The 56293-nt window shown below is 69.8% G+C and carries 51 protein-coding genes and 1 pseudogene (1 of these 52 cut by a window edge); 30 read left to right on the top strand and 22 right to left on the bottom strand.

The annotated features are described in order from the left end of the window. Positions 1-585: the end of a DNA double-strand break repair ATPase Rad50 gene (gene rad50 / locus ACQE3L_RS13860; RefSeq protein ID WP_426964458.1), read on the top strand. The gene continues 2100 nt to the left of window position 1, outside the view; only the last 585 of its 2685 coding nucleotides appear in the window; its start codon lies off the left edge, out of view; the stop codon is at positions 583-585. A gap of 33 nt (positions 586-618) precedes the next feature. Here the strand turns inward: rad50 and ACQE3L_RS13855 are convergent, their stop codons facing one another. Beyond that, the gene (locus tag ACQE3L_RS13855; protein ID WP_426964536.1) at positions 619-2034 is read right to left on the bottom strand and encodes an MATE family efflux transporter; all 1416 of its coding nucleotides are present in this window, start codon (positions 2032-2034) and stop codon (positions 619-621) included. A 169-nt stretch (positions 2035-2203) separates the two neighbouring features. Here ACQE3L_RS13855 and ACQE3L_RS13850 point away from each other — a divergent pair, with 169 nt between their 5' ends. Beyond that, positions 2204-3655: a M20/M25/M40 family metallo-hydrolase gene (locus ACQE3L_RS13850; RefSeq protein WP_426964457.1), complete on the top strand. Its 1452-nt coding sequence runs from the start codon at positions 2204-2206 to the stop codon at positions 3653-3655. A 696-nt stretch (positions 3656-4351) separates the two neighbouring features. Here ACQE3L_RS13850 and gatB read toward each other — a convergent pair. The 3 genes from gatB to ACQE3L_RS13835 form a co-directional block, all read right to left on the bottom strand. After that, the gene (gene gatB, locus ACQE3L_RS13845) at positions 4352-5839 is read right to left on the bottom strand and encodes an Asp-tRNA(Asn)/Glu-tRNA(Gln) amidotransferase subunit GatB (protein ID WP_426964456.1); all 1488 of its coding nucleotides are present in this window, start codon (positions 5837-5839) and stop codon (positions 4352-4354) included. Between the two features lie 369 nt (positions 5840-6208). Continuing rightward, positions 6209-7726, bottom strand: coding sequence for an MATE family efflux transporter (locus tag ACQE3L_RS13840; RefSeq protein ID WP_426964455.1), 1518 nt, complete (start codon positions 7724-7726; stop codon positions 6209-6211). Positions 7727-7969: 243 nt separating this feature from the next. Then, the gene (locus ACQE3L_RS13835) at positions 7970-8557 is read right to left on the bottom strand and encodes a cupin domain-containing protein (protein WP_426964454.1); all 588 of its coding nucleotides are present in this window, start codon (positions 8555-8557) and stop codon (positions 7970-7972) included. A gap of 112 nt (positions 8558-8669) precedes the next feature. Here ACQE3L_RS13835 and ACQE3L_RS13830 point away from each other — a divergent pair, with 112 nt between their 5' ends. Beyond that, positions 8670-9434, top strand: coding sequence for a VOC family protein (locus ACQE3L_RS13830; RefSeq protein WP_426964453.1), 765 nt, complete (start codon positions 8670-8672; stop codon positions 9432-9434). Between the two features lie 303 nt (positions 9435-9737). Here ACQE3L_RS13830 and ACQE3L_RS13825 read toward each other — a convergent pair whose 3' ends face one another. Together ACQE3L_RS13825 and ACQE3L_RS13820 are read right to left on the bottom strand one after the other, a co-directional pair. Beyond that, complete coding sequence (locus tag ACQE3L_RS13825; protein WP_426964452.1) at positions 9738-11519, bottom strand: histidine kinase N-terminal 7TM domain-containing protein; 1782 nt, start codon at positions 11517-11519, stop codon at positions 9738-9740. A gap of 167 nt (positions 11520-11686) precedes the next feature. Continuing rightward, positions 11687-12682, bottom strand: coding sequence for a UbiA family prenyltransferase (locus ACQE3L_RS13820; protein WP_426964451.1), 996 nt, complete (start codon positions 12680-12682; stop codon positions 11687-11689). Between the two features lie 211 nt (positions 12683-12893). Here ACQE3L_RS13820 and ACQE3L_RS13815 point away from each other — a divergent pair, with 211 nt between their 5' ends. The 4 genes from ACQE3L_RS13815 (at position 12894) to ACQE3L_RS13800 (ending at position 14355) form a co-directional block, all read left to right on the top strand. Continuing rightward, positions 12894-13169 carry a hypothetical protein gene (locus ACQE3L_RS13815; protein WP_426964450.1) on the top strand — a complete coding sequence of 92 codons (276 nt, stop codon included), beginning with the start codon at positions 12894-12896 and terminating at the stop codon, positions 13167-13169. Further along, complete coding sequence (locus tag ACQE3L_RS13810) at positions 13166-13600, top strand: type II toxin-antitoxin system VapC family toxin (protein WP_426964449.1); 435 nt, start codon at positions 13166-13168, stop codon at positions 13598-13600. Before ACQE3L_RS13815 ends, ACQE3L_RS13810 begins: the two co-directional genes overlap by 4 nt. Positions 13601-13813: 213 nt before the next feature. Further along, positions 13814-14095, top strand: coding sequence for a ribbon-helix-helix domain-containing protein (locus ACQE3L_RS13805; RefSeq protein ID WP_058366418.1), 282 nt, complete (start codon positions 13814-13816; stop codon positions 14093-14095). Next, positions 14092-14355: a type II toxin-antitoxin system RelE family toxin gene (locus ACQE3L_RS13800; RefSeq protein WP_426964535.1), complete on the top strand. Its 264-nt coding sequence runs from the start codon at positions 14092-14094 to the stop codon at positions 14353-14355. Before ACQE3L_RS13805 ends, ACQE3L_RS13800 begins: the two co-directional genes overlap by 4 nt. 33 nt (positions 14356-14388) lie before the next feature. Here the strand turns inward: ACQE3L_RS13800 and ACQE3L_RS13795 are convergent, their stop codons facing one another. After that, on the bottom strand, positions 14389-14619 hold the full coding sequence (locus ACQE3L_RS13795) for a DUF8150 family protein (protein WP_058366417.1): 231 nt from the start codon (positions 14617-14619) through the stop codon (positions 14389-14391). Positions 14620-15298: 679 nt separating this feature from the next. On the opposite strand from ACQE3L_RS13795, the gene ACQE3L_RS13790 reads away from it, so the two are divergent. The 8 genes and pseudogenes from ACQE3L_RS13790 (at position 15299) to artA (ending at position 21879) form a co-directional block, all read left to right on the top strand. After that, the gene (locus ACQE3L_RS13790; RefSeq protein ID WP_426964448.1) at positions 15299-18043 is read left to right on the top strand and encodes a DUF7827 domain-containing protein; all 2745 of its coding nucleotides are present in this window, start codon (positions 15299-15301) and stop codon (positions 18041-18043) included. A 166-nt stretch (positions 18044-18209) separates the two neighbouring features. After that, on the top strand, positions 18210-18815 hold the full coding sequence (locus tag ACQE3L_RS13785; RefSeq protein ID WP_426964447.1) for a DUF7342 family protein: 606 nt from the start codon (positions 18210-18212) through the stop codon (positions 18813-18815). Continuing rightward, positions 18815-19276 (top strand): toxin-antitoxin system TumE family protein, encoded by a 462-nt coding sequence (locus ACQE3L_RS13780; protein ID WP_426964446.1) that lies wholly within the window; start codon positions 18815-18817, stop codon positions 19274-19276. The genes ACQE3L_RS13785 and ACQE3L_RS13780 overlap by 1 nt, the downstream gene beginning before the upstream one ends. Before the next feature lie 145 nt (positions 19277-19421). Then, positions 19422-19718 carry a ribbon-helix-helix domain-containing protein gene (locus tag ACQE3L_RS13775; protein WP_426964445.1) on the top strand — a complete coding sequence of 99 codons (297 nt, stop codon included), beginning with the start codon at positions 19422-19424 and terminating at the stop codon, positions 19716-19718. Positions 19719-19729: 11 nt separating this feature from the next. Continuing rightward, a pseudogene (locus tag ACQE3L_RS13770) lies at positions 19730-20008 on the top strand (type II toxin-antitoxin system RelE family toxin); the annotation flags it as partial. A 183-nt stretch (positions 20009-20191) separates the two neighbouring features. Further along, complete coding sequence (locus ACQE3L_RS13765; RefSeq protein ID WP_426964444.1) at positions 20192-20491, top strand: type II toxin-antitoxin system HicB family antitoxin; 300 nt, start codon at positions 20192-20194, stop codon at positions 20489-20491. After that, positions 20488-20700: a type II toxin-antitoxin system HicA family toxin gene (locus tag ACQE3L_RS13760; RefSeq protein ID WP_426964443.1), complete on the top strand. Its 213-nt coding sequence runs from the start codon at positions 20488-20490 to the stop codon at positions 20698-20700. Before ACQE3L_RS13765 ends, ACQE3L_RS13760 begins: the two co-directional genes overlap by 4 nt. Positions 20701-20910: 210 nt before the next feature. Continuing rightward, entirely contained in the window at positions 20911-21879 is a 969-nt protein-coding gene (artA, locus tag ACQE3L_RS13755) for an archaeosortase A (protein ID WP_426964442.1), read from the top strand. A gap of 769 nt (positions 21880-22648) precedes the next feature. Here the strand turns inward: artA and ACQE3L_RS13750 are convergent. Beyond that, complete coding sequence (locus tag ACQE3L_RS13750) at positions 22649-24481, bottom strand: glycosyltransferase family 39 protein (RefSeq protein ID WP_426964441.1); 1833 nt, start codon at positions 24479-24481, stop codon at positions 22649-22651. Positions 24482-24523: 42 nt separating this feature from the next. Continuing rightward, the gene (locus ACQE3L_RS13745; protein WP_426964440.1) at positions 24524-25870 is read right to left on the bottom strand and encodes an alkaline phosphatase family protein; all 1347 of its coding nucleotides are present in this window, start codon (positions 25868-25870) and stop codon (positions 24524-24526) included. A 120-nt stretch (positions 25871-25990) separates the two neighbouring features. Between ACQE3L_RS13745 and ACQE3L_RS13740 the strand changes: the two genes are divergently transcribed. Next, positions 25991-26962 (top strand): phosphoadenosine phosphosulfate reductase family protein, encoded by a 972-nt coding sequence (locus ACQE3L_RS13740; protein ID WP_426964439.1) that lies wholly within the window; start codon positions 25991-25993, stop codon positions 26960-26962. A 33-nt stretch (positions 26963-26995) separates the two neighbouring features. Here the strand turns inward: ACQE3L_RS13740 and ACQE3L_RS13735 are convergent, their stop codons facing one another. After that, the gene (locus ACQE3L_RS13735) at positions 26996-28030 is read right to left on the bottom strand and encodes a sodium:calcium antiporter (RefSeq protein ID WP_426964438.1); all 1035 of its coding nucleotides are present in this window, start codon (positions 28028-28030) and stop codon (positions 26996-26998) included. 165 nt (positions 28031-28195) lie between these two features. Here ACQE3L_RS13735 and ACQE3L_RS13730 point away from each other — a divergent pair, with 165 nt between their 5' ends. Further along, positions 28196-29128: a sulfide-dependent adenosine diphosphate thiazole synthase gene (locus tag ACQE3L_RS13730; RefSeq protein WP_058365606.1), complete on the top strand. Its 933-nt coding sequence runs from the start codon at positions 28196-28198 to the stop codon at positions 29126-29128. A 669-nt stretch (positions 29129-29797) separates the two neighbouring features. Here the strand turns inward: ACQE3L_RS13730 and ACQE3L_RS13725 are convergent. Beyond that, a complete protein-coding gene (locus ACQE3L_RS13725) occupies positions 29798-30715 on the bottom strand; it encodes a thiamine-phosphate synthase family protein (protein WP_426964437.1) in 918 nt (305 codons plus the stop codon). Next, complete coding sequence (gene dcd, locus ACQE3L_RS13720) at positions 30712-31368, bottom strand: dCTP deaminase (protein ID WP_426964436.1); 657 nt, start codon at positions 31366-31368, stop codon at positions 30712-30714. The genes ACQE3L_RS13725 and dcd overlap by 4 nt, the downstream gene beginning before the upstream one ends. 229 nt (positions 31369-31597) lie before the next feature. Between dcd and acs (ACQE3L_RS13715) the strand changes: the two genes are divergently transcribed. The 7 genes from acs (ACQE3L_RS13715) (at position 31598) to ACQE3L_RS13685 (ending at position 40736) form a co-directional block, all read left to right on the top strand. After that, a complete protein-coding gene (acs, locus tag ACQE3L_RS13715) occupies positions 31598-33541 on the top strand; it encodes an acetate--CoA ligase (protein ID WP_426964435.1) in 1944 nt (647 codons plus the stop codon). Between the two features lie 258 nt (positions 33542-33799). Then, positions 33800-35683, top strand: coding sequence for a bacterio-opsin activator domain-containing protein (locus tag ACQE3L_RS13710; protein ID WP_426964434.1), 1884 nt, complete (start codon positions 33800-33802; stop codon positions 35681-35683). 121 nt (positions 35684-35804) lie between these two features. Further along, positions 35805-37796 carry an acetate--CoA ligase gene (acs, locus tag ACQE3L_RS13705; RefSeq protein WP_426964433.1) on the top strand — a complete coding sequence of 664 codons (1992 nt, stop codon included), beginning with the start codon at positions 35805-35807 and terminating at the stop codon, positions 37794-37796. A 59-nt stretch (positions 37797-37855) separates the two neighbouring features. Continuing rightward, positions 37856-38257, top strand: a complete 402-nt coding sequence (locus ACQE3L_RS13700; RefSeq protein WP_426964432.1) for a DUF4212 domain-containing protein — start codon at positions 37856-37858, stop codon at positions 38255-38257. Next, the gene (locus ACQE3L_RS13695) at positions 38254-39939 is read left to right on the top strand and encodes a sodium:solute symporter family transporter (RefSeq protein WP_426964431.1); all 1686 of its coding nucleotides are present in this window, start codon (positions 38254-38256) and stop codon (positions 39937-39939) included. The genes ACQE3L_RS13700 and ACQE3L_RS13695 overlap by 4 nt, the downstream gene beginning before the upstream one ends. Then, positions 39939-40397, top strand: coding sequence for a universal stress protein (locus ACQE3L_RS13690; RefSeq protein WP_426964430.1), 459 nt, complete (start codon positions 39939-39941; stop codon positions 40395-40397). Before ACQE3L_RS13695 ends, ACQE3L_RS13690 begins: the two co-directional genes overlap by 1 nt. 105 nt (positions 40398-40502) lie before the next feature. Then, positions 40503-40736 carry a DUF8119 family protein gene (locus ACQE3L_RS13685; protein WP_426964429.1) on the top strand — a complete coding sequence of 78 codons (234 nt, stop codon included), beginning with the start codon at positions 40503-40505 and terminating at the stop codon, positions 40734-40736. 20 nt (positions 40737-40756) lie between these two features. On the opposite strand, the gene ACQE3L_RS13680 is transcribed toward ACQE3L_RS13685, so the two are convergent. The 6 genes from ACQE3L_RS13680 to ACQE3L_RS13655 all read right to left on the bottom strand — a co-directional run bounded on the left by ACQE3L_RS13680 (position 40757) and on the right by ACQE3L_RS13655 (position 46970). Beyond that, positions 40757-41449: a type I 3-dehydroquinate dehydratase gene (locus ACQE3L_RS13680; protein WP_426964428.1), complete on the bottom strand. Its 693-nt coding sequence runs from the start codon at positions 41447-41449 to the stop codon at positions 40757-40759. Positions 41450-42115: 666 nt separating this feature from the next. Continuing rightward, a complete protein-coding gene (locus ACQE3L_RS13675) occupies positions 42116-43498 on the bottom strand; it encodes a DUF5305 family protein (RefSeq protein ID WP_426964427.1) in 1383 nt (460 codons plus the stop codon). A gap of 19 nt (positions 43499-43517) precedes the next feature. After that, positions 43518-44036 (bottom strand): hypothetical protein, encoded by a 519-nt coding sequence (locus tag ACQE3L_RS13670; protein ID WP_426964426.1) that lies wholly within the window; start codon positions 44034-44036, stop codon positions 43518-43520. Continuing rightward, positions 44033-45010 (bottom strand): signal peptidase I, encoded by a 978-nt coding sequence (locus ACQE3L_RS13665; RefSeq protein WP_426964425.1) that lies wholly within the window; start codon positions 45008-45010, stop codon positions 44033-44035. Before ACQE3L_RS13665 ends, ACQE3L_RS13670 begins: the two co-directional genes overlap by 4 nt. Before the next feature lie 24 nt (positions 45011-45034). Beyond that, the gene (locus tag ACQE3L_RS13660) at positions 45035-45562 is read right to left on the bottom strand and encodes a hypothetical protein (RefSeq protein ID WP_426964424.1); all 528 of its coding nucleotides are present in this window, start codon (positions 45560-45562) and stop codon (positions 45035-45037) included. 424 nt (positions 45563-45986) lie between these two features. Beyond that, on the bottom strand, positions 45987-46970 hold the full coding sequence (locus ACQE3L_RS13655; RefSeq protein ID WP_058365617.1) for a transcription initiation factor IIB: 984 nt from the start codon (positions 46968-46970) through the stop codon (positions 45987-45989). A gap of 224 nt (positions 46971-47194) precedes the next feature. On the opposite strand from ACQE3L_RS13655, the gene ACQE3L_RS13650 reads away from it, so the two are divergent. Beyond that, positions 47195-47989, top strand: coding sequence for a helical backbone metal receptor (locus tag ACQE3L_RS13650; RefSeq protein ID WP_426964423.1), 795 nt, complete (start codon positions 47195-47197; stop codon positions 47987-47989). A 75-nt stretch (positions 47990-48064) separates the two neighbouring features. Then, a complete protein-coding gene (locus tag ACQE3L_RS13645) occupies positions 48065-48595 on the top strand; it encodes a DUF84 family protein (protein WP_426964422.1) in 531 nt (176 codons plus the stop codon). Between the two features lie 124 nt (positions 48596-48719). Here ACQE3L_RS13645 and ACQE3L_RS13640 read toward each other — a convergent pair whose 3' ends face one another. Further along, entirely contained in the window at positions 48720-50531 is a 1812-nt protein-coding gene (locus ACQE3L_RS13640; RefSeq protein ID WP_426964421.1) for a flippase-like domain-containing protein, read from the bottom strand. Between the two features lie 180 nt (positions 50532-50711). Between ACQE3L_RS13640 and ACQE3L_RS13635 the strand changes: the two genes are divergently transcribed. Together ACQE3L_RS13635 and ACQE3L_RS13630 are read left to right on the top strand one after the other, a co-directional pair. Continuing rightward, positions 50712-50960, top strand: coding sequence for a DUF7123 family protein (locus tag ACQE3L_RS13635; RefSeq protein ID WP_426964420.1), 249 nt, complete (start codon positions 50712-50714; stop codon positions 50958-50960). A 55-nt stretch (positions 50961-51015) separates the two neighbouring features. Further along, complete coding sequence (locus ACQE3L_RS13630; protein WP_426964419.1) at positions 51016-51687, top strand: HAD family hydrolase; 672 nt, start codon at positions 51016-51018, stop codon at positions 51685-51687. A gap of 50 nt (positions 51688-51737) precedes the next feature. Here ACQE3L_RS13630 and ACQE3L_RS13625 read toward each other — a convergent pair whose 3' ends face one another. After that, positions 51738-52349, bottom strand: coding sequence for a winged helix-turn-helix transcriptional regulator (locus tag ACQE3L_RS13625; protein ID WP_426964418.1), 612 nt, complete (start codon positions 52347-52349; stop codon positions 51738-51740). Between the two features lie 117 nt (positions 52350-52466). After that, on the bottom strand, positions 52467-53606 hold the full coding sequence (locus ACQE3L_RS13620; RefSeq protein WP_426964417.1) for an SPFH domain-containing protein: 1140 nt from the start codon (positions 53604-53606) through the stop codon (positions 52467-52469). A gap of 122 nt (positions 53607-53728) precedes the next feature. Between ACQE3L_RS13620 and ACQE3L_RS13615 the strand changes: the two genes are divergently transcribed. Next, entirely contained in the window at positions 53729-54160 is a 432-nt protein-coding gene (locus ACQE3L_RS13615) for a hypothetical protein (protein WP_426964416.1), read from the top strand. Positions 54161-54184: 24 nt separating this feature from the next. Here the strand turns inward: ACQE3L_RS13615 and ACQE3L_RS13610 are convergent, their stop codons facing one another. After that, a complete protein-coding gene (locus ACQE3L_RS13610) occupies positions 54185-54811 on the bottom strand; it encodes an NfeD family protein (RefSeq protein ID WP_426964415.1) in 627 nt (208 codons plus the stop codon). Positions 54812-55009: 198 nt separating this feature from the next. Here ACQE3L_RS13610 and ACQE3L_RS13605 point away from each other — a divergent pair, with 198 nt between their 5' ends. Further along, on the top strand, positions 55010-56056 hold the full coding sequence (locus ACQE3L_RS13605) for an NAD(P)-dependent glycerol-1-phosphate dehydrogenase (protein WP_426964414.1): 1047 nt from the start codon (positions 55010-55012) through the stop codon (positions 56054-56056). Positions 56057-56293 lie beyond the last annotated feature (237 nt).

The raw sequence follows: 56293 nt of genomic DNA, 5'->3' as shown, positions 1-56293 counted from the left end.
GCGGAGCTCGCGGAGACGGTCGACTCCCTCGAGTCGCTCCACGGCGAGACCGAGGCCCTCGAGTCGATGTACGGCGACCTCCGGGCGGAGCTTCGCCAGCGGAACGTCCGCGAACTGGAGCGCATGCTCAACGAGACGTTCGAGTTGGTGTACGACAACGACGCCTACTCGCACATCGAGCTGGACGGCGAGTACGAGCTGACCGTCTATCAGAAGGACGGGCAGCCGCTCGACCCCGAGCAGCTCTCGGGCGGCGAGCGCGCGCTGTTCAACCTCTCGCTGCGGTGTGCGATCTACCGCCTGCTCGCGGAGGGGATCGAGGGCGCGGCGCCGACCCCGCCGCTCATCCTCGACGAGCCGACCGTCTTCCTCGACTCGGGCCACGTCTCGCGGCTGGTGGATCTGGTCGAGGAGATGCGCGGCTTCGGCGTCCGCCAGATCGTCATCGTGAGCCACGACGAGGACCTCGTGGGCGCGGCCGACGACCTCGTGACGGTCGAGAAGGACCCCCGGACGAACCGGTCGACCGTGGCGCACGCCGACCCCGACGTCGCGAGCGCCGTGCTCCCGGCGGACGACGACTGACGCGCGAACGACCGGGCCCAGCGGGTGACCGTCTCAGTCGTCCGTCGCGGCCGGCGACCCCTCTGCCGCCCCTTCCCCGTCGATAACTCCTTCCTTCCACGTGCCGCGGAGGAACCACGCGACGCCGACCGCGAAGGAGGCGACGGCGGCCGCGGTGTACCCCCACCAGAGCCCCTCGACGCCCCAGTCGAGCCCGGTGTAGGTGACGCCGACGACGGGGACGGTCACGGTGCCGAACGCGAGCGCGACCGCCAGCGGGACGCGGAACGCCCACCGGGAGAGCAGCGAGAGCGCCATCGCGACCCTGGTGTCGCCGGCGCCGCGGAACGCGCCCTGGATCACCATCAGGCCGCCGAAGAACGCCCACGAGAGCGCCACGATCCGGAGGAAGACGACGCCCTCGGCGACGGTCGCGGGGTCGTCGATGAACACGCGCATCGCGCCGGCGGGGAAGAGCCAGACGGCGAGGCTCGCGGCGAGCAGGATGCCCATCGTCGCGAGCGTGGCGACGCGTGCGACCTCGCTCGCGCGGTCGGGCGTGTCCGCGCCGAGGTTCTGTCCGACGCCGGTCGCGGTCGCCTGTCCGACCGCGCCGGAGACGGTCCACGAGACGGACATCAGGCGGACGCCGATGCCGTACGCCGCGGTGGCTGCGGGGCCGAACCGGGCGACCAGCGCCGCCATCGCCACCGCCGCGAACGAGCGCGCCCAGCCGTCCAGCGTCGCCGGGTACCCCACGTCGACGAGCTTCCGGAGGATATCGGGATTCGGACGGAGGTCGCCGGGGTGGAGCTGGATCCCCCAGTCGCCCCGCAGGAGGATCCAGACGCCGACGGCGGCCGCGAACAGCCGCGAGACCAGCGTCGCGAGGGCGGCGCCGCGGGTGCCCATCGGCGGGACCGGTCCCCATCCGAGGATGAAGACGGGGTCGATGACGATGTTGAGCCCGGCGGAGACGGCGACGAGCCACATCGCGGTCTTCGTGTCGCCCGCGCCCTGCAGCGCGGCCCGGAACGCGAAGAACAGGAACGTCAGCGGCAGGGTGAGGAAGATGACCTCGATGTACGCCAGCGACTCGACGAACACCCGCCCCTGTGCGCCGATCAGTCGCAAAAGCGGCTCGCGCGCCGCGAACCCCGCGACGGCCAGCGCGGCGGAGACGACGACCGCGAGCAGGCAGGTCTGTGCGACCACCTCGTCGGCCCGGCGGTCGTTGCCGGCGCCGACGTGCTGGGAGACGAGCGCGATAGTGGCGGCGGTCAGCCCCATCGCGGTGGAGACGAACATCCACGACAGCGGGAACATCAGGGAGACGGCCGCGACGGCCTCCGTGCTCACGCGGCCGACCCAGAACATGTCCGCGAGGTTGTACAGCGTCTGCAGCAGGTTGCCGAGGACGAGCGGCCACGCTAGGTGGAAGAGCTTCGGGGAGATGCGGCCGGTCGTCATGTCGACGCGCGCGTCCTGGTTCGCCACGGGGACTCTCACGCCGCAGGTCGTCACGGGAACCGGTAGTTCTTGCGGAGGCGGCCGGGCTGGCCGGCGCCCGCCCGTCTCCGGTCGCCGGCCCGGGTTCCGCGACCGCAACGGGCAAGCCCCGGCGCGCGAACCAACGACCATGCCGACCGACGACGGACTTCAGAAGGCGGTCTCGGACGCCGTCGACGCCCGCCTCGACGACTACCGCGAGTCGCTGTTCGAGCTGCTGCGCCAGCCGAGCGTCTCGACGACCGGCGAGGGAATGGCGGAGGCCGCCGACCTCGTCGCCGCCACCCTGGCCGACTGCGGCTTCGAGACGGAGCTGATCGACACCGAGCGCTACCCGCTGGCGTACGCCGAGCGCGTCCCCGAGTCGGTTCGACAGGGGGAGACCGACCTCGCGGACGTTCCCACGGTCGTCTTCTACGGCCACTACGACGTGCAGCCGCCGGGCGACGAGGACGAGTGGGACTCCCCCGCCTTCGAGCCGACCGTCCGCGACGGCCGGATATACGCTCGCGGCGTCGGCGACAACAAGGGCCAGTTCCTCGCCCACGCGTTCGCGGTCGACGCGCTCGCGGCCGCGGACGCGCTCCCCGAGGTCGCCGTCAAACTGCTCGTGGAGGGTGGCGAGGAGAGCGGGAGCGCCGGACTGGTCGAGTACCTGGAGAGCGGTGCGCCCGCGATCGCCGACGCCGACCTGCTCTACGTCGCCGACGGCCCCCAGCACGCTGTCGGGCCGACCGGGGAGGCGGACGGGGCGGGAACCGCCGGCTCGCGGGAGGGCAAGCCGACGCTCATCTACGGCAACCGCGGCGTGCTCGCGTTCCAGCTCGACTGTCGGATCGCCAACACCGACCTTCACTCCGGGAACTTCGGCGGGCCGGTCCCGGCCGCGACGAACCGGCTCGTGCAGGCCCTCTCCTCGATGCGCGGCCCGGACGGCGACGCGATCACGGTCGAGGGGTTCCACGACGGCGCGGACGTGACGGCGGCGGACCGCGAACTCGTCGCGGCCATCCCGGACGACTCCGCCGCCATCGCGGCCGACCTGGACGTGCAGCGGTTCGACGGCGACGGCTCCTACTACGAGCGTCTGCTGACCGAGCCGACGATGACGGTCAACGGGCTCTCCGGCGGCTATCAGGGCGAGGGGATGAAGACGGTGCTCCCCGCCACGGCCTCGGCCAAGCTGGACTGCCGGCTCGTCCCCGGGCAGGATCCCCACGCCGTCTTCGACGCCATCGAGGCGCACCTCGCGGAGCGGTTCCCCGAGGTCGAAGCGACCAAGCAGTCCACCTTCCCGCCGATGAAGACCCCGGTGGACACCCCGGCCGCCGAGCCTGTCGCGGCCGCCCTCGGGGGGGTCTACGGCGAGGCGCCGGTCGAGCTTCCGGTCCTCGGCGGCAGCCTGCCCGCCGCGCTGTTCCGCACGGTCGAGGAGCTCGCGGACGTGCCCGTCCTCGTCGTCCCCTACGGCGACCACGACCAGGGGAACCACTCGCCGAACGAGCACATGAGCCTCGACCGCTTCGAGAAGGGGATCCGGACGAGCGCCGCGGTCGTGCGGGAACTGGACGGCGGCTTCTGAGGACCTGCCTTCTGAGCACGCTCTCCCGGCTGTCCCACGCTCGGCGCGCGCCGCGGCGACCGCGAAGCGCGTCGCCGCGACCGCGCGAGGGAGGGCACGGGCCGGCCGCCTGCGGTGCGTTGCTGTTCGCGGCCGGCCCGCGGCCGAGGCTGGGGAGGTGTGAGGCCACGCTCGACTCGACAGCCGCTAGCGAGACTCACCGAGCAACCGGCTGCGGCGACCAACTGACCAGAAAACGCCCTGGCGGACTGAAAGGGCGAGGCCGGTCGCGCCGAAGGGGAGTCGCTGAGCAACCTCTATCGGCGCGGGCGTTGCGGAGAGCGCCGATATGTTGCTCAGCGACCGCGAGCGGCCGAGGGCTTTCTGGGCGTTAGCGGCAAACGCAGCAGAACGCCTCATCAGTCAAAAACCAGCGTATAGCGAGCGGTCGAGGGCTTTCTGGGCGTTAGCGGCAAACGCAGCAGAACGCCTCATCAGTCAAGAACCAGCGTATAGCGAGCGGTCGAGGGCTTTCTGGGCGGTGGTGGCAAGCGTAGCAGAACGCCTCATCAGTCAAGAACCAGCGTATAGCGAGCGGCCGAGGGCTTTCTGGGCGTTAGCAGCAAGCGCAGCAGAACGCTCTCCGAGACAGAAACGGGCACAGACGACCGATTTCGCAACCGCCTCTTCAGCGACGACCGGGTCCTCGAAACTCGCTTACTCCGCCAGCGCCTCGCGCAACAGCCCGTTGACCTCGCCGGGGTCCGCGGAGCCGCCGGTCTTCTGCATCACCTGCCCGACGAGGAAGTTGATCGCGCCCTCGTCGCCCTCGTGGTAGTCCGTGACTGCCTCGGGGTGCTCCTCGATGGCCGCTTCGACCGCGGCCGCGACTTCGCCGGACTCGGCCTTGCCGAGGCCCTCGCGTTCGACGACGGTGTCGGGGTCGTCGCCCTCGTCGAGCATCGCGCGGAGGACGACCTCCTCGGCGTTCTTCGTGGTGAGCTCGCCCTCGTCGACGAGTTCGATCAGGCGCTCGAACTCGTCGAGGCGGTCGTCGACGTCCGTGATCGCCATGTCGCGGTAGTTGAGCTCGCCGAGCAGGTTGTCGGCGACCCACGTCGCCGCGAGGTCGGGGTCGAACGCCTCGGCGACCGCCTCGAAGAAGTCCGCGACCTCCTTCGTGGACGTGAGCTTCGAGGCGGACTCGGCGTCGAGACCGTACTCCTCCACGAAGCGCTCGCGGCGGGCGTCCGGGAGCTCGGGGATGGGGATCGACTCCTTCCAGTCCGAGACCTCGAGCGCGGGCAGGTCCGCCTCGCGGAAGTAGCGGTAGTCCTTCTCGGCCTCCTTCGAGCGCATCGAGACGGTGATGCCGCGCGACTCGTCCCAGTGGCGCGTCTCCTGTGCGACCTCGCGGCCGCGCCGGACCGCGTTCTTCTGGCGCGTGACCTCGTAGGCGAGCGCCTTCTCCGCGCCCTTGTGGCTGGAGATGTTCTTCACCTCGGTGCGGTTCGCCTCCGCGAGGGCCGCCTCGTCGATGGCGCCGTCCGCGGCCACCTCCTCGCCGGGGACCAGCGAGATGTTGGCGTCGACGCGGAGGCTCCCGTCGCGGGTGGCGTCGAAGACGCCGAGGTACTCCAGTACCTCCTCCAGTTTGGCGAGGAACGCGCGCGTCTCCGCGGGCGAGCGGAAGTCCGGCTCCGTGACGATCTCCACGAGCGGCGTCCCCGCGCGGTTGTAGTCGACGAGCGTGTAGTCGGCGGTGTCGATGGAGCCGCCGGCGTGCTGGAGGCTGCCGGGGTCCTCCTCGAGGTGGGCTCGCGTGATGCCGATCTCGCGGCGGTCGCCCTCGACGGAGACCTCGAGGCTCCCGTCCTGGCAGATCGGGGCGTCGTACTGCGTGATCTGGAAGTTCTTCGGCAGGTCGGGGTAGTAGTAGTTCTTCCGGTGGAACGTGGTCGTCTCGGGCACGTCGGCCTCCAGCGCCTTGCCGATCTTCACCGCGGCCTCGACGGCGCCCTCGTTGAGCACCGGGAGCGCGCCCGGCAGGCCCAGACAGACCGGGCAGGTGCGCGTGTTCGGCGCCTCGTCCTCGCTCGGCTCCGTCGAACAGCCACAGAAGATCTTCGTGTCGGTTTCGAGCTGGACGTGGACCTCCAGCCCGATGACGACCGCGAGCTCCTCCTCGGCGGTCTGCGTACTCATTGCGCGACCGTAGCGCGTGCGGTGTGTAAAACGTGTCGGGACGCCGAGCCGACGCGGAACGGTGCACTCCCGTGCCGTACTGGGCGGTGCGGTACCCTGCGGCACTGGGAGATGCCGTGCGGTGCCGTGCGGTCGGCGCGCGCCGCGGCGACCGCTTCGCGTGTCGCTGCGACCGAGGCTGGGGAGGCGTGAGGCTGCGGGGCTGTGCGGTCACGGGGCGGTGGCTGGGGCTTTCTGGGTGGTGCTGTTCCGCGCAGCAGGGTCTGTGACAGACCGAGATCGGTCAGCTACGTAGAGGGAGTCGGTCGGGGCTTTCTGTACGCTGTCGAAGCGGCCGCCGACATGGACGACCCATCCCACACAGTTCTCTCAGTCGTCCGCGGCCGCGGCGTCGGGACGGTAGTTCTGACTGATCGCCTTCCACTTGCCGGTCCGGAAGCGGGCGTAGTTGATCGCGGCGGGGATGGAGGTCTCGGCGAGGAACGCGAGGTAGAGCCCCCAGTAGCCGAGCGGCGCGAGCGCGACCGCGGGCGTGGCGACGCCCAGTAGCGGGACGGTCACCGAGGGGACGGAGAGCCCCGCCGCGCCCAGGTACGCCAGCGGGATCGAGCCGCCGAACATCCCGAGCAGTTGGCTCAGGAAGGGGATCTTCGTGTCGCCGGCGGCGTCGAGCGGCCCCGCGGCGCCGCCGGAGACGCCCTGCAGGATGACGGCGACGCAGGCGGCGTAGACGAGGTTCGTCGCGATGGGGATCGCCGGACTGTCGGGGCTATCGGCGAACAGGACGACGATGTCCGCCGCGGCGACGGCGATGAGCGCCGCGGAGACGAGGTAGGTCGCCACGGAGAAGCGGATGATGTCGCGCGCGTACGCCTCCGCGGACGCCTCGTCGTTCGTGCCGAGTTCCTGCCCGACGAGGCTGGAGGAGGCGAGCCCGAAGCCCCAGCCGGGGGTGTTCATGATCCCCCAGATGCGGCGGGCGATGACGAACGCGGCGACGGTGTTCTCGCCGAACACGTCGAGGATGGCGAGCATCGGGAACTCCGCGACCGTCCACACCAGGTTGCGCGCGCCGACCGGCGCGCCGATCTCCACGAGGTCCCGCAGCGTTCCGGGGTCGAGGTAGTTCCCGAAGGGGTCGATCGTGACGGGGAACGCGCCCATCCCGGGAAGGGCGCCGCGAGTGAGCCCGACCGCGAACGCGGCGACCGCGACCACGTTCGAGAGGACGGTGCCGAGCGCCGCGCCCTCGACGCCCCAGCCGAGTCCGAAGATGAAGACGGCGTTGAGGACGACGTTGACGACGGCGCCGCCGGCCCGGACCTGCATCGCGGTGTAGGCGTCGTCCGCGCCGACGAGCACGCGGCTCCCGACGAGGTTCAGCCCCGCGAAGGGGACGCCGAGCCCGACGATCTTGAGGTAGTCGGCGCCGAGCGCGATGGCCCGCTCGTTGCTGGAGATGAGGCCGATGAGCTCTCCGGGGATCAGCCAGAAGGCGGCGGTGACGGGGAGGCTGACGACGACGACGAGCAGCGTCGAGGAGCGCACGGCGAGCCCGAGTTCCTCGTGCGCCTCGGCGCCGTAGCGCTGGGAGACGAGCGCGATGGTGCCGCCGGCGACGCCGCCGCCGATGGCGAACGCGAGCCCCCAGAAGGGGCCGGCGAAGCCGACGCCAGCGACCGCGGAGACGCCGACCGCGGAGCCGACCATCGCCACGTCCACGGCGTTCTTCGACATGCGGGCGACGCCGGTGACGATCCGGGGCCACGCGAGGTCCGTGGTCCGGACCACGCGCTCGCGCTCGATGAGCCCGGCCCGGGCCAGCGCGAACCCGATGTAGAGGATGGCGAGCCTGAAGGGGTTGGGGACGGAGGACACGGCGGACATGCCCCGTCTCACCGCCGACCTAAAGGCCCTTCGTCAGGCGGCAGCCCTCTCCGCAACGTTCGCGTGTCGTTCGCACACGGTCGCGCGTGTTTCGGGGAGTCGGCCGCGGCCGCAGTCCGCCACGGTCCGCCGCCGCCCGTCGCCGCCCGTCGCCGTCCGCCACCGTTCGCCACCGCTCGCCACGGTCCGCCACCGCCCGCCGCCTCCCGCCGCCGTCCGCCACCGTCCGCCGCCGCTTCCGAGTCACTCCGTCAGAAGGTCGTCACGGCGGGACGGCGGGATGTACTCGGGGTAATCGGTCGGGTAGCCGGCGAGGCGGCCGATCCGTGCGGTCGCCCGGATCGCGCGTTTCTGGATCGGGACGGGAGCGCGTGCGAGGTAGAGCAGGTCGTCGTACGTTTCGAGGACCGGCGCGAGTCGGAGCGGGTTGAGCGGCATCCCCGAAGGCGTCGCCGGATGGTCGGCCGCGAGCCCGTAGGTGACGTACATGAACGGCTCCGTGGCCAGCGCCGGCGCGACCGACCCGACCATGTGGAGTTCGCCCTCGCCCGCGTTCCAGAACCGGTGGGGGTCTCCGGCCGGGATCGTCGCCCGCTCGCCGGGGGAGAGCCGTCGCGTCTCGCCGTCGTGCCAGACGCCGAGGCGGCCGGTCCGGACCTCGAGCGTCTCGTCCTGCTCCGGGTGGACGTGCCGCATCGGGCCGTGCGACTCGGGGGGCGGGGCCAGCCACATCTCGAACGTGGCGGCGTCCTCGCCGGTGGCGTCGGGCGTTTCGAGATACCGGACCCGCTTGCCGCTCCGCGGGGCCTCGATGAGTGGATAGGTCGTCATTCCCGGGGGCGTGTCTCGTGTGCCGGTGACGCGGCCGCGTCTTCATCGTTACGCCCGCGGCCGCTTCCGGGTCCGGTACGCTTTTCGACCCGAGCGCCGAATCGTGGCCCGTATGAGCGGCATTCTCGACCACGTGATGATCCGCGTGGAGGACTTAGAGGAGAGCCTCGAGTGGTACCAGACCAACTTCGGCTACGAGGAGAAGGGCCGCTGGGAGGCGGACACGTTCACCAACGTCTACCTCGGCCCCGAGGACGTCCACGAGGACGGCGCGCTGCTGGAACTCACCTACAACCACGGCGACCACTCCTACGAGCTGGGCGACGCGTGGGGCCACATCGCCGTCCGCGTCCCCGAGGACGGCCTACAGGACGCCTACGACGAGCTGATGGCCAACGGCGTCGACGACTACCGCGACCCCGAGTCGTGCGACAACCGCTACGCGTTCGTGAAGGACCCCGACGGTCACGAGATCGAGATCGTCAAGCGCGACCACGGCGTGAAGTGGAGCCTCGACCACACGATGATCCGCGTCGAGGACGCCGACGAGGCGCTCGGTTTCTGGACCCGCAAGTTCGAGTACGAGCACGCCGGTCGCTGGGAGGCGGACACCTTCTCGAACTACTTCATGGCGCCCCCGGACGCGCCCGAGGAGGCGATGACGGTGGAGCTCACCTACAACTACGACGGCCGCGAGTACACGATGGGCGACGCGTGGGGCCACCTCTGCGTCCGCGTCGACGACCTCGAGGAGGCGTGGGACGACCTGATGACCCGCGAGGCGGCGGACTACCGCGACCCCGAGTCCTGTGACCACAACTACGCGTTCACGAAGGACCAGGACGGCCACGAGATCGAGATCCTGACGCGCGACTGAGCGCGATATCGGGCGTCAGGACGGGCCACGGGGTTCGGTCGGACGAGTTCCCGGATCGGCTTTCTGTCTGCTGTCGTGTCCGTTGCTCGGGAGAGTGCCGTCCAGAACGCACCCGCTGGCTCTCCCGCAGACAGAACCGGGTCCGTGGCAGATCCTGCTACGCTGGACGGCACCACCCGGAACGACCTAGCCGGCTCGACCGCACCGCGTCCTCGTACCTCCCCAGCCCCGGTCGCGGCCGCTGAAAGGGGCTCGGCGGTTCGCGTGCACGCTCGGCATGCGCCGCACGCCGACGGACGGGGATCAGCCGTCCGACTGGTCGGGGGTGCCGGCCTCCGCAGTCTCGTCGCTGTCGCCGTCCTCGCTGTCTTGACCGTCTCCGCCGTCCTCGTCGTCCGTCGGCCCGGGAAGCGTCGGGACCTCGACGGTGACGACCGCGCCGTCGCCGCCCGGGCGGTCCGCCATCTCCATGCGGCCGCCCGCCAGGTCGGTGCCCCACTTCACCAGCCAGAGGCCGAGACCGCTCCCGTGTTCGAGGGGCGACTCGCGCCCCCGGTCGATGACGGCCCACTCCTCCGCGTCGATCCCCGGACCGTCGTCCGCGACCGCAACGTGGACCCAGCCGTCGACGACCGCGGTCGTCACCCACGCGGTCGGGTTCGGCTCGTCGTTGTGGCTGATCGCGTTTGTCAGCAGTTGCTCGACGACCACGTCGAGCGAGGCGGCGACGTGGACGCCCTCCGGGGTCGGGCCGAGTTCGACCGTCGCGTCGGGGTACCGGTCCCGGGTCCGATCGGTCGCGTTCGCGAGCAGCGGCCCGACCGGCGTCGGATCGAGGGGGTCGGCCTCCTCGGAGAACATCGACGCGATCGACCGCGTCCGCTCGCTGAGCTGGAGGATCCGGCTCGCGCTCTCCTGGATCACCCCGGCGGATTCGGCGTGTTCTGGGTCTTCCCCGACCACGCTCGCGTAGCCGTGGATGAGGTTCGTCTCCGTCCGGATGTTGTGTCTGAGCACGCGGTCCAACACGTCGAGCCGCTGCTGCTGCCGGAGGTAGGCGCCCACGTCGTGATAGGTGACGACGCGTCCCACCTGCCGGTTCCGCGAGTCGGAAAGCGGCGTCACGGTCACGTCGTAGGGGCGCCAGCCGTCGGTCCCCTCGATGGTGAGTCGCTCGGTGTCGTCGTCCGCCTCCGGTAAGCGGTCGTAGGCCGGGACCACCGCGGCCGCGGGGCGGCCGAGCGCGTCGGTCGGGTCGAGCCCCAGCGCCGTTTCCGCGTCCCGGTTGTAGTCGACGACGTAGCCGTGGTTGTCGATCACCACGGCCGCCTCGTGGACCTGGTCGAAGACGTAGCGACGCGCGCGCGGCATCGCGGAGGGGCTCGTCCGGAGCAGCCGGAAGCGCGTGAGCGCGCCGAGGTACGCGACGCCCGTGACCGCGAAGCTGAGCGGCGTCGGGTCGAACCCCGCCAGCGCGTCCGGGGCGGCGCCCACCAGGTGGAGGGCGTTCGTCGTCCACGGCGCCAGCGTGCCGACGATGAGCGCGGCGCTTTGCGCCTTGAACGCCCGCGCTTCGTCGCGGACGAGCTGCAGCAGGGGGATCGTGCCGAACAGTCCCAGCAGGTAGGTGTACCCGGCCGTGACGTAGTACCAGACGCCGGGTGCGGTGCCGACGAAGTCGCCGAACGCGGTCGACTCGATCCACCGGTCACGGAGGAGGAGGCCGTAGGGGTCGCCGCTCGCGGCGAGCAGCACGGTGACCGCCGGGACGACACAGAGCGCGGCCACGGTCTTCCGCGTGACGAGGCGGTCGCGACCGGTGTACTCCAGCGCGAACACCAGCCACGCCACCGGGATGGCGACGACGCCGACCCACTGCACGTCGTACCAGAAGGCCTTCGCGGCGAGCGTCTCCGCCTGGAGCTCGAAGACCAGGAACACGGCCCACCACGCCTGCCCCGAAAGCAGCACGGCCAGCGGGGCCGCTCCGGGCTCCGGCCGCTCGCGCCACGCGACGATGGCAGCGGCCACGCCGACGATCACGGCGACCGTCACGACGGCCCGGAGCGGTGCGATCGGAAACACGACATCCGTCCCCTCGTCGCGAAGGGGTTTAATTCTCTTGTCACCGAGAAAAACGTACCAGACGAGCGGCGTGTTCTTTCGCGGCCGCGGATCGAAGTCAGGGGGCGGCCGTTCCTTCCCCGGCGGTCGACCGCCACCGCTGCCGTCGCCGCTCCTGCCGCCGCCGCTCAGCCGAGCAGGAGGAGCGCGGCCGCGGCCACGAGGTAGCTGCACTCGGGGGCGACTCCGAGGAGGCGGCGTTCCCTGACGCGGCCGACGAGCCCGGTGGTCGCGAGCGAGACGGTCACGCCCGCGAGCAGCGCGGCGACGTGGACCGGGGCGAGCAGGTCCGCGGCTCCGGCGGCCGCGATCAGCGCGACGACGGTCCCGTCGACGAGGTACAGCGTTCGGCGCGTGCGGCGGACGCCCAGCGCGGTCGGCAGGGTGGCGACGCCCGCCTCGCGGTCGGCGCGCACGTCGCGGACGTTGGGCACCTCCACGTCGACGAACGAGCGCAGGAGGAAGTAGGCGAAGACGACCGCCGCGACGGGCGCGACCGCGGTGCCGAGACCGGCGAAAGTCGGGGATCCCTCGACCGCGGGCGCGGCGAACGCCAGCGGGAGGAGGGTGAGCGCGGTCGCCCACGCGAGCGCGACGACGAGCGAGTTGACGAGGAGCACGTCCTTCAGCCGGGGGACGCGCTCGGCGACGCCCGGGAGCGCGTCTCCGACCGTCGGCAGCCAGTCGGAGGCGTAACAGACCCAGCAGACGCCGGGCAGGAGGGTGATCGCGAGCGCGAGCGGGCCGCCGAACAGCGCGACGGCGACGGCGAGCCCGTACGCGAGCGCGGCCGCGGCCGTGAACAGGTCGGCGTGTCTGCGGGCGGCGGCGGCCCGCGCGGGCGTGGAGGCGGCGTCGGCCTCGGCGTCGGCAACGTGGTCGGTGGCGTACACCGCGAAGGCGACGAGGCCCACCACCGCGGGCGCGGGCGAGAGCGGGACGCCCAGCAGCGCGGTGGCGACCAGCGTCTCCACGACGGCGACGAGCGCGACGAAGACGGGGCCCTCGAGGAACGCGGCCGCGAGGCGGCGCGCCCTCGCTGCGGCGAGCGTGGTGATCGACGGACGATGCGCGGCTGTCGGACCGTCGCTGTCGGGCGACGGCGGGTTCGGTTGCGTAGCCATGGTCGTATGCGACCGAGCGGTTTCGACGCTCGGACGCTACGATCATGCTGTGCCCGGTTCGGAATAAACGCCGAGGGAGGTGGTCCGGTCTGGCGGTCCGGTCCGAGGAGGGCACGGTCGCGTCCGTCGACTCCGTGTGACCATGCTCGATGGTCCGACGGGTCACAGGGCCGGTTGGAGGATTTATGACTCAGTAGAACGTTCTACCGTTATGAGCACGTCCGTCAAGATGGACGAGTCGACGAAGTCCCGGTTGGAGGAGCTGCAGGCGGAAATCCGTCTGGAGGCCGGCGTTCGTGTCACGCAACAGGAGTTGCTCGCGCGTATCGTCGGGGAGGCGTACGATTCGCGGGCGGAGCTGATCGACTCGTTCCGCGAGTCCGAGCCGGACGCGTCCGCGGCGGAGCGCGAGGCGTTTCACGACGGCCAGATCGCCTCGGGGAAGCGGACGCGGGAGTCGGACATCGACGAGGAGCTGTACGGGTGAGCGTCCTCGTCGACACGGGCGTGTTCTACGCGCATCACGACCGTGACGCCGCCCGACACGACGCCGCGGTCGCGATGATGGACGAACTGCTTGATGGCGCGTACGGGCGCGTGTACGCGACCGAGTACGTGTACGACGAGACGGTCACGCTGACGCGGTCGCGGACGGGGTCGTTCGATGCGGCGAAGACGGTCGGGGACCGGATCCGCGGTGCGGGGCGGTTTCCCGATGTCGTCGAGCTCCTGATCTCGGATCCGCCGGCCTTCGACCGGACTGTCGAGGCGTTCGAGCGCTATCGGGATCACGACCTGAGTTTCACCGACGCGAACCTGATCGCGCACTGCGAGCGCGGCGACGCGGACGCGGTCGTGAGCTTCGACGACGACTTCGACGGGATCGTCGACCGGGTCGAACCGACCGCTGAGGGATAGCGTCTCATCGGAGTCGGCTGTCGCGGTCGTCAGTCCTCGACGGAAACCGGAACTCGCGTCGCGCGCTCGTGGGCGGCGTACTCCTCGGAGAAAGCGCCGTCTCGCGGGCGGACTGGATCCCCGAGTGCGTACGAACGTTCCCTTGACACGACCGTGACCGTGGTTGGACCGTTGAGAGGAATTCTTTTGTGTATCACCGTTGTATCACAGCCCATGAGCACCGACACGGACGCGGGGGACAACCGAATGGAGAAGATCAACGTCCGAGTGCCGGAGGGGCTTCTGGCTCGGATCGATGAGGAGTGGGAGCGGCGCGGGTATTCCTCGAAGTCGGAGGCGATCCGCGACGCCCTTCGCAGTTGGGTGGAGCCGTCGACGCGGCTCTCGGAGGAGACGCTCGACGACTTGGAGCGGAGCCGCGAGCAGGTCGAACGCGGCGCGACGCACGACGCGGACGAGGTGCGGGAGCGACTCGGGCTCGCGGACGAGGACTGACGCGGGTCGAGTACACGGAGCAGGCGGTCGAGCACCTCGAAAAACACGACCAACAGGTCGCCGACCGCGTGATGAACAAGGTCGACGAGGCGACCGAGTGGACCGACCACCGTCTCGAACCACTCGCGGGCTACCCCTACTACAAACTCCGGGCCGGGGACTACCGGGCGATCATCACCTGGGACCGGTCGAACGATCGTCTCATTGTCGAAGCGGTGGGGCATCGCCGGAACGTGTACGACCGCTATCTCCCGCCCTGAGGAGTCCGCTTTCGGCGGTCGCGACCGCGGTCGTCACTCCTCGCCCGACCGCGAGCCTCGAGTCGAGCGCTCGCGGGCGGCGTACTCCTCGGGAGAGAGCTCCGTCTCGCGGGCGGACTGCAGCTGCGAGTCGATGAGGACGTTCCCCTGGCGTGACCACTCCGCGTCGTCGTGGGTCCGGACGGACGCGGCCCAGGAGATGACGAACGCTCGACGTTCGCGGGCGTTGTCCGCGACCAGCTCGTCACGTTCCTCGGCGTTCATCGTCGTCCCGTTTCACGCCGAATCGGTCGACGTATCGGTCGGGTCGCTCCGTGGGAAGGGAAGCCGTTCGGCGACCGTCTCGGAGCGATGCGTCGCGTCCGTTCCTCGAACTCGCGGAGTCATGCCGATGACTCTTCGCGGACGCGTCGCTCGCGTGCGCGAGCGTCTAGACGTGTGTCGGCCCCTCCGCAGTCCGCTCCGCAGTAGCGGACGCCGCTGACGCCGTCCGGGATCGCGCGAGCTGAATCCCTGTCCGCAAACACGCGAGGTCCGCGACGCCGATGTCCGGGAGGCTGCCGCACATCCCCGCGACCGCGTCCGGCGCCGCGACGCCCGCGTCCCAGCCCGCGGCCGCGATTCTCACCCCCGAGCTGCCTGATTCGCGCCGTCTTCAGTCGGCCACGCGTCGGACGGGCCACAAAGTACTTATGGGAAATCCCGCCGAAACGGCTCTACCCCCCGGATTCGGGCGTGTGAAGGCGTCACACGATAGGTCATTCAACACAAAGTATTTATAACGAGGTGCGTTTGTTCCGTCCGTACCCCTACCCATGGTGGCAGCAGCGAGTATCCCTGACCGAGTCCGGCCGGAACGCGACGACGATGTTGGTGCCGATGGCGGGCGTTCGGTCAAGGTTGGGAGAAAGGTCCTGTCGCCGGATGCAACAACTAACTAAACATGACAAGCGAAAACACAAACTATCGCACGAAGGGACGCGCAGTGTTCCTGGCTGCGATTATGGTTCTGTCCGTGTTCGCAGTCCCGCTCTCTTTCGCGGGCGGTGCTGCAGCATGGCAGATCGAAGACTCTTCCAGCAGCATCGTTGCTACACCCAACGATGCAGGCGCAGACGCACAGCACAATGTTACGTTCGGCATTAACAACAGTTCCCAGGTACTAACCGACGGGAATGTCTCTGACATTTACGTCGATTACTCCGCTGGAAGTGCTGAGCCAAACGTCGATACGTCGATCTCTTCCAACGATGTCTCTGTATTCGTTGACGGTTCAGAGATCACCGATTTCGACGTTGATGCTCAGGACAATGCCATTCTGATCACTCTCACCGATGAGTACGATCTCAACGGGTCGAGTGCATCGAACATCGAGGTGACGCTCAACGACAACGCCGACCCTGGTGACGCTAACAGTGCTGGTGACATGATCACCAACCATCAGAGCGACGGTACGTACGATGTTGATGTCGCTCTGAATACTGGTGAATCCAGTGCTGCAACTGGTCTGGCAAGCGGTGCCGACGATAGTGCGACGCTCGAACTCGCAATCGGCCAGACTCTGGACGGTAGCGAGTCCGACGAGGACATCGCCAACCAGTACGGCGTTGACGCTGCCTACGACTACACGGAAATCGGTGACGAGATCGTCTGGCAGGGCCAGTCGTTCGCGGTCTACAACGTCACTGAGAACCGTCAGATCCAGCTCCGTGAGCGTACGGGGACGGACAGCTACTCGACCCGCGTCCAGCGAACGAGTGACGGCAACGGTGTCGTGGTTTTCAACTCCGCGAACCGTAACGAGGCAGTCTTCCAGGTCCGTGATCCTGACGCTGCGGAGGCGAGCGACGACTTCGACATCGTCGTGCAGGATCTGACTGCTGACTTCGGCTCGGACACGGTCGACAACGAGGGCAGCGGCTCCGAGGTCGACCTTGATCTGGAGTCCAACCGTGGCGAGTTCACCGTCAACGTGACTGAGGCCGACGGTGACCTCTCCGCTGAGGAACTCGAGATGATCTTCGACGACACGGGTCTGACGGTGTCCAACGACACTGAGAACGACCGTGTCACGATCGAGGGCGTCTCGGGTGGCAGTACGTACACGACGAACTTCTCCGGTATCGAGGCTGCGGACTACGACCTCGAATATACCGTGATCGACACGACTGCGGAAGATTCGAACTCCATCACTGTTGAGGAAGTCTCGGAAGGCGAGACATCCTTCGCGCAGAACACGGTGACTGAGGAACGCGGTGACTACGTTGAGTACACTATCGAAGTTACTGGTGCTTCCGACACGGCACAGGTTGTCCTTGGCAACCTTGAGGAGGACGGCTACCAGTACAACGCCACCGTCGAGGACGGCAACGACGACGGTGAAGTGACGCTCCGCTTCAACACGTACAAGGCGGGCGATGGCACTGGTGACGATCTGCTCACTGCTGTTCACGATGACGACGAGGTAACTTCCCAGAACGAGCACGGCGATGTCGAGATCTCCGGTCTCATCAGTGCTGGTGACTACGACACCTACGTGCTTGCAGGAAGTAACAACGACTACTCCGATGTCATCGACAATTCGGACGATGTCATGCTGGTCACGTTGTCCGAGCGGTCCACGGACGGCATGACTATCTGGACTGCCCCGAAGGGCACCGCGGGTGACTACGAGGAGCTTGAGGACATCACGACGGCCGTCGAAGAGGGTGACCTCACAGAGACCTCCGACGTTGCGAAGGAGGACCTCGTGGTTCACCAGATCGACGCGACCGGTCTTGCCGGCGCCCTTGGCGCTGAAGAGAGCGGTGTTGTCACTGAGGACTTCCTCGCTGCGGTTGACAACGACAACTTCGAGCTCGCAATCGAGCAGAACAACCCGCGTCAGAACCGCCAGCCGATCACGCTGAACCTCTCGCAGTCGGAGAACGCCATCTCGGTTATCGCCGACAGTGAGAACGACAGCTACTACCTGGTTCTGAACACGAATAATGCCCAGTGGGACCGTGGAAGCAGTACCACGGACCAGGGCATCAGTTCGAGCGATCTCAACATGCGTGACGGTGCGTCCTTCGACGCCACCTTCACGGTGAACGACTCCGCCCTGCTCGGTCTGGACGACCGCGACACGGCTCCGGACGAAGAGGACCAGGAAGCCGTTACTGGAACCTTCACGCTGAACGACCGCGAGGGTAGCTTCGATAGCGACCCCGTCGAGGTCGAGGCTGCCTCCGACCAGCAGATCACGGGCACGACGACCGTCGCGCCTGGCTCCGAGATCACCGTCCGCGCAAGCGCGACGGAGGATACTGAGCCGCGCTTCGTCAAGACGCAGACTGTGACTGTTGCTGAGGACCGTACGTGGAGCACCACGATGGACTTCAGTGAACAGGCTGCCGAGGACACCTTCGAGGCTCGCATTAGCGGCGCCGTGCCGCGTGTGACCGTCGACGGTGTCGTCGTTGAGTCCGTCTCCGAGGACACTACGGAAGAGGAAACCACGGAGGAAACCACGGAGGAGACCACCGAGGAAACCACCGAGGAGACCACCGAGGAAACCACCGAGGAGACGACCGAGGAGCCTGAGGAGACGACCACGACGTCCGACGACACGCCCGGCTTCGGCGCCGTCGTCGCGCTCGTCGCGCTCGTCGCCGCCGCGCTGCTCGCGACTCGCCGCCGTCCCTAACACGGACGCCTAACCACTGACCCGCGAGGGTCGGTCCCGATTTGCAGCCCATTTTTCGCACCGCGCTCACCGACCGCGTAGCGGCGACGCTCGCGATCTGGACCTGGTTGGGACAACTATGCGTTTTCGGGAGTAGATATTTCTTCCTGGAGCTTGGATCACGGATATGGTCGAGCACGAGGAGCCGTGGTCCGGGTCCGTGAACGAGGCGGTCGTCGAGGAGTGGTGCGCGGAGACGACGCCCTTCGAGCGCGTGCACGAGGTCCTTCGCTCGACGACCGAGCCCGCGTACGCGAGTGCGTTCGCGGACCGCGCCCGCGTGAGCGAGCCGACCGCTCGGACGCACCTCGAGACGCTGGCCGACACCGGCGTCGCGACCGCGGTCCCGACCGGTCGCGGGACGAAGTACGTCCGATCACGGGAGAGCCTCGCGATGGAGCGCGTCCGCGACCTCCACGAGCGACTCTCGCGAGAGGAGCTGACCGCGGGCATCCGCGACGTTCGCGACCGCCTCGCGGCGTACGCCGACCGGCACGACGCCGCCGGCCCGGACGACCTCGCGCTCCGGCTGTCGGGCGACGACGAGGCCGGATGGACCGCGGTGAGCGACTGGCGCGCGCTCGAGCGCGACCTCGCGGTCGCACAAGCCGCGCTGGCGCTGTACGACTTCGACCCCGACGACAGGCCGACCGACCGCGGATCGCACGCGGACGAGGACCGCGACTCACGCGGTGCGCTCGCTGACGACCGCGACCGCGGCGCGACGGCCTGATGGCGTCCGGAATCGATCCGACGGAGCTCTCGGCGGCCGTCGGCGGCCCCGATTACGGCGCGATGGAGCTGATTCGTGACCGGTGTTTCGCTCGGGACCCACTCGTCGACGACGTTTCCTTCGACGACCCGATTTCGCCTCGCGAACTGCAGGTGCGGTTCGTAGACGGCTTCGACGGTGCCGACACCGCACGACTGGACGTGACGTGGTACGCGGGCGGCGCGTATCGGTTTCACTACGTCGACGAAGCGATCAACTGGCGGTTCGACCGTCACCCGAACCCGCATTCTCCCGAGAAGCATTTCCACGAGCCACCGGACGCGGACTCGGAGACTGCTGTCGCCTCGTGTATCACCGTCGAGGAACCGGTACTCGTCGCCCGTGCAGTCCTGCAGCTCTGGCGTCGAGCGTACGAAACGGGGTCGCTCGCGGAGCTGAATACGGCAGAGAACCCGCCCTGAACCGAGAATCGGAACGAAGCGCACGCGGTACTACTGAGCCGTCACCTGCGCGCGACACCGGTTCGTGCCGGATTTCGCGGTCCCCATCGCCCGGAAGCCACCGCGGACGAACGCTTATGCATACACGCACGTAAAGCATGAGCATATGTCGAACGCCGAATCAGGCGGTGGCGACGGCAGCGGGCCCGAGATGGTACAGATCAACCTCCGGCTGAGCGAGGCGTTCCTCGAGGACATCGACGCGACGTGGCGCGAGGAGGGGTTCAACTCGCGCAGCGAGTTCCTCCGATACGTCGCCCGGGACGCGGTGAAACACCCCGAGTTCTCCCGGGAGGGATGGAAGTCCATCGCGACCAGTGAGCACGAGCTGCGCTCCGGCGCGGAACTCGTCACTCGTGAGGAGGTCGTCGAACTGATGGACCGAAACGAGGACGACGAGTAGCCTGGAGGGCGAGTGATGGTGACTGGACCTGATCGTTCTCGCCCCGCGCTGCCGACCAGTTCGCGACCCTCGACGCGCACGTACAGGATCGACTCGTCAGCAAACTCGACGAGATCGTGTCGTCACCGTGGCGCGAGCCTTCGGAGTTCTTGGAGCCACTGACGGGCGGTCCGTTCTCGAAACTGCGCGTGGGGCAGTACCGGCTCGCCTGTACGCTGAACCGCGAGGGCGGTGTTCTGGAAGTGCATCGGATCGAACATCGGAGCGGCGCCTACACCGCGGACGACTGACACCGAGCGCGATGGTGGCCGATCCGGGAGTGTTTAGATACGCTGATCCCCTGCGAAGGCGATACGCTGATCCCCTGCGAAGGCGAACGCTTGCAGCCAATTTTCAGCGCTACGTACCTCAGCGCGGCGCGCGCCCGCGGTCGCGCCCGAACCCTTTTGCCCGGGAACGAACTATCGAGAGCCATGAGCACCGACACGGGCGATGACGGCGAGAAACCGTCCCCCCCGTCCCACATCACGCTGGAACGCTCCGCGGACGGCGAGGCGTGGATCGTCACCGACCGGGAGACGGGCGTGACGACGCAGGGCGAGACCCGCGAGCACGCCCTGGAGATGATCGACGAGGCGGTCGCGCTCCACACCGGTGCGGCCGGCGAGCCGGTCACTGACGAGGACCTCCGGGAGTGGGGTCTCGACCCCGAGTCGGTCCCCGACGAGGCCGGCGTTCCGGACGTTCCGTGGTTCGACGCGGACGAGGAATGACTCGGCGGCAGTTCACGGGACAAGAGGTCGCTGCCGTCCTCATCGACAACGGATACCGTCCGGTGGACCGAACGGGGAGCCACTGCAAGCTCCGGTACGGACACCCCGAGACCGGCGAGATCCGAACCGGGACACTTCGGAACATTGCGGACCAGTGTGGGGCACTCGACTTCGATGCGTTCTGTGTGTGGATCGATCGAAATAGCTGATCGCAGTCTTTCGCCGCCGAACCGCTCCGTTCGAGCGCTCCGTCTCCTCGGAACCGGTCGTTGGACCGGCACACGACCCACTATTGAAGTCCCGCACTGAAACGGAGGCGTTGGTAGCGGGTGGCCCGAGCCCGTGGCCCCTTCGCTACTGAGCGCCTCCGACGCACGCAACGATAAGGGCTTTACGCGCGCCGGCCCTCGATTCGCGTGATGCAGAGCGGCGTCACGGAGGCGGTCTTCACCGCGGTTCCGGACACGTTCACGTTCGCGTGGATCGTCGCGGTCCTGTTCGGGATCGCGGCGCTTTTGGACTATCGCGGGAGCGACCGCGGCCGCGATCTGGCGGCCGCGGCGTGGGGACTGTTCGGCCTCTTCTGGCTGTACATGGTCCCCTACTTCGCGTTCGAGCACCAGAGCTACGTCGAGAGCATCCTCGCGCTCGTCGGCGCGCCCGCGTGTGCGTACGCGGGCCTGTTGCTGTACCGCGGCCGCAGCTCGCTGTTCGTGCTCACCCGCGCGGTCGGGCTGATGCTGTTCATCTACCTGCCGTTCGAGACGATCCCCGCGGTCACGGTCGCGGGCGCGACGCTGCCCGCGCCGCGGCAGGTGCTCATCGAGATCGTCGCCGACCAGACCGGCTTCCTGATCGACCTGCTCGGCTACGACCCCGAGCGCGTGACCAGCACCGAGGGGTACGACGCCGCCTTCAGGTGGGTGCTTCCGGACGGGCACGTCGTCCGCATCTCCGTCGTGCTGGCGTGTACCGGCATCGGGAGCATGGCCATCTTCGGCGGGCTCGTGGGCGCGGTGAGCGCGCCCCTGAACCGCAAGCTCCGCGCGCTCGCGGTGTCGCTGCCGATCATCTACGTGCTGAACATCCTCCGCACGACGTTCATCACGGTCGTCGCGGGCAACCAGTACATGCACTGGTACCCCGAGCTCGTGTTGGCGATGTTCGGCGCCTCGGACCCCTACCGGGTGTCCTTCTTCGTCTCCGACCGGATCATCAGCCAGCTGCTCGCGGTCGTCGCGCTGGTCGGGATCACCTACCTCGTCGCCCGAGAGCTGCCCGAGCTCGTGGTCGTCCTGGAGGACGTGCTCTACATCCTCACCGGCGAGGAGCACGACCTGACCGAGTCGCTGGACCTGCCCCGCGAGCCGACCAACCGGCGGTCGTAGAGAAGACGGCGCTGTACGTCGCTTTTTCCTCACCGGTCGAGCGTACTGCTGCGCTCATCGTGCACACGCTGAACGCCCTCGACCGCGCTCGCGGCTTCCGCGCTGCTCCGACCGCGGGCGGGTTCCACCGGAAATCGGAGATTTCCGAGCAGCCAGCGTGCGGTAGCGCGCTGGCAACCCCACGCGCGCTGGGCACGGGACAACCGGCGGGGCGATGCGCCGCGGCCGGGACGATCAGGCTGCACTCACGGCGGGAGTTCTGCCCCATCCGCGAAAAACGCTCGGCCGGCCGTGCGGTCGGCGCGCGCGAGCAACGCGCGCGAGGTCGCCGGCGCGCTACTGCACGCCGGCTGCTCGAAAATCTCCGATTTTCGGTGGAGGTCGCGGGCCGGGCGCGCTACGGTTCCGCGCCCGGCCCGCGGCCGAGGTTGGGGAGGCGTGAGGCTGCGGTGCGGTCGCGGTGGGTGGGACTGAAAGGGGCAGCCGGCTCGATCCGGCCCCGGCGCCTCAAGCACCGCAGCGGGCGGTGCGGAGAGCGAGGAGCGCAGAGCGTGCCGCGGCCGGTCGAGCAGGCTGGGGCTTTCTGGGTGTTGCTGTCAGGAGCAGCAGGATCTGCGACAGAAACAAAAAACGCGTCGTACGGAGAGCCGGCTGGGTCTTTCCGGGTGGTACCGTCTCGATCAGCAGGATCGACAGCAGTTCCAGAAACGCCGTACAGAGCGTCGACAGAAACGTCCGCAGCGTCGCCCGGACCGCTCATCAGCGCCGGTCAGAACGGCGGGTCGCGGTCCGCCTCGCACTCGCCGGTCCGTTCCAGGATCAGGGTGTACTGGTTCGGGCGGAGCTCCTGCTCGTCGGCGTACTGGTCCGTCTGCGGGACGACGCCGTAGGGGAGAAGGTCCGTCACGGAGCCGGGCGTCGCGCGCTGGGGGACGAACTCCGGCGGTCGGGGGCCGAACTCGGCGACGATCTCGTAGTTCGTCTCCTCGTGGACCAGGTCCTCGATGAACCACCGCTGGATCGGGCCGGTTCGGTAGTAGGAGTCCTCCTTCAGGTACAGCAGGTCGCGGTAGCCCACCTGCACGTACTCGGGGCAGTGGACCATCTCCGCGTCGCCCGGCTGCGCGACGTGGTTGACGCGGGCGTCGTACGGGACCGCGGTGTCCTGGAAGTCGACGCGGTACACCTCGATCGCGTCGTTCGGACCGGCCTCCGCCTCCAGCCACGCCTCCGCGTTGTCGCGGGGCATGTCCGCGTAGCCGCCGACGCCGACCGCGGCGTACGCGCCGCTCGTGATCAGCAGCGCCGCGATGAGGGGTCGGACGACCGCGGGCCGGGACTCCCTGAGCGCGAGCAGTCGCTCGCCGACCACGAGCGCGATCAGGGGGAACGTCGGCAGCAGGTGGTGGACCCGGAAGTCGTGCCACGCCGAGAACAGCAGCAGGTACGCGAACAGGGCGGTCAACACCAGCGCGGTGCCGTCGACGCCGGCGTCGCGGCGTCGGAGCGAGGCGACGCTCGCGAGGGTCCCCACGAGCCCCGCGGCGAACAGCGGGAGCGAGAGCCCGCTGAAGTAGCCGCGGAGGAACCACCACCAGATCGGGGCGTCGGGGCCGGTCGTGTGGGTCGCCCGCGCGGTCGAGCCGCCGAAGATCCGGGTGACGACCTCACCGACCTCGCCGACCAGCGCCGTCGGAAACCCGAGGACGATGCCGAGAAAGCCCGCGAACGCGGCTCCGAGGAACAGCTTCGGCCGCCACAGCGCCGCACGCGGGCCGGCGGTCGGTCCGTCGGTGTCGCCCGCGGCGCCCTGGCGGGCCTCCTCGCGGACCCGCCGCGCCCGGAGGACGTACGCGGCGCCGACGACGAGCACGACCGGCGCCGCGGTGAGCTTGAAGGCGATGGCGACCCCGCCGGCCGCGCCCGCGAGCACGAACAGTCCGCCGTCGTCCGTCTGCACGTAGCGCAGCCCGAGGTACAGCGCCAGCAGGACGAAGAACAGCGCCGGCATGTCCTCGCCGCCCTCGTGGGCGATGGTGAGGAAGCCGAACGTGAGCGTCAGGAGGAGGGCGGCGAGGTCGCCGGTCGTGCGGTCGTACGCGGCCGCGCCGATCCGGTAGGTGAGGTAGACGCACCCGAGCGCGAACGCGACGTTGGTCAGCCGGACCAACAGGATGGAGGCGGTCCAGACCCATTCGGGCAGCGTCTGCCACGCGCCGTAGAAGCCGAACTCCCACGCCGGGAACCCGAGCGCGGCGAACGCCTCCCACTCGCCGAGCAGCGCGGCCGCGAGCACCACGGGCAGCAGCACGAGCGCGTACAGGTGGAACGTCGCGCCGAAGGGGACGCGGCTCCAGGCGACGCCCTCCCGCAGCGAGGCGAGGCTGGGCTCGTCGATGACCCGACCGTACGCCACCAGCACGTCGAGGATGCGGCTCTTCTCGTCGCGCGTGGCGAAGTTCGGGACGCGGTGCCAGATCCAGAAGGTGCAGAGTCCGGCCGCGAGCAGCAGGACGTAGGGGAGGTAGGCGTCCTCGCGGAGGTCGGTCAGGACCTGCCGTCTGGCCCGGTGGAGGTAATCGCCGGGCGAGAAACGCGTCATGGATCCGGCGTCGGGGTCCCGACTGAAAAAGCCGTCCAGTCGTCAGTCCGCGAGCAGGCTCTCGCCGTCGAAGGTCGCGCCCTCTGCGTCGACGTCCAGCAGGTCGAGGATCGTCGGCGTCAGGTCGTAGAGGTTCGCGCCGTCGGCGTCCAGATCCGCGGTCGAGTAGAGGACGGCGTTCTCGAACTTGTGCATCCCGTTGCGCGGTCCGGTCGTGAAGACGGCCTCCTTCTCCGAGAAGGCGGACTTGAGGTCGAAGCCGTCCGCGGGGACGACGACCACGTCGGGCGCGATGTCGTCGCCCGCGCCGTCGAACACTTCCTCGCCCTTCACGATGCGCTTGCAGACCTGCCGGCCGTCCGGGCCGGTCAGCTCCTCCAGGTCGGCGATCAGCTCGTCGCGGACCGCCTCGTACTCCGACTCGGGGACGGAGCCGTTCGCCTCGCGGCCTTCCAGGTTGACGTAGAACCGACCCGGGATCAGCGAGTAGGCGCGCGACTCCTCGTGTACGTCCGCGAGCGAGTCGTGATCGTCGTCCTCGTAGGAGAGCCACCCCTCCTCGGCGAGCCACTCGTTGCAGTTCACCTCGTGGTGGAGCTCGGTGAAGCCGTGGTCCGAGGCGACCACGAGTTCGGTGTCCTCGTCGAGCGAGTCACGAATCTCGCCGATGTAGTCGTCGAGCGTGTCGTAGAAGGCGAGGAAGTCGTCGGCGTGGGGGCCGTCGTCGACGTAGTCACCGAACAGGAAGTGGTTGACGCGGTCGGTGCTCATGTAGACGCCGAAGAACAGGTCCCAGTCGTCCGCCTCGAGGTAGTGGGTGAACGCCTCGTGGCGCGCGTCGAGCGTGGCGTGTGCGTTCTCGACGAACTCGGTCTTGTCCGCCTCGTGGCCGAGCTTCGCGTTCACGTCGATCCGGTAGTCGAACCCGGAGAGCGTCTCCTTCAGGTCGTCGTCGCTCGCGGCCGCGTCCAGCGACGGCGAGAGGAAGCCGGAGACCATCCGCTGGACCCGCGAGGAGGGCGGGAACGTGACGGGGACGTTCATGACCGTCGCGTCGCGGCCGGCGTCGGTGACCCGGTCCCACAGGCGCGTCGCGCGGACGTGCTTGCCCATCGGGACGTACGTCTCGTCGGAGCCGACCTCGCGGTCCTGGAAGCCGTAGACGCCGGTTGCGCCCGGGTTCACGCCCGTCGTCAGCGAGGGCCAGCAGGCGCTCGACTCGGGGGGGACGATGCTCTCCAGCCGGTCGCCGGTTCCCGCCTCGGCGATGGCGGTCAGGTTCTCGAACACGTCCGGGTGCTCCTGAACGAGCTCGTACGGTACGCCGTCGATGCCGAGGAAGACCACGCGTCCCTCGTCGTCGCCGCGCAGCCGGTCGAACAGTCCCATATGGGCCGGAGTCCGCTCGCGGCGCTTGAAACCCTTTCCGTTGCGGCCCCGCTCCGGGATACCGGCGTGCTCGGCGCGAGACAGAAAAGCTATCAACGTCGCGCGGTTTCTCGGAGCCACATGAGCGACGACTTCCCGGCGTACGTCGACGTCGACTACACCGACGGCGAGGGGGAGACCCCCGCGGACTACCCGTCACTCCAGCACAAGATCGAGAAGGCGATCGAGGTGACCCGCGAGGGGCTCGAGCAGTACGAGAACCCCGCCGTCATGTGGACCGGCGGGAAGGACTCGACGCTCACGCTCTACTTCATCAACCAGGTGGCCGAGGAGTTCGGCTACGAGAAGCCGACCGCCGTGTTCATCGACCACTTCCAGCACTTCGACGACATCACCGACTTCGTCGAGCGCTGGGCCGACGAGTGGGACATCGACCTCGTGTACGCCCGCAACGACGACGTGGGCGCGTACGTGGACGAGCACGGCCTCGAACCGGGCGACGACATCCCCGTCGACGCCCTCTCCGAGCACAACCAGCACCACGTCCGGAACATCCTCGAGTACGAGGAGGACACCTTCCCGTTCCTGCTCGACACCTACGTCGGCAACCACCTCCTGAAGACGGTGGCGCTCAACGACGCCCTTGAGGAGTACGACATCGACGGCGTCATCTCCGGCGTCCGCTGGGACGAACAGGAGGCCCGCGCCGACGAGACGTTCTTCTCGCCGCGGCACGACCCCGACCTGTTCCCGCCCCACGACCGCATCCAGCCCATCCTGCAGTTCGCGGAGGCGGACGTGTGGGACGTCTTCTGGAACTACGTCGTCCCGGACACCGTCGAGGCGTTCCCCGAGGACGGCTACGTCCCCGAGTCCGCCGCGGACCTCCCCGAGGGCGTCGACCAGGAAGACGTGCCCATCTCGCCGAAGTACTTCGCCGGGTTCCGCTCGCTCGGCAGCGAGGTCTCCACCGAGAAGACCGAGGAGGAGCCCGCGTGGCTTCAGGACCTCGAGAACACGACCGAGCGCGCCGGCCGCGCCCAGGACAAGGAGGACCTGATGGAGCGCCTGCGCGACCTCGGCTACATGTAACGCTCGGCGAGCCGACCGCGGTCCCGCGTTCTTCTAGACCCCCGGTATCGTGTTCGTCGCGCCGACGGTCTCCGCGACCACCCACGCGACGAACAGTCCGTAGGCGCCGATCAGCGCCCACGACTCGCCGCCCGACAGCGACAGGTCGGTCCGCAACACGGTGAACAGAAGCACCGTCGCCAGCGTCAGCACGGCCAGCATCGGCACCGCGACCGCGAGGTCGACCGGCGCGGCGCCGACGATGAGCACGCCGAGCGGGACCGCCACCAGCAGGTCGAAGGTGTTCGACCCGAGCACGTTGCCGAGACTGGTGACGGCCTTGCCGCTCCGGGCGGCCCGGACGCTGACGAGCGTGTCCGGGAGGCTCGTCGCGGCCGCGAGGATCGTCACGCCCGCGAGGAACGAGGGGACCGAGAACGTGACGCTCAGCGCCTCGACGCTCCCGACGAGCGCCTCGACGGCGATCAGGATGACCGCCAGCCCCGCCGCGAGCGTGAGCCACTCGCGGCCGACGGCGATCCCCGCCGGCGGCTCCCCGGCCTCGTGGTCGCTCACGTCCTGCCACTGGATGAAGAGGTAGAGCCCGTACAGACACAGCGGGACGACCGCGAGTTCGCGCGTGATCGACCCGCCCAGCGGCGGGCCCTCGGGGATCGGTTCGTAGATGACCGCGAACGCGAACGTGACGATGAGCGCCGCGACAGCGACCATGTAGAACTGCGCCTCCTTGTACACCAGCGTGCGGTTGGCGTCGAGCGCGTCGTCGGTCGCGAGCCCCGCGACGCCCGGCACCACGAGGATGTTGAAGATGGCGGAGCCGACGACCGCCCCCACGCCCAGGTCGAAGCTCCCGCCGAGCGCGGCGACGACGACGCTCGCGAGCTCCGGGAAGCTGGAGCCGACCGCGACGACGATCGACCCCTGCACGACGGCGGGCAGCCCGTAGTGCGCCGAGAGGTGCTCCGCGGACGACTCCAGCCAGTCGCTGCCGACCCAGACCGCGCCGCTCGCAAGGAGGATCAGGAGGACGTGTCCGAGCGGCGAGGACGGCGAGAGTCCGAGAACCATCGACGGGTAGTGCGCGGCCGGCCGGCAAAAGCGCCGGGGTCCACGACCTACTGACAAAAGCACCCAGGACCGCGATCCTCCGACAAGCACACCGGGAGTCCCGACCGCTCTCGGAGCCGGTGGAACCACAAGGAATAATACAACCCGAGAATACTACTTGGTTGTATGTTCGAGTTCGACGGCTTCAGCGACGCGGACGAGGCGGCAGTCACTCGCGCGATCGGCGAACAGTGGAGCGAGGAGTTCCTCGACTTCTCCGAGTCCGACGTGATCGTCGTCGGTGGCGGTCCCTCGGGGCTGATGACGGCCAAGGAGCTGGCCGAGCGCGGCGTGAAGACGATGGTCGTCGAGAAGAACAACTACCTCGGCGGCGGCTTCTGGCTCGGCGGGTTCCTGATGAACAAGGTGACCGTCCGCGACCCCGCACAGGAGATCCTCGACGACCTCGGCGTCGACTACGAGCCGGTCGAGGAGACCGAGGGGCTGTTCGTCGCGAACGGGCCGGAGGCCTGCTCGGCGCTGATCAAGGCCGCCTGCGACGCGGGCGCGAAGATCCAGAACATGACCGAGTTCACCGACGTGGTCGTCCGCGAGAACCACCGCGTCGGCGGCATCGTGATGAACTGGACGCCGGTCCACGCGCTCCCGCGGGAGATAACCTGCGTCGACCCCATCGCCGTGGAGTCGGACCTCGTCGTCGACTCGACGGGCCACGACTCGGTCGTGATCAGCAAGCTCGATGAACGCGGGGTCCTCGAAGCGCCCGGCATCCAGCACGCGAAGGAGCACAACACCGGCATGGACGCCACCGAGGACGGCCAGTACGGCGCGCCCGGCCACGACTCGCCCGGCCACGACTCCATGTGGGTCGGCGAGAGCGAGGACGCGGTCGTCGAGCACACCGGCGTCGTCCACGACGGCGTGGTCGCGACGGGGATGGCGGTCGCGACCGCCTACGGCCTCCCGCGGATGGGCCCGACCTTCGGCGCGATGCTCGTCTCCGGAAAGGCGGGCGCGCAGGCCGCGCTGGACGAGTTGGAGGTCGACGCCGGCGACGTGGCGCTCTCCTCGCGGTCGCCCGCGCCCGCGGACGACTGAGCGAACGACTGCAAAAAACGCGTTCCGCGGGCGTGTTCGACGGTCGATCGCTGGGAAGTCGGGTCGTAGGAAGTCGGGTCGTACAGTGGGCGGGCACTTGTCCGACGTGTCTCGACCGCTCCGAAAGCCTCAGTCCGCGTTCGCTACTACGCATCCGGCTCTGGGATAGATCCTGCTGTGCTGGACAGCACCGTCCAGAAAGCCCCAGCCGGCTCTCTGTACGACTCATCTTCTATTTCTGTCGCAGCACTGCTGATCGGGACGGAACCACCCAGAAAGCCCCAGCCGGCTCTCTGTACGACTCATCTTCTATTTCTGTCGCAGCACTGCTGATCGGGACGGAACCACCCAGAAAGCCCCAGCCGGCTCGACCGGCCGCGGCACGCTCTGCGCTCCTCGCTCTCAGCACCGCCCGCTGCGGTGCTTGAGGCGCCGGGGCCGGGTCGAGCCGGCTGCCCCTTTCAGCCCCACCCACCGCCCCGCACCGCAGCCTCACGCCTCCCCAACCTCGGCCGCGGGGCGGGCGCGGAACCGCAACGCACCGCAGCGCGCCCGCCCCGCGACCTCCCTCGCGCGCGTTCCTCGCGCGCGCCACGGTGAGGGTATCGGCACCGTTCGTTCCGGAGTGGTCTCCGATCGGGTCGCTGCGTCGGTATTTTTTGACCGCGATCAGCAGAGCTCGCGGACGATCCGCGCCGCCTCGGGCGCGTCCGGCGCGAGCACGTAGACGATGGGCTCGACGCCGACCGCGCCGGTCTGGTAGAGCACGAGCGCGTCGCTCGCGTCGTCCCCGTCCTCGGCTCCGTACGCGTCGACCGCCTCCCGCACCGCGGCCGCGGTGTCGGCCTCCGCGTCGAACGCGACGGTCGCGTACGCGTCGTCCAGCGCTTCGATCAGCTCCGGGTCGTAGCGGACGTTCACGGCGCCGCGGGCGTCGCTGCCGGCCTCGCGGGCCGCGAGGAGGACGGTCGCGACGTGCTCGCTGACGCCGAACTCGGGCTCGCCGGGGACCATCGCGCGTCCCTTCACGTCCACCAGTCGACCGGGGATCGCGGCCACGTCGTCGATCGTCTCGGCGTCGGGCAGACACTCCACGACGTTGGCGCCGACGTTCGGGATGAGCGCGGCGAAGCCGGAGGCGTTCGTGAGCGTGCGGAGGCCGCGCCGCACCGAGGCGAGCACGCGCTCGCGCTCGCGGAGCCCGCTCTCGGGGTCGTGGACCGAGAAGTCGACGTCCGCGTCCCGTAGTTCGGGCATCGCCGCCTCGTGGAGCTCCGCGAGCAGGTCGCCCTCCTCCAGCCGCCGGATCAGCACCTCGATCTCCACGAGCGCGGCGACGCGGCTCATGTCGCCCGATGCCAGCCCCTCGCCGACGCGGTCGACGAGGTCCTGTACGCGCGCGTCCGCGACCACGCGCTCGTGGCGCGCCACGTCGCCGTGCGCGTACTTCGAGACCGCCGACTGCGAGATGCCGAGCGCGTCCGCGACCTCGTGCTGTGTGAAGCCGCGGTCGCGGAGGTCCTCGGCGAGCATCGCCCGCACCGTCGGCAGGAACTCCTCGACGATGACCTCCTCGATGAACTTCACGCCCCGTCACCTCGCGCGTCGTCGTCCGCCGGTCGCTCCGCCTCGTCGGCGGGCGTCCCGCGGACCTCCGCCTCGCCCGCGAACTCCGGGTCGTCGCCGATGCGGGACGCCTGCGGGCCCTTCTGTCCCTGGTACTTCGAGCCGCGCTCCTCGCCGTAGGGGCGCTCGGCCGGCGTCGAGAGCTCCGTGAACGTGAGCTGCGAGACGCGCATCCCGGGCGAGAGCGCGACCGGCGCGGTGCCGAGGTTCGAGAGTTCGAGGGTTATCTGCCCCTCGTAGCCGGGGTCACACAGGCCCGCCGTGGCGTGGACCACGACCGCGAGCCGGCCGAGCGAGGAGCGCCCCTCGACGTGGGCCACGAGGTCGTCCGGGATGGCGACGCGCTCGGCCGTCGTGCCGAGCACGAAGTCGCCCGGGTGGAGGATGAAGTCCTCGCCGTTCGGGACGTGCGTCTCGGTGACGTAGTCGCCGACCTCGTCGGCCTCGGTGGGATGGATACAGGGGATGTTCGTCCGCTGAAACTCCAGGAACTCCTCGCCGAGCCGGAGGTCCACGCTCGCGGGCTGGACCTGCTGGTCGACGTCGTCGAGGGGCTCGATCTCGAGGTCGCCGGCCTCGAGGCGCCGCAGGATGTCGGCGTCCGACAGGATCATGTCCACACAACCGCGGCCGCGGACGTAAAAGCTCACGAATCCCGACCGCGACCGGTCGCGCCGTCGACGGCCGCGAACTCGACGGATCCTGTGGCGAGCCCCGTCGGAACGGCGGCGGGGAATCAGCAGAACCTGCGGCAGGAAACCGGCAGAATCTGCGGCGGGGAACCGACAGCATGCGCGCCGATCACGGGCAAGATATACGTTACCGCGACCCGGAAGCGAGAGCATGAACGACCGCGCCGGCGGGACGCCCGCGGCGGGCGAGGGCCGGGTCGAACCGCCCGAGCCGTTCGTGGCGTCGGCAAACGTCGCCGACTCGGCGATACACGACCGGTTCGCCGCCGAGTGGCCCGACTGCTGGGAGCGGGCCGCCGCCATCCTCGACTGGGAGGCGCCCTACGACCGCGTGCTCGACGACGCGGACGCGCCCTTCTACGAGTGGTTCCCCGGCGGCGAGTTGAACGCGAGCGCCAACTGCCTCGACAGACACCTCGACGACCGGAAGAACCAGGTGGCGATACAGTGGGTCGGCAAGCGCGGCGAGCGCCGGACCTACACCTACCTCGACCTCCACCGGGAGGTGAACGCGCTCGCCGCGGCGCTCCGCGAGCGCGGGGTCGGGGAGGACGACGTGGTGACGCTGTACCTGCCGATGATCCCCGAGCTCCCGGTCGCGATGTTGGCCTGCGCCCGGCTCGGGGCGCCGCACAACGTCGTCTTCGCGGGGCTGTCCGCGGAGGCGCTCGCGACGCGGCTCGACGCGGCCGACTCCGGGTACCTGATCACCTGCGACGGCTACTACCGGCGGGAGGACGCGTTCAACCAGAAGGGGAAGGCGGACAACGCGCGCCTCCGGCTCGACGAGGACCTTGAGGCGACCGTGGTCGTGGACCGGCTCGGCGACGAGCTCCCGACGCACCTCGGCGCGGACGAGTACGACTACGAGGCCCTCATCGACGCTCACGACGGCGAGACGGTCGAGCCGGTTCCCCGGGACGCGACGGACCTGCTGTTCGTGATGTACACCTCCGGGACCACCGGCCAGCCGAAGGGGGTCGAGCACGCGACCGGCGGCTACCTCGCACACGTCGCCTGGTCCACGCGGGCGGTGCTGGACGTCAAGCCCGAGGACACCCACTGGTGTGCCGCGGACATCGGCTGGATCACGGGCCACTCCTACGGCGTCTACGGCCCGCTCGCGCTCGGCGCGACGACACTGATCTACGAGGGCACGCCCGACTACCCCGACCGCGACCGCGTCTGGGAGCTCATCGAGCGCAACGCGGTCGACGTGTTCTACACCTCGCCGACCGCCATCCGCTCGTTCATGACGTGGGGCGCGGAGTACCCCGACGCGCACGACCTCTCCAGCCTGCGGCTGCTCGGCACGGTCGGCGAGGCGATCTCGCCGCGCGCGTGGGAGTGGTACCACGAACACGTCGGCGGCGGCGAGGTGCCCATCGTCGACACGTGGTGGCAGACGGAGACGGGCGCCACCATGGTCGCCACGCTGCCGGGGGTCGACGACATGAAGCCGGGGAAGGTCGGGCCGCCCCTGCCGGGGATCGACGCCCGCGTCGTCGACGAGCGCAACGAGCCGGTCGAGCCGAACCAGCCGGGCTACCTCGTGGTCGGCAAGCCGTGGCCGGGGATGTGCACCGGGCTCCGCGGCGGCGACGAGCGCTACGTCGAGGAGTACTGGGAGGAGACCGACGACGGGTGGTGCTACCGGACCGGCGACGGCGCCGCGGTCGACGAGGAGGGCTACGTCTCGATCCTCGGCCGGGTCGAGGACGTGGTCCGCGTCTCGAGCCAGCAGCTCAACGTCGCGGAGCTGGAGGCCGCCGTCGTCGAGGTCGAGGGGGTCACCGAGGCGGCGGTCGTCGGCTCCGCCGACGCCGGCATCCTCGTGTACGCGACCACCCGAGGCGAGGCGCCGTCCGACGAGGACCTCCGGAAGCGGATCGGCGACGAACTCGCCGACCGGGTGGGGGAGATCGCTCGCCCCGACGCGGTCGTGCTCACCTCGGACCTCCCGAAGACCCGGTCCGGAAAGGTCATGCGCCGGCTGCTGGAGGACATCGCCCAGGGCGAGGAGTTCGGCGACATCAGCGCGCTCCGGAACCCCGAGGTGGTCGGCGAGATCGCCTCGGCCGTCCGCGAGGAGTGACGTTTCGCTATTTCTACTGAACCCGAAATATGTCGGGCGTCGCGGCCGGCGAGCGTCGCGAGCGCCCCTCGAACGGTCCGCTCCGTTCGTCCGGGCCGAAAGACCCGTCCGTGCAGGTCGAGTGTCCCGTCCGTCCGGGCGGGGAGTCCCGTCCGACCGAATCGGGCGTGCCGCGCTCCGACCGGGTCCCGCCGGAACGGCGGCGCGGTCCGTCGGCGACAGTTTTTTGCTTCGGCTTTTAGATCTCTTACGAAACGCATGGCGCCCGACGCCTTGACGCCCGACGAGTACGCGACCTTCCGCGAGGCGGCCGCCACCGATCGGTCCGACCTGGTGGTCCGTCTCGCGGGGGAGGCGGGACTGCGGACCTCGGAGGTCCCGCGCGTGTGTCCGTCCGACATCGGGCCCGCAGATGAGGCCGGGCCCGCAGACGAGGCGGTCGAGCCGAACGCGGGGGACACCGCGGCCGGCGGTGCGACGACCGACGCGTTCGACGCCCGAGTGCTGACCGTACTGGACGGCGACGGCGGGCCCGACAGGCGCGTCGTCGTCCCCGACTCGCTCGCGGCCGCGGCGGAGCGGTACGCCGCCGAGCGCGGGGTCGCTGCCGAGGAACCGCTGGTAGACCTCTCGCCGCGCCGGATCCAGATGCTCGTCGCGGAGGTGGGCGACCGCGCCGCCGAGCGGACGGGGCGAGACCGGTTCCGAGAGGTGACCCCGCGCACGCTCCGCGGCACCTTCGCCCGCCGCCTCCTCGTCGAGGAGGAAGTCGACCCCCGGATCGTCCGGGCGGTCGGCGGATGGGAGACGCTCGACGCGCTCGAGCCGCATCTGACGGAGCCCTCGGAGACGGCCGTGGTCGCGGCGCTCGCGGGCGACCGGCCGACCGACGGCGCGCACGCGATCGAGGGTGGATCGGCCAAGGATGGATCGTCCGAGGGTGGATCGGCCGAGGGTGGATCGGTCGGGGATGAAGCCGTCCGCGACGAGGGCGGGTCCGACGCGGGACCCGAGTGGTTCGCGGCCGCCGTCGCGGCGGTGGTCGACGCGGACGACCGTCCCGACCTGCTGTCCGGCGTGCCGGCGGCGCTGGCGGCCGACCGGCGGTGGGAGGCGGCGTGGACGGCCACGCGCGAAGGTCGGCAGGGAACGCTCTCCGTCGCCGCCGCCGCGGGAGAGGCGGCCCCGCTCGACGCGGTCCGCGAGTCCGGCGGCGGGGACGGGGGACGCGGCGGGAGCGGGCTCGCCTGGAGCGCGGCGCTCGACCGCGGCGAACCGGTCGCGGGCACCATCGAGGCGGAGGGCTCGGAGCGCCCGGCGCTCGCGGTCCCGCTGGCGTACGCGGGGGCGACCGACGGCGTCTGCTGTGTGGTCGCGGCGGACGACCCGCCGACCGACCGGGAGCGGCGCGCGGTGGAGCTTCTCGGCCGCGTCGCGGGGCGCGGACTGACGGCGCTTCGCTGGCGCGACCTGCTCCACTCCGACGCGGTGTTGCGGCTGGAGTTCCGCACGAGCGACGCGCGCGCGTTCCTCCCGGCGCTCACCGACCGGCTCGACTGCACCGTCGAACTGGAGTCGACGGTCGTCGTCTCCGACGCGGAACTGCTCTGTTACCTCTCGGTCGAGGGCGCCCGCCCGCCCGCGGTCGCGGAGGTGGTCGACGCCGTCCGCGGGATCGCCGAGCCGCGGGTCGTCGAGACGCGCGAGGACGGCTGTCGGCTCTCGGTCGTCGTCTCGGGGGGGTCGCCCGTCCGCGCGCTCACGCGCCGCGGGGCGACCATCGCGGAGGCGACCGCGGAGGAGGGCCGGCTCCGGGTCGTCGCGGAGGTGCCTGCGGGCACGGAGGTCGGCCCCATCGCGGACGGGCTCCGCGCGTCGTTCCCGGACGCGCGGCTCGTCGGCCGGCAGGTGGTGGACGCGCCGCCGACCACGGGGGCACAGCTCCGCGAGACGGTCGCGGAGCGGTTCACCGACCGCCAGCGCACGGCGCTGGAGGCCGCCTACGAGAGCGGCTACTTCGACTGGCCGCGGGACAGCACCGCCGAGGAGGTCGCCGACGCGATGGGCGTCTCCTCGCCCACGTTCCACAATCACCTCCGGAAGGCCCAGCGGGAGCTGCTCGAGGCGGTCTTCGAGCGATAGGGCGCTCGAGGGCGGCGTTCTCCCCGTCTCCGGCCGGCGTTTCTCACGCGCCGCTCGGAGCGTATTTTTGATAATTAGATACGGGGCTTATTACCCATGATCTGTAGTGTACGACCGTCCCATGACAGAGGGTGACGCGGAACTCGAAGCGCGACTGGCAGAACAGGAGGTGTTCGAACCGCCCGAGTCGTTCGTCGAGCAGGCGAACGTCTCGGACCCGGGCATCTACGAGGAGTTCGAGGAGAACTGGCCGGCCTGTTGGGAGGGCGCAGCCGACCTCCTCGACTGGTACGAGGAGTACGACCAGGTCCTCGACGACAGCGACCCGCCGTTCTACGAGTGGTTCACCGACGGGAAGCTGAACGCCTCGGCCAACTGTCTCGACCGGCACCTCGACGAGCGCGGCGACGAGGCGGCCATCGAGTGGGTCGGCGAGCCGGTCGACGAGGACGACCGGACCTACACCTACGAGGAGCTCCACCGCGAGGTGAACGAGTTCGCGGCCGCGCTCCGCGACATCGGCGTCGGCGAGGACGACGTGGTGACGCTGTACATGCCGATGATCCCGGAGCTGCCGGTCGCGATGTTGGCCTGCGCCCGGATCGGCGCGCCCCACAGCGTCGTCTTCGCGGGCTTCTCCGCGGACGCGCTCGCGACCCGGATGAACGCGGCCGACTCCGAGTACCTCGTCACCTGCGACGGCTACTACCGCCGCGGCGACCCCCTCGACCACCTCGAGAAGGCCGAGGAGGGGCTCTCGGGCGTCGACCACGAGACCACGACGGTCGTGGTCGACCGCCTCGGCCCGAACGGCGACGACTTCGGCCGCGACCTCGGCGACAAGCACGACTACGGCGACCTCGTGGCCGCCCACGCGGGCGCCGAGGTCGAGCCGGTCGTCCGCGACGCCGAGGACATGCTGTTCCTGATGTACACCTCGGGGACCACGGGCAAGCCGAAGGGGGTCAAACACACCACCGGCGGCTACCTCGCGTGGGCCAGTTGGACCTCCCAGTCCGTCCTCGACATCAAGCCCGAGGACACGTACTTCTGCTCGGCCGACATCGGCTGGATCACGGGCCACTCCTACATCGTCTACGGGCCGCTCGCGCTCGGGACGACGACGATGATGTACGAGGGGACGCCCGACCACCCGGACCGCGACCGGCTGTGGGAGATCGTCGAGGAGTACGAGGCGACCCAGCTGTACACCGCGCCGACCGCGATCCGCGCGTTCATGAAGTGGGGGTCGGAGTACCCCGACGCTCACGACCTCTCGAGCCTGCGGCTGCTCGGCACCGTCGGGGAGCCGATCAACCCGCGCGCGTGGAAGTGGTACTACAAGCACATCGGCGATGAGGAGTGTCCCATCGTGGACACGTGGTGGCAGACGGAGACCGGCGGGATGATGGTCACGACGCTCCCGGGCGTCGGCGACATGAAGCCCGGATCGGCCGGACCGCCGCTCCCGGGCGTCGACGTACGGATCGTCGACACCCAGGGCGATGAAGTCGAAGCGGGACGCGCCGGCTACCTCACGGTCGACAAACCGTGGCCCGGCATGCTCCGGACGCTGTACAACAACGACGAGCGCTACATCGAGGAGTACTGGGCCGAGTACTCCGACCTCGACAGCGACGACCCCGACGACTGGGTCTACTTCCCGGAGGACGGGGCGAAGATCGACGAGGACGGCTACATCACCGTCCTCGGCCGCGTCGACGACGTGATCAACGTCTCCGGCCACCGGCTGGGGACGATGGAGATCGAGTCGGCCATCGTCGGCGTCGAGGGCGTCGCCGAGGCCGCGGTCGTCGGCGGCCACCACGACATCAAGGGCGAGGCGGTGTACGCCTACGTCATCACCGAGGAGGGCTACGAGGAGGACGACGCGCTGCGCGAGCGGATCGTCGCGGGCGTCGAGGACGCCATCGGCCCCATCGCCCGCCCCGAGCAGGTCGTGTTCACGCCCGACCTGCCGAAGACGCGGTCGGGGAAGATCATGCGTCGCCTGCTGGAGAACATCGCGGACGGCGAGGAGCTGGGGAACACCAGCACGCTCCGGAACCCGGAGATCGTCGAGGAGATCCAGCAGAAAGCGGGCGGCGACTGACCGACCACACCGTTTTTCGAACCGTACCGAGCGACGAACGACCCACACTCACACGCGATATGACAGACAATAGCTCACACGACACGGCCGAGGACGGGCCCCGAACCGACGGGGGCGTCGCCTCGGGTGCGGCACAGAAGCATCGAGAGACGGACTATCTGGGGTCGGAGGTGAACCTCCTCAACCCGAGTACGCCGTACATGCGCGAGCACCTCCGGATCGTCTGGACGGGGTTCGCCATCTGGGCGGTCGTGGTCTTCGGCCCGGTGACGGCCACGTACCTGGCGCCCGGCGCCATGTCGACGGCGATGCCGATCATCGGCTTCCCGCTCCACTACTTCCTCATCGCCATCGGCGCGCCCGGCGGCGCGCTGATCCTGTCGGCCTGGTACGCCAGGCGACGCGACGAGCTCGACGAGAAGTACGGCATCGACCACGACGTCACGGGCGGTGACGCATGACGCTCGCCGCGACGCTGCTCCAGAGCGAGCTGCTTCCGGAGGGGCTCAACGTCTCGTTCAAGCTCCTCCCGGCGCTGCTCGTCATCGGCATGCTCCTGATCTTCCTCGCGATCGGCTTCGTCTTCCGCGTGGCCGACACCGAGAACATGTGGGTCGCCGGCCGCTCCATCGGTAACCTGGAGAACGGCATGGCGATCGGCGCCAACTGGATGTCCGCCGCGTCGTACCTCGGGATGGCCGCGCTGATCGCGACGGCCGGCGTGTACGGGCTCGCGTTCGTCGTCGGCTGGACGACGGGCTACTTCATCCTGCTCATCTTCCTCGCCGCGCAGCTGCGGCGCTTCGGGAAGTACACGGCGCCGGACTTCGTCGGCGACCGCTTCAACTCCGACACCGCACGCGCCATCGGCGCGGTCACGACGTTCCTCATCGGGTTCGTCTACGCGATCGGCCAGGCGCGCGGGATGGGCCTCGTCGGGCTGTACATCTTCGGAGACCTCGGCTTCTGGGGGCTCAGCGGCTACCAGGCGATGGTGATCATCATGATGACCATCACCGTGGGCTACCTGACCCTCTCGGGGATGCTGGGCGCGACCAAGAACATGGCCGTCCAGTACGTCATCCTCATCGTCGCGTTCGTCGCCGGGCTGTACGCGGTCGGCTTCACGAACGACTACTCGACGATCCTCCCGCAGATCGAGTACGGCGCGCTGATAGCCGACCTGAGCACCGAGTTCTCCGAACCGTTCGTCAACGCGAGCTACTACCTCTGGATCGCGACGGCGTTCTCGCTCGTCGTCGGCACCTGCGGGCTCCCGCACGTGCTAGTCCGCTTCTACACGGTGGAAAACGAGCGGACGGCCCGCTGGTCCACCGTCTGGGGCCTCTTCTTCATCTGCATCCTCTACTTCAGCGCGCCGGCGTTCGCGGCGTTCGGGACGGACCTGTACGCGCGGAACATCGGCGCGGTGTACGGTGACCCCGGCATGACGACCGAGGCGGCCGACGTGATCGTCGTGTTGGCCGCACAGCTCTCGAACCTGCCCGAGTGGTTCGTCGGCCTGGTCGCGGCGGGCGGTATCGCCGCCGCAATCGCGACGACCGCGGGCCTGTTCATCGCCGGCTCCTCGGCGATCTCTCACGACATCTACACCAACATCGTCAACCCCGACGCGACGCAGCGCCAGCAGGTGCTCGTCGGCCGCCTCAGCATCGTCGCGCTGGGCGTCCTGACGACGCTGGCGGCGCTCGACCCCGCGGCGCCCATCGCCGCGCTGGTGTCGTACGCCTTCTCGCTCGCGGGCGCGGTGCTCTTCCCGATGTTCTTCCTCGGCATGTGGTGGGAGAACACGAACCGTGAGGGCGCGCTCGCCGGCATGACGACCGGGCTGGTCATCTGGTTCATCCCGATGATCAACGAGGTCGTCCCGACGTACACGAGCGCGCTCGAAGCGCCGCTGAACGGTGCGCTCGCGACGTGGATGCCTGCCATCGGCTCGGCGCTCATCGCCGTGCCCATCGTCTTCGCCGTCACCATCGGGGTGTCGCTGATGACTGACGAGCCGCCGCTGGAGACGAAGAAGATCGTTCGGCAGTGTCACAGCCCCGAGCCGATGAGCCAGCAGCAGACCGCGGAGGACGTGGTCGCGACCGACGGCGGCGAAACCGAAGGTGACGACTGATGTACGAGCGAATCCTGATTCCCACGGACGGTAGCGAGGTGGCAGAGGCCGCGGTCGATCACGCGCTGGACCTCGCGGAGCGGTACGACGCCGAGGTCCACGCGCTGTACGTGGTCGACATCGACTCGATCAACCTCGGCCTCGGCACCGAGCAGGTCGACCGGCTCAAGCAGGGCCGGTTCGACGAAATGGAGGAGGTGAAACAGCGGTCGGACGAGGCGACCGGCGCCGTGGCCGACCGCGCCGCCGAGCGCGGGATCGACGTGGTCGAACACGTCTCGGCCGGCCGCCCGCACAAACTCATCGGCGACTACGCCGAGAACCACGACATCGACATGATCGTGATGGGGAGCCACGGCCGCGCCGGCGTCAAGCGCGCGCTGTTGGGCAGCGTCACCGAGCGGACGCTCCGGTCGACGCACGTCCCCGTCCTCGTGGTCGACTACGAGGAGGAGTAAGCTTCAGGTGGGTCGCCCACGACACCCTCCCGTGAGCGATCCCACGCCGACGCACCGACGGACGACGACTTTTTTGCCGCACCGACGGCCGCGGAGGGCCCGCCGATGAGCCTCGGCGACCGCATCCGGAGCCACGTCCGCGACAACCCGACCGGCATGGTCCACGACCTGCTGTTCGCGGTCGCGTGGGTCGCGTTCGTGACGGTACTGACGAGCACCGTGTTCACGAGCGCGCCCCGCTGGGCGTACTACCTGTTCATGCTCGCGGGGATCCCGGCGTACTTCGGCTTCTTCATCTCGCTGGAGATCGCCAAAGAGCAGCAGGCGGCCCGGGACTGACCCGCGCCGCGGTCTCTACCTCACTCGCCGACGAGCCCGTCGACGAGTTCGCGAAGCTCCGCGAGCGGGTACTGGCCGGGGGCGGTCGCCTCGGCGGCGTCGACCGGCGCGTAGCCGATCCGCGAGCCGTACACGGGCGCGACCGCGCGGGTGTGTCTGCCCGGTTCGCCCATGCACATCGTCGCGACGACGTGACCCGCTTCGGTCGCGCGGTGGGTCGCCTCCAACATCGCCAGCGCGTCCGCGCGCACCTCCGCGGTCGTCGCCAGCTTCGCCACGTCGCCCGCCGCGGCGGCGTCGGCAAGCAGCTCCGCGAGCGCGTCCGCCGGCGGCGTGGACGCGAAGTCGTGGACCGACGCGATCACGTCCGCGCCCTCCTCGCGGGCCGTCTCCCGGAGCGCGCGGGCGTGTTCGGGCTCCCCCTCGGGCGCGGTGCCGTCGAGCGCGGCCAACTCGATGTCGACCGCCCGGACGGCGTCGACGGCGGCCGCGGCCGCGAGGTCGTCGAGCCGGTTGGGGCCCGCCGCCTCGCCGCCTTCCCACGACGCGCGGTTCGTGGCGACCACCGGGAGCTCGCCGTCGTAGTCGTCGAGCGCCGAGAGCGGGTCGTCCGCCAGGTCCATCCGGAACTCCACCGCGTCCGCGTCCTCGCGCGCGGCCGGCTCCTCCGACAGGTCGGCGGTGCTCGCCGCCAGCACGAACTCCTCGAACATGTCTCCCCCTGCGCCCGCGACCGACTTGAGCGTTCCCGCCGCGGCGCCGCCGTTCACGAAGTCGATCACGGTGCTCCAGGGAGGCTTTCGAAGGTCTCAGAAGGAGTAGTGACTGGGACGGTCGGATCGTGGGGATACTCTCCCGTTCGAGAGCTTACCGACTCTCTGGACGACGGGTTTTCTGTTTCTGTTTCTGTGGCCGAGCCTGCTGCTGGGGGCAGCAACACTCAGAGAGTCCCTGCCGGCTCTCAGTACGACGCTTTTGTGACTGCTGTAGATCCTGCTGATCGCGACAGTACCACCCAGAAAGCCCCACCCACCGCACAGCACCGCCTCGCACAGCACCGCCCCGCACAGCACCGCTCCGCCCAGCACCGCGACCGCACCGCAGCCTCACACCTCCCCAACCTCGGCGGCCGCGCGGCCGCGAAACCGCACAGCAGGCGGCCGCGCCGCCACCTCCACCGAAAATCGGAGATTTTCGAGCAGCCAGCGTGCAGTAGCGCGCCGGAAATCGGAGATTTTCGAGCCGCCGTTCGCTCCCCACCGCGCTCACGGCGACGCCGGCGACCTCGCGCGCGTTTCTCGCGCGTTCCGACCGCCCCAGCACCGCTGGGATCGCTGAACGGACAGCCGGCGCCGAACTCTGGGCATATTTCTGTCCTCTTAGCGGTCCGGGAACACGAAGGCGTCCGCGTCCTCGGCCGATCCCTCCTCGGAGCGCTCGTCGGGCTCGGCACCCGACTCTCCCTCCGACGTGGCGCCGGACCGAGGCGTCTCGTCTGTCCGTGCACCGGTCTCCTCGGCGCTCGCGTCATCGTCGGAGTCCTCCCCGTCACCCATGCCGCCCTGCAGGAACCGTTCGATCCGATCGGTCCCCGCTCCGGTCGAGGGGTCCGTCGCGGCCTCGTCATCCGGCTCCGGTGTCTCGGCGGCCGCAACGGTCTCTTCGCGGTCGGTCGCCACGGTCTCTTCGCGGTCGACCGCCGCCGGCGCCGTGGTCGCGCGGCCGTCCCGCGCGTACGTGTAGGCGATGCCGTCGACCGTCACGACGTAGTGGCCGGTCGTGGGGTCGTGGATGACGCGCCGGTTCGAGTCGATAGCGATGTCGACGAGGTCCGCCAGCGAGGCGACGGGGACGCGCGCGTCGGCGTCGGCGACGTCGACGTTCGCCGTCGAGATCCACTCCGCGAACCGAAGCCGCTCCAGTTCCCGGCTGATCGCCCGTGGGTCCGGCTCCCGGCGGCGTTCGAGTCCGGCAAGTGCGGCGCCGACGAGTGCGAGCAGCCCGATTCCGAGCGACCAACTCGCGGTCGTCGGAACGATGACCGTCTCGCCGGCGACGCTCATGACCGTTGTCCGACCCGGGTCCGGTCGCGAGGTCGGGACCGTCTCGGTCGTCCGAACCGGACCGCCGAGATCACCGGTCAGCCGATAGGAGCTCTGTGAGACGCGCAGCTCCACGGCCTCCGTCCGCTCGTTCGTCTCCCCGTCGACCCGGTACGTGAGGTCGTGACGCAGGTAGGCGTGGACGGTCGCCGCGCCGCCGACTTCGTCGATCACCTCGGCGAGTCGTGCGTCGACCTGGTCGATGTCGACGGTCGTCCGGACGGTCGTGGGCGAGTCGCCGGTCGAGGCGTTCGCGGCGAGCGGGACCGTCTCCGACCAGATCGACTCGCCGTCCCGCTCGGCGCGGTAGACGAGCGCGAGCCGCTGGTCCACTTCGTCGGCACCGTCCGGCCGCGCGGTCGTCCGCACGGTGAGGTTCGGCGTGGCGCTTCGGAGGTACACCGACCGGTCCCGCAGTCGCGTCCCGTCCTCGTACAGCGTCGTCTCCCCGGTGACGACCGCGCTCGTCTCGCCGTCCACGTCGAGGACCGTCGTGGAGCGCTCCTCCGAGGAGTCGATCATCGGCGGGGACGCGAGCGAGACCGCGGCGACCCCGATTCCGACCGCCGCGATCACGAGGAAACCGACGACGAGCGCTCGGCCGTGCCGTCCGACGAGCCGACGCCATCGGAGGACCCCGACTCGCGTCCAGTCGGTCACGGTACCCCACCCGGTTCGGTCACGTCGACGAACACTCCGTTCCCGTGCGGCTCTCGTTGACCGTCGCGCTCCGGTCCGCTGCGGAAACCGCGACCGACTCGTCGCTCGCGTTCACGTCGAAGCCGACGGCGGTCCCGTCGGAAACGTCGCTCGCGAGGTCTATCTCGACGCGCTCGGTCGCACCGACCGCCAGCGAGAACGTGACCTCGTTGCCTTCGTTCCCGCTGCCGAGCGTCAGGTTGCCGTACTGCGTCGCGTCGTCGCGGAGCGCCACCGTCACGGAGAGCGTCGACCCGAGCCCGTTGGACAGGTCCGCGAGCATGCAGGTCTCGCCGCTCTGCATCCCGTGATAGGGCTCGATCGTGACCCCGCCGCTTCCGTCGTCGACGGTCTCCAACGACGACGCCCGATCGAGGGCCCCGGTCTGAAACGCCTGCAGCCCGACCGGTCCCGGCCCGATGAGCAGACAGACGAGCAGCACCGCCGCGACGGTGGCGGTCCGGCCGGATCCGCCACGACCGCGTCGACCGCGGTTCACGTGTTTCGGCCCCCCTTCCCCGTCCGCCGCGATCGGCTCCGGAGGGGCGCCCCGGGGAGCGACGAGAGCCGGTACAGCGCAACGACCGGCGTGTACATCACGGCGGTCGTCGCCAGCCCGGCCACCGCGGGGTGGACCGACTGCAGCGCGGCCAGCACCGACGGAGGGAGCATCGGTGGGTACTGATAGACGTGCAGCGTCGCGGCCGTCGTCCCCGACAGGCCGGAGGGCCTCTCGAGTGTGATCTCGTGGCTGCCGTCCGTCCACGCGCTGTCGCGGACGGTCGCGCCGCGCGCGGTGACGGTGGAGACGAGCCAGGGGTGCGAGGTCGTCTCCAGTTCCACCGTCGCGCGGCCGTCCTCCAACAGCACCCCGTCCTCGCCAGGTGCGTCGGTGAGCGTGACGCCGACGGCGCTGCCCCCGACGAGCATCGGCACGACGGCGGCGACGGCGCCGACCGCGAGGGCGAGACGCACGAGGCTGCCCTCCGAGATCGGCGTCCGTCGCGGACGCGTGCGACCGTATCCCGTCACGAACAGGGCGATCGCGGTCGCGGCGACCAGGCCGCGCTTGTGTCGCTCGATCCCCGTCGCGGCCGTTCCGATCCCCGGGATCGTCACCGGCGAACCGCCGAGCGTCAGCACGCTGGCGACGATCGCGTCCCGCGATACCGGCGGGTGTCCCGCCTGCTGGTCGGTCACGTCGTTGTTGTCTCCCTGCGTCACGTAGCCCGCCTCCGTTTCTCCGACCACGCGATGCGTGACGTACTCGTCACGGTGGTCGGAGCGGAACGTCACCACGTCGCCGGGAGCAACGTCGCCACTGGGAAGCAGCACGATCCCGTCGCCGACGTTCATCTCCGGTTCCATGCTGTCCGATTCGACGAAGCTCACTCCGACCGGTGCGCCCGGCGGAGCGAGCAGGAGCCCCACGAGCGCGGCGAGCAGCAGTATCCCGACGGTTCGTGGGGTCATTGGTTCGCTATTCCTCCGTGCGGATTAGCTGATCGAGACCGACAGCGTGCCGGAGAGATCCGTGCTCGCGGCGTCGAGTTCGATCACGACGTAGCCGACCTCGCCGGCGGCCAGGCTGATCGAGCCGGTGGAGCCGGGCGAGGCGGTGTCGACCTGCGTCCCCGTGTTGTCGTAGAGCAGGAAGGAGACGTTGCCCGCGTTATTCGTATTGTCGAACACGTAGTCGAACGTGTACTGGTACTGCGTGTTGTGGTTGTTCGTGACGTTGAACGCGTACGTCTCGTTGGCCGCGCCCGTGTCGCCGACCGTGTACGTCGAGTTCGCGTTGACGCCGTCGGCAGTCACCTGACTGAAGTCGATCTGGAGCTCGTTGTTGCCGTCGTAGTAGACGAGGTCTGACGCTCCGGGCGCCAGCCCGGTGAGGGCGGCGTCGTCGCCGGCCACCTGCACGGTGGCCGTCCTGTCGACCTGCCCCGTCGTGAACGCTGCCGTGCCCGCGACGCTCGATACACCGATGACCGCGATCAGTAGGACCGCAATTTTCGTGTTCATGAGTTGGTCGAGCCGCGTCGATCCGCGCCTGGAGACCGCCGTCCGCGATCGCAGCGACATGCCGCCGTCCCGTTCCGAACGGGAGCGGCGATCCCGACGGACGCCCGCCCGAATCACTGGCTCTAGCGAAGCCAGACGAACACCGTGTAAAAGCCTTGGCAGCTAAAAATCAATATTGATAACGAAATCCGAGAAAACGGCACAGAAGTTTCTAGATACAGAAATTAACGGGATGCAAGATTATCATAAATGGATCTAGAGATCGAAAATGGTCTCAACGGTCACGATCTGGTAGTCGAGAGCCGGGACCGTCGAGCGGTCGGAAGAGGCGGCCGGTACCGTGGCAGTGCGGTCGACCGGCGGCGGTGTCAGAACGAAGTCCGCGAGAACGAGCGGGTGCCGGTCGAGTCCGGTCGGTCGCGGATCAGGCGACGAGGCCGTCCTCGGCCTCGAGGAGTTCGTGGTAGCGGTTGCGGATGGTGACTTCGGAGATGTCGGCGACCTCCGAGACCGCCGCCTGCGTCGTCTTCTCGTTGGTCAGCAGGGCGGCGGCGTAGACGGCGGCCGCGGCGAGACCGACCGGCGACTTGCCGGAGTGGACGCCCTTGTCCTTCGCGTTGCGGAGGAGCTGTTTGGCGCGCATCTCGGACTCGTCGGAGAGTTCGAGGTCGGAGGCGAAGCGCGGGACGTACTGCTCGGGGTCGGCGGGTTTGACCTCCAGCTTGAGTTCGCGGACCACGTAGCGGTAGGTGCGGGCGATCTCCGACTTCTCGACCCGGGAGACGTCCGCGATCTCGTCGAGGCTTCGCGGGACGCCGGCCATGCGGGCGGCCGCGTAGACGCAGGCGGTCGAGACCCCCTCGATGGAGCGGCCGGGGAGGAGGTCCTCCTCCAGCGCGCGGCGGTAGATGACGGAGGCGGTCTCGCGGACGTTGTCCGGCAGCCCCTGCGCGGAGGCCATGCGGTCGATCTCGCCGAGCGCCTGCTTGAGGTTGCGCTCCTTCGAGTCGCGGGTGCGGAACCGCTCGTTCCACTTGCGGAGCCGCTGCATCTTCTGGCGCTGGCGGGCGCCGAGCGAGCGGCCGTAGGCGTCCTGGTCGCGCCAGTCGATGTTCGTCGAGAGCCCCTTGTCGTGCATCGTGTTGGTGGTCGGGGCGCCGACGCGCGACTTCTCGTCCTTCTCGCGGGAGTCGAACGCGCGCCACTCCGGCCCGCGGTCGACCGAGTCCGCCTCGACGACGAGCCCGCAGTCGGCACACACCGTCTCGCCGTGCTCCTCGTCGGTGATGACGTTGCCGTCGCATTCGGGGCAGGTGAGGCTCTCGGCCTCGCTCTCGCTTTCGGTCTCGTCTTCCGTCTCCGTTTCGTGGCGGGCGGATCGGCCCCGCACGTGTGATCGTTCGCTCATGGGTGTATGGGTCCCCCGGACGAACCGATAGAAGCCGAGGAAGGTCTTACGGAGTGGATGCGAGGACGACGCATAAAGGGACCGGAATCGGTCCGGTCCGCGTCCCGCGGTCTCGGCCGCTCTCCGCGCCGGCGCCGCCCCTGCGCGCGGCCCCGACCTGCCGCCCCGGACGCGACCCCGCGCCGACCGAAGCGCCCATGTCGCCGGCCGCCCTCGCCCCGCCAATGACGGACCCACGCGTCGTCTCGCTGGCGCCGAGCGCGACCGCGACGCTCGCGGCGATGGACGCCGCGGACCTGCTCGTCGGCGTCACGACGCACTGCGAGGTCCCGCCGGCTCCGGAGCGCCGCGGAACCGGCGACGCCTCGCCGACCCGGATCGGCGGGTGGCTGAACCCGGACCCCGAGCGCGTGGCCGCGCTCGACCCGGACCTGATCCTGACCAGCGACCCCCTGCAGGCCGACCTCGCCGAGGAGTTCCGCGACCGCGGCCACGCCGTCCACCACGCCGAGCCGGCGACGCTGGACGTGGTTCTCGACTCCTTCGCCGATCTGGGTGTCGCCGTCGACAGGCCGGGAGCCGGCCGCGACCTCCGTGCGGACGCCGCCGACCGCCTCGACCGCGTCGCGGACGCCGTCGCGCCGGCGGTGGCCGAGCGCGGTCGGCCGGTCGTCTACTGCGAGGAGTGGTCGGACCCGCCGATGGCCGCCGGCAACTGGGTCCCGGACGCCGTCCGCGCCGCCGGCGGGCGCTACCCCTTCGTCGACGCGGGCGAGCGCTCCCGGGAGGTCGCCGGCGACGCCGTCGAGGCGGCCGACCCCGACCACGTCGTCCTCCACGTCTGCGGCCGCGGGGAGCGCTCCGATCCCGAGGCCGTCCGGAACCGGGAGTGGGCGATCGACGCGCCGGTCCACGTCGTCGACGACGACCTCCTCAATCAGCCGAGTCCGGCGCTGATCGACGGCGTGGAGCGGCTGGCCGAACTCCTCCATTCGGCGACGGTCGACGCCGGCGTGTGAACGTCGAGCGGACGCCGAGTCGTGAGCCTCACCGGAGCCGACACCGACTTGTGAGCCCCGCTCGGAGCCGCCCCCATGCACGTCGGCGTCGGCAGCGGCAACCCGGTGAAACGCGACGCGGTCGAGCGCGCCCTCGCGGCGGGCGAGGCCGCCGTCCCGAGCGACGCGACGGTCGAGGCCCGTCCCGTCTCCTCGGGCGTGAGCGAACAGCCCCGCGGCCACGCGGAGACGATCCGCGGCGCCGAGACCCGGGCGCGGAACGTGCTCGCCCAGGGCGACTACGACCTCGGGGTCGGGTTGGAGGGCGGCGTCGCCGCGTTCGACGGCGCCGACGGCCTGTTCCTGATCATGTGGGCCGCGGTCGACGACGGCGAGACGGTCGGCCGCGGCGCCGGGCCGAGCATGCGGCTCCCGGCCGAAATCGAGCGACGAGTCGCCGACGGCGCCGAACTCGGGCCGGTGATGGACGACGTGCTCGACGCCGAGGGCGTCGCCAGAAAGGGCGGCGCGGCGGGCGCGTTCACCGGCGACCGCGTCGACAGAACCACCGCGCTGGAGACCGCGGTCGCGGGCGCGCTCGGGCCGTTCGTCACGGACCTCTACTGATCCCCACGCCCTTTTGACCGATGCCGCGCCAGACGCCCCGTGCCCGACGGCGGGCGCCGGGACGGAACGCGGGTGCGCGGCACGGACGTTCCGGCGAGCGGCGAGTCCGTGCCGCCTGTCCGCCCTACTCGTGGAGCGGCTCCGCCTCGCTCGCGTCCGAGCTCTCCTCGACTGCCGTCGTCAGCGAGACGTTGAGCACCAGCATCGACGCGACGCCGCCGACCACCGTGACGACGTTCTTGAGCGCGTGGTCCAGCACCGCCGCGCCGAACGCGACCGGGAACGTGATCGGCGTCAGCCCGATCACCAGCACCGTGAACGCCCCCTCGTAGAGGCCGATCCCGCCCGGGGACAGCGGGAGCACCTTCGCGAGGTTCCCGACGCTCACTGCGAAGAAACAGACCGCGAGCAGCGTGACCGGCGCCAGCCCGACGCCGAACGCCGCCAGCACCAGCGCCGCCACGAGCACGTCGATCACCCAGATGACCACGCTCGAGGCGCCGACGCGGGCGAACGCCGCCGGGTCGCCGCCGACCCGCTGGACGTCGCCCACGAACCGCTCCAGCACCGCCGCCACGTATTCGCCGTAGGAATCGTCGCTGACCGCCTCGACGAGCGCACGCACGCGGTTCGCGTCCGACCGCGCGGACAGCACGATCCCGACGACCGCGCCGACCGCGGCGAGTCCGACAGCCATGGCGACGTACACCGCGACGCGGCCGGCGTCGTCGCCGCCCGCGATCGCCGCGACTACCTCGGCGAACTGGCCGGACGCGGCGTAGCCGACCAGCACCACGCCCGCCAGCCCCGCGAGCGTTAGCAGGTCGAAGACGCGCTCGGCCGCCAGCGATGCGAATCCGGATGGGTACGGGATCCCGCGGCGCACCTTCACGACGTACGCGCGCACCGCGTCGCCCATCCGCGCCGGGAACACGAGGTTCCCCGTCTGCGAGATGAAGATCGCGCCCGTCAGGAACCCCGTCCGCTCCCGGAAGCCGAGCTCCCGGAGGATGTCCCGGTAGCGGTAGCCACGGAGCGGCCACGACGCCGCGTACAGCACCGTCGCGGCGGCCACTAACCCGGTGTCCGCGCGCCGCATCTCCGCCAGCACGGCACCCAGATCGAGGTACTGGGTCATCAGCGCCGCCGCGGCCAACACCAGCAGGAACCCGGCGGCAGCCGTCTCCCGGCGACCGACCCGGGGCGCCACCGAGAGCTGCCACCAGAGGCGCACGACCTGCGAGCCCATGCCGACCACGTCGCGGACGAGGTCGACCTTCGTGTCGCCCTTCGGCTCCCAGTCGACCGGGAACTCCTTGACCGCGAGCCCCGCCCGCTGGGCGCGCACCAGAAGCTCCGTGTCCCAGAACCAGTGGTCGTCCTCGACGTCGTCGCGGAGTCGCTCGAACGCCTCCCGGGACAGCGCCTTGAAGCCGCACTGGTGGTCGCGGACGTCCGACCGCAGGACGGTCCGAACGAGCAGGTTGAACCCGCGCGAGGGGACCCCGCGCTTCGCCGGTCGCTCGGCCTCGTTTCCGGGCATCCAGCGCGAGCCGGTGGCCACGTCGTACTCCCCCGAGCGCACCGACTCGACGAGCTCCTCGAGGTGGCGCATGTCCGTCGCCATGTCCGTGTCGAAGTAGACGAGCGTCTCGCCGTCGGCGGTCGCAAACGCGCGTTCGAGCGCCCCGCCGCGGCCGAGCCGTTCGTCGCTGTGGTAGTGGTGGACGCGGTCGTCCGCGGCCGCGAGCCGCTTGGCGATCTCGGGCGTCCGGTCGTCACAGCCGTCCTCCGCGACGATCACTTCGAAGGAGCCGGCCGGGAGGAACTCGCCGAGCGTCGTCAGCGCCGTCTCGACGGTCCCCTCGATCGTCGCCTCCTCGTTGTACGCGGGAAGGACGACGCTTACGGTCCGGTCCTCGGACGACCCGGTCATTGGCCAATCCTGGCCGCGGCGGAGATAAGTACCTTCTGAAGCCGCGAGGTTCGGCCGACGTACCGGAACCGGCGCCCTGGCTCCGCGATCCGCACGCCTTCGGCCTCAAAACCGCAAGCGGGGAGCGTGTTAACCACGTCTACCAAACGCCCTTTCCGAGGCGGAGCCGTTCGGGACGGTATGAGCACCACCACCGCGACGGCGACGGCCGGTGCGGCGCTGACCGACAAGCAGGCGCGGATCCTCGCGTATCTCCGGGAGCACGCCAGCGACCGCACCTACTTCAAGTCCCGGCTCATCGCGGACGACCTCGACCTCTCGGCGAAGGAGGTCGGTGCGAACATGAGCGCCGTCCGCGACGCCGTGACGGACCTCACGATCGAGAAGTGGGGGTACTCCTCGGGGACGACCTGGATGGTCTCGGCGTAGGCCGTACCGCCCCACCGACGCGACGCTTTTGTCCCTCCCCCACTTCCCGTGGAGCATGTACGACGCCCTCCTGTTCGACATGGACGGCGTGTTGCTCGTCGGCGCCGGCACGGATCCGGGCGTCTACCGGATGGCGGCCCACGACGCGCTCCGCGAACTCGGCGTCGACCCGCCGAGCGTCCCCGCCGGCGACGCCGACGCCCTCGAGGCCGTCCACTACTCCGACGAGATGGCGACGGCGTGCGACGCGCTCGACGTCGACCGCGACCGGTGGTGGGCGGCCCGCGAACGGCACGCCTCTCGACGGACGAACGCGCGCGTCCGGTCGGGCGCTCGCCGGCGGTACGACGACGTGGCGGCGTTGCCCGACCTCGCCGCGGATCGACGGCTCGGCCTCGTGAGTAACAACCGGCACGCGACGGCCGCCTTCGTCGCCGACTTCTGTTTCCCCGGCGTCTTCGAGGCGGTCGTCGGTCGGGAGCCGACCGTCGCCGACTACCGACGACGGAAGCCGGACCCCGCCCTCGTCGAGCGGGGGCTGACGGCGATGGACGCGACCACGGGGTTGTACGTCGGCGACCGGGAGACCGACGTGGTCGCCGCGGAGCGCGCGGGCCTCGACGCCGCGTTCGTCGAGCGCCCGCACAACGACGCCGCCGACCTCGACGCGGAGCCAACCCACGTCGTGGCGTCGCTGTACGACCTCCGGGACCGGATCGGTGACTGACCGTCCTCGGACGGCAGGCGCCGTGCGCGACCGAGATCGGTCGTCGACGGTCAGGGGTCGTACCGCACGTAGTCGGCGGCAGCGTCGGCGAACGCGACCGCGTCGGGGCCGAACGACTCCGCGTGGCGCACCACGAGCGTGATGAGCCGTTCCGGCTCCCGGAGCGCGTAGCCCCCCTCGCGGGTCAGCAGTCCGGCGTCCGCGAGGTCCGCGGCCGCGGCGCTGATCGTCGGCCGTGAGACGCCGAGTTCGTCGGCGACGGCGGCGCCCGTCGCGTCGGGGTCGCGGAGCAGCGCGAGGACCAGGCCGCGCGGCGTCTCCCGGCGGAGGTATCCGAGCGCGCGCTTGTCGACGGCGTCGAACCGGCCGGCGGGGAAGAACCGCCGGTAGTCGCCGTCCTTCATCGACTCGACCGCCCCCGTCTCCTCGAGCTTACGGAGGTGGTGCTGGGTCTCACCGGTCCCCAGCCGCAGGTCGTCGCGCAGCTTCGAGAAATGCGCGCCGGGCGTGGTCGCGACGTATCCCTGGATGGCCTCCCGCGTTTCGTTGGCGTCCTCGTCGGGGGCCGCTGCCGCGCTCCCGGCGGCGGCGAGCGGCGCGGCTCCGAGCGCGGCGAAGCGCCGCAGTGTGGCCCGCTTCCGCCCGTCGACGCCGTCACTCATCGTCCGAAGGTGGACGAGCGCCGATTAAAAGGGCTTCGTTCGCCGTGTGCGTCTGTCACACGGGACGGCGCCACACCCGGACGGGCCGACGGCCGGCTCGCCGAACGGGATGGGTCGTCACTCCGTCTCGGGTTCCGTTTCCGCGTCCGCTTCGGGAACCTCCTCGTCCATCTCCTGGATGACCTCGTCGGCGGACTTGATGCCCGACTCGCCGCCTGCCTTGACCTTCTCCGCCTCCTGTTCGAGCTCCTCGACGTTCATCTCGGCCGCCTCGTCGATCTGACCGAGGATCTCGTCGATGTCGTCGAGGCCGAGCATCTGGCGGGTCTCCTCGTCGAACTCCAGTCCCTCCAGCCCCTCCGATTCCGTGGCCACGTCGGAGCCGGTGAGGTGCTTCCCGTACCGGCCGACGAGGCTCGTCAGCTCCTGCGGGAGGACGAAGGTGGTGGACTCGCCCTGACCGATGGCTTCGAGCGTCTCCATGCCGCGCTCGATCACCGCGCGCTCGCCCATCGACTCCGCGGACTTCGCCCGCAGGACGGTGGAGATGGCGTCACCCTGCGCCTCGAGGATCTGGCTCTGCTTTTCACCCTGTGCGCGGATGATGTTGGACTGCTTTTCCCCCTCCGCCTGCTCGACCGCGGAGCGGCGTTCTCCCTGCGCTTCGAGGATCATCGCGCGGCGGCGACGCTCCGCGGAGGTCTGCTGCTCCATCGCCTGCTGGACGTCCTTCGAGGGGTTGACCTCGCGGACCTCCACGCTCTCGACGCGGATCCCCCACTCGTCGGTGGGCTCGTCGAGCTCCTTGCGGATCTTCGCGTTGATCTCCTGGCGCTTGTTCAGCGTGTCGTCCAGTTCCATGTCGCCCAGCACGGCACGGAGCGTGGTCTGTGCGAGGTTCGAGACGGCCTTCTTGTAGTCGTCGACCTCGAGGAACGCCTTCTTGGCGTCCATCACCTTGATGTAGACGACCGCGTCGGCGGTCACCGGGGAGTTGTCCCGGGTGATCGCCTCCTGTCGGGGCACGTCCAGCGTCTGCGTCCGCATGTCGAACGGGTAGGTGCGGGAGACGAAGGGCGGAATGACGTTGATCCCCGGCTCCAACAGCTTCCTGTACTCGCCGAACACCGTGAGCGCCTTCTTCTCGTACGCGTCCACGATCTCGACGGACTGCCAGACCGCGACGACGACCAGAAGCAGGAACAGCAGGCCGACGCCTGCCAGTCCCACGTCGAGTTGGAGGGTAAGGAACTCCATGTTCACACGTTAGCACATCCGACCATAAGGGTTGGCCCGACGGGAGTCCGGCCCGGGTCCGGGTCCCCCGACCACCCAACCCTTTTCCCTCGGACGGCGCACAGCCCGACCCGGACCGGTTCATGGCACGCGCCGAGAGCGACGACCCGATCAACCGCGCGCTGTTCGGTCGGAGCGCGGTCCGGGCCAGGCGGGCGATCGCGCTCGCGGGGGCCGCCTTCGTCGCGGCGGCCGCCGGCCTCGCGATCGTCGAGCGGTTCTACGGGATCGACGCGGTCGTTCGCCCGCTCTGGTGGCAGGCGGGGGCGCTCGTCGTCGTCGCGGCGACGGCGGCTCACGCCTACCTGAACGGGGGGCTCCTCGTCTGCTGGCTGCTCGCGTTCGGGCCGCTGTTCGGCGTCTCCGCGGGGCTCGGCGGTGCCGTCTTCGCGGAGGTGCGATCGGGACTGCTGGCCACCGCGGCGGCGTCCGCGGTCGGGGCGGGGGCCGCGGCGGTGCTGCTCGGCGGCGCCGGCTTCCTGATCGGCTACGGGCTCCGATACCTGCTTCGCTAGCCGGGCGGACGCCACCGAGTCCGGTCAGACGCCGCCGGATCCGGTTTCCGTTTCGGTGTCTCGGCCGGTCTCGGTTTCTCGCTCCGCGTCGGCGTTCCGCTCGGTCTCCGCGGCGCGTCTCGTCCGCTCCCGGTCGGCCGCGAGCTCGCGGTCGATGTCGTCCTCGACGACGCCCAGCGACTCCACGGTCACCACGTTTCCGCCGCCGGGGTCGACCACCATCACCTCGGTCCCCTCCTCGATCTCGCCGTCGAACGACCGCGCCGAGTAGTAGGGGTTGAACCCGCCGGCGTCGAGCTTGACCTCGCCGCCGGTAGGCGTGACGCGCTCCGTCACGCGGCCGGTCTCGCCCTTGAGCGTGTCGCTGTCCCGCGTCTGCTGTTGGCCCTTTCCCCCGTAGAGGTCGAGTTCGTGGTAGCCGTAGAAGGCGGCCGCCCCGAAGACCAGTATCAGGAGGCCGAGCAGGAAGGGACTCGCGAGCGGACCGAGCGCGAGCCCGACGAGACCGGCGCCCAACAGGGCGATCCCGACGACGATGAAGTTCGCACCCGGTGCGATCGCCTCCGCCATCGAGAGCAGCAGTCCGGCCGCGAGCAGCAACAGCGGCAGGGTCTCCGGGCCGACCAGGTCCAGCTGGACGAGCAGTTCCATACTCCCGCTTCGGGGGCCATCCGATTAAGTTGTGGCCCACGGGCCGGCTCGCGTTCGGACCACGTCGAGCGGCCGTGGGACCACGTCGAGCGGTCGAGGACGCTCCGCGTTGCCCGACGACGCGGCGAGCCGTCGGCCGCCCGTCGCCGTTCCGGATCAAGAGGAACGCCTTTGAAACTCCCCCGCGTCGGCCCGCGTATGTTCGACAAGTCGACGTGGATCAAGCTCCCGCGGAGCGTCCTGTTGGGCCACGGCGTGCTCGACGACCTCGGGGGCGCCGTCGAGGACCTGTACCTCTCGGGGCGGCCGCTCGTCGTCACCAGCCCGACGCCGAACGAGCTCGCGGGCGACCGCGTCCGGGCGCAGTTCGACGACCCCGCGACCGCGGTCGTCGACGAGGCCTCCTTCGACGCGGTCGAGGAGCTGATCGACACCGCGGAGGCGGTCGACCCCGGCTACCTCGTCGCCCTCGGCGGCGGCAAGCCCATCGACACCGCGAAGATGGCCGCCGACCACCTCGGCGTCGGCTTCGTCTCGGTCCCGACCGCGGCCTCCCACGACGGCATCGTCTCCGGGCGCTCCTCGATCCCGGAGGGCGACACGCGCCACTCGGTCGCCGCGGACCCCCCGCTCGCGGTCGTCGCGGACACCGAACTCCTCGCGGACGCGCCGTGGGAGCTGACGACCGCCGGCTGCGCGGACATCATCTCCAACTACACCGCGGTGAAGGACTGGCGACTCGCCCGCCGGCTGCGCAACGTGGAGTACTCGGAGTACGCGGGCGCGCTCTCGGAGATGACCGCGGAGCTGCTCGTCCAGAACGCGGACTCGATCCGGCCCGGGCTGGAGGAGTCGTCGTGGATCGTCGCGAAGGCGCTCGTCTCCTCCGGCGTCGCGATGTCCATCGCGGGGTCCTCGCGGCCGGCCTCCGGCGCCGAGCACCTGTTCTCGCACCAGCTCGACCGCATCGCGCCGGGGAAGGCGCTCCACGGCCACCAGGTCGGCGTCGGCTCCATCCTCACCGAGTTCCTCCACAGCGGCGAGCAGGGCCAGTGGACCGCCATCCGCGACGCGCTGGCGAGCATCGACGCGCCCACGACCGCGGCCGACCTCGGCGTCAGCGACGACGAGGTGATCGAGGCGCTGACGACCGCCCACGAGATCCGCGACCGCTACACGATCATCTCCGGCGGGATGAGCGAGGCGGCCGCCCGCGAAGTCGCGAGCTATACGGGCGTTATCTGAGGGAGCGTCGCGAACCTGCTGTGAAATTTTCCGCAGGTTCACTGTACGACGGGTTCGATTTTTCTGTTTCTGCTGCAGAGCCTGCTGCTTGGAACAGCAGCGTCCAGAAAGCCCCAGCCGGCTCGACCCGCCGGGTTCCGGCAGACGGTCCGGGCTGCCTGCGGTGGCGGGCTGCCGGGCTGCGACTGCCGTCGTCCCGCTCGTTCCTCGCGGGACCCTCGCTGCGCTCCTCGCTCT

Origin of the sequence: Haloparvum alkalitolerans (genome assembly GCF_050122995.1) — an archaeon.
Classification (GTDB): domain Archaea; phylum Halobacteriota; class Halobacteria; order Halobacteriales; family Haloferacaceae; genus Haloparvum; species Haloparvum alkalitolerans.
The sequence above is the reverse complement of the archived record's forward strand: the minus strand, read 5'-3'. Positions and strand labels throughout refer to the sequence as shown.

Coding starts and splice junctions, on each gene's coding strand:
- ACQE3L_RS13750 (WP_426964441.1), bottom strand. CDS start 24,481: ATGACGCGTTTCTCGCCCGGCGATTACCTCCACCGGGCCAGACGGCAG.
- ACQE3L_RS13745 (WP_426964440.1), bottom strand. CDS start 25,870: ATGGGACTGTTCGACCGGCTGCGCGGCGACGACGAGGGACGCGTGGTC.
- ACQE3L_RS13775 (WP_426964445.1), top strand. CDS start 19,422: ATGTCGAACGCCGAATCAGGCGGTGGCGACGGCAGCGGGCCCGAGATG.
- ACQE3L_RS13660 (WP_426964424.1), bottom strand. CDS start 45,562: ATGAACACGAAAATTGCGGTCCTACTGATCGCGGTCATCGGTGTATCG.
- ACQE3L_RS13610 (WP_426964415.1), bottom strand. CDS start 54,811: ATGGAACTGCTCGTCCAGCTGGACCTGGTCGGCCCGGAGACCCTGCCG.
- ACQE3L_RS13795 (WP_058366417.1), bottom strand. CDS start 14,619: ATGAACGCCGAGGAACGTGACGAGCTGGTCGCGGACAACGCCCGCGAA.
- ACQE3L_RS13685 (WP_426964429.1), top strand. CDS start 40,503: ATGAGCCTCGGCGACCGCATCCGGAGCCACGTCCGCGACAACCCGACC.
- ACQE3L_RS13655 (WP_058365617.1), bottom strand. CDS start 46,970: ATGAGCGAACGATCACACGTGCGGGGCCGATCCGCCCGCCACGAAACG.
- ACQE3L_RS13855 (WP_426964536.1), bottom strand. CDS start 2,034: ATGACGACCGGCCGCATCTCCCCGAAGCTCTTCCACCTAGCGTGGCCG.
- ACQE3L_RS13780 (WP_426964446.1), top strand. CDS start 18,815: ATGGCGTCCGGAATCGATCCGACGGAGCTCTCGGCGGCCGTCGGCGGC.
- acs (WP_426964435.1), top strand. CDS start 31,598: ATGAACGACCGCGCCGGCGGGACGCCCGCGGCGGGCGAGGGCCGGGTC.
- ACQE3L_RS13815 (WP_426964450.1), top strand. CDS start 12,894: ATGAGCACGTCCGTCAAGATGGACGAGTCGACGAAGTCCCGGTTGGAG.
- ACQE3L_RS13765 (WP_426964444.1), top strand. CDS start 20,192: ATGAGCACCGACACGGGCGATGACGGCGAGAAACCGTCCCCCCCGTCC.
- ACQE3L_RS13650 (WP_426964423.1), top strand. CDS start 47,195: ATGACGGACCCACGCGTCGTCTCGCTGGCGCCGAGCGCGACCGCGACG.
- ACQE3L_RS13615 (WP_426964416.1), top strand. CDS start 53,729: ATGGCACGCGCCGAGAGCGACGACCCGATCAACCGCGCGCTGTTCGGT.
- ACQE3L_RS13635 (WP_426964420.1), top strand. CDS start 50,712: ATGAGCACCACCACCGCGACGGCGACGGCCGGTGCGGCGCTGACCGAC.
- ACQE3L_RS13665 (WP_426964425.1), bottom strand. CDS start 45,010: ATGACCCCACGAACCGTCGGGATACTGCTGCTCGCCGCGCTCGTGGGG.
- ACQE3L_RS13820 (WP_426964451.1), bottom strand. CDS start 12,682: ATGGCTACGCAACCGAACCCGCCGTCGCCCGACAGCGACGGTCCGACA.
- ACQE3L_RS13710 (WP_426964434.1), top strand. CDS start 33,800: ATGGCGCCCGACGCCTTGACGCCCGACGAGTACGCGACCTTCCGCGAG.
- ACQE3L_RS13805 (WP_058366418.1), top strand. CDS start 13,814: ATGAGCACCGACACGGACGCGGGGGACAACCGAATGGAGAAGATCAAC.
- dcd (WP_426964436.1), bottom strand. CDS start 31,368: ATGATCCTGTCGGACGCCGACATCCTGCGGCGCCTCGAGGCCGGCGAC.
- ACQE3L_RS13835 (WP_426964454.1), bottom strand. CDS start 8,557: ATGACGACCTATCCACTCATCGAGGCCCCGCGGAGCGGCAAGCGGGTC.
- ACQE3L_RS13690 (WP_426964430.1), top strand. CDS start 39,939: ATGTACGAGCGAATCCTGATTCCCACGGACGGTAGCGAGGTGGCAGAG.
- acs (WP_426964433.1), top strand. CDS start 35,805: ATGACAGAGGGTGACGCGGAACTCGAAGCGCGACTGGCAGAACAGGAG.
- ACQE3L_RS13830 (WP_426964453.1), top strand. CDS start 8,670: ATGAGCGGCATTCTCGACCACGTGATGATCCGCGTGGAGGACTTAGAG.
- ACQE3L_RS13785 (WP_426964447.1), top strand. CDS start 18,210: ATGGTCGAGCACGAGGAGCCGTGGTCCGGGTCCGTGAACGAGGCGGTC.
- gatB (WP_426964456.1), bottom strand. CDS start 5,839: ATGAGTACGCAGACCGCCGAGGAGGAGCTCGCGGTCGTCATCGGGCTG.
- ACQE3L_RS13605 (WP_426964414.1), top strand. CDS start 55,010: ATGTTCGACAAGTCGACGTGGATCAAGCTCCCGCGGAGCGTCCTGTTG.
- artA (WP_426964442.1), top strand. CDS start 20,911: ATGCAGAGCGGCGTCACGGAGGCGGTCTTCACCGCGGTTCCGGACACG.
- ACQE3L_RS13695 (WP_426964431.1), top strand. CDS start 38,254: ATGACGCTCGCCGCGACGCTGCTCCAGAGCGAGCTGCTTCCGGAGGGG.
- ACQE3L_RS13790 (WP_426964448.1), top strand. CDS start 15,299: ATGACAAGCGAAAACACAAACTATCGCACGAAGGGACGCGCAGTGTTC.
- ACQE3L_RS13625 (WP_426964418.1), bottom strand. CDS start 52,349: ATGAGTGACGGCGTCGACGGGCGGAAGCGGGCCACACTGCGGCGCTTC.
- ACQE3L_RS13620 (WP_426964417.1), bottom strand. CDS start 53,606: ATGGAGTTCCTTACCCTCCAACTCGACGTGGGACTGGCAGGCGTCGGC.
- ACQE3L_RS13850 (WP_426964457.1), top strand. CDS start 2,204: ATGCCGACCGACGACGGACTTCAGAAGGCGGTCTCGGACGCCGTCGAC.
- ACQE3L_RS13840 (WP_426964455.1), bottom strand. CDS start 7,726: ATGTCCGCCGTGTCCTCCGTCCCCAACCCCTTCAGGCTCGCCATCCTC.
- ACQE3L_RS13645 (WP_426964422.1), top strand. CDS start 48,065: ATGCACGTCGGCGTCGGCAGCGGCAACCCGGTGAAACGCGACGCGGTC.
- ACQE3L_RS13760 (WP_426964443.1), top strand. CDS start 20,488: ATGACTCGGCGGCAGTTCACGGGACAAGAGGTCGCTGCCGTCCTCATC.
- ACQE3L_RS13740 (WP_426964439.1), top strand. CDS start 25,991: ATGAGCGACGACTTCCCGGCGTACGTCGACGTCGACTACACCGACGGC.
- ACQE3L_RS13700 (WP_426964432.1), top strand. CDS start 37,856: ATGACAGACAATAGCTCACACGACACGGCCGAGGACGGGCCCCGAACC.
- ACQE3L_RS13735 (WP_426964438.1), bottom strand. CDS start 28,030: ATGGTTCTCGGACTCTCGCCGTCCTCGCCGCTCGGACACGTCCTCCTG.
- ACQE3L_RS13730 (WP_058365606.1), top strand. CDS start 28,196: ATGTTCGAGTTCGACGGCTTCAGCGACGCGGACGAGGCGGCAGTCACT.
- ACQE3L_RS13630 (WP_426964419.1), top strand. CDS start 51,016: ATGTACGACGCCCTCCTGTTCGACATGGACGGCGTGTTGCTCGTCGGC.
- ACQE3L_RS13640 (WP_426964421.1), bottom strand. CDS start 50,531: ATGACCGGGTCGTCCGAGGACCGGACCGTAAGCGTCGTCCTTCCCGCG.
- ACQE3L_RS13680 (WP_426964428.1), bottom strand. CDS start 41,449: ATGTTCGAGGAGTTCGTGCTGGCGGCGAGCACCGCCGACCTGTCGGAG.